A 57,164-nucleotide genomic window follows, 5' to 3' on the forward strand; every position below is an offset into this window, starting at 1 on the left:
GATCAACGCGCTCGTGATCTTCGTCTGCGGCGCCACGTTCATCGTCAACACCTTCATGCGGAAGGACGACGCGAGTGGGCGGGTGTGGTCCGTGTCCTACATGGCCGGGATGTTCACCAGCTTCTCCTACGTCGTCAGCGCGCTCAGCCAGGAGGCCTGGTGGGCGATCGCCGCCGGGAACGGTGGATACGTGCTGAGCATCGCCGCCCTGTGGTCCGGCGCACGGCTCTTCAACGGCAAGTCGAGTCTGCTCTGGGTCTCGCTCATCGGGACAGCGGTCACGATCGTCGCCGCGCTCGCCGCCGGGCCCTCGGGAGGCCCCTGGGCGGGCGCGCCCGCGACGTTCCTCTGCATCGCCCTCTTCGCGGGCCTCGGCGCTGCTGAGACGCTGGTCGGCGCGATGCGGGACAACCCGACCACCCGTGGCTTCACCATCGTGCTCGGCATCGCGTCCCTGTTCTTCGCCGCTCGGCTGATCGCGCTCCTCGTGGAGGGGCCGGACGGTTCATTGTTCACGACGCTCTTCGGGACCGTGGCCGCCTCGTTGCTGCTCATCGCGCTCCTCATCGTCGCGACCGTGGTGCTCTCGGTCCTGCGGGCCGAGCGCGCCGCGCCCGCGAGCCGACGCCACGGGAGCATCGTCGCGTACACCGGTGACGACGTGCTCCTCCAGGAGTCCTTCGTCCGGATCGTCGACGACTGGCTGGAACGGGCCAACTTCCACGACGAGCAACTCGCGATCCTCCACATCCGGCTCGACGACCTCGATGAGATGAAGACGGCGTTCGGAGCGGCGTTCAGCAGTGAGGTCGCCGAGGGTTCATCTCCTCGGTCCGTCGGTACGGTCCGACGCTCTCCGACATCGGCGAGGACGGCGCCGGGTGTCTCCTGATCGCGACACCCGCGGTGGACGCCGACGTCGCGCTCCAGGCGGCCAAGGGCATCCAGGACGGCCTGCTCGACCACCCCGTCGAGACCACGCCGCGCCTGCGCCCGACGGCGAGCATCGGGATCGCCTTGACCGACTATCTCGGGTACGACGTCGCCGTCCTCACGCGTGCCGCCAGCGACGCCAGCCAGCGGGCCGCGGCGGCCGGCGGGAACCGCACGGTCCTCGCCTCGGCGTCGCCGACGGACCGCTGACGGCTCGGACCGAGCTCGGTCAGGCGGGCGGGGCGATCGCGATCGTGAGCGTGTCCACCGCCGTCTGCTTCGCGTACTCGGCAGACGTCGGCGTCGCCTGCACCAGCAGCTCGTAGGTGATCGTCAAGGTGACGCCCGTGGCGGCACTGTCCACCTCGGGGAGGACGAACGTCTGGCTGTAGCTGTACGGAGCCTTGATGAGGTACCCCGGAGCCACCGTCGACTGGTCGGTGAACGGCGCGGGCGATTCCAGTTGCCCCTTGGGCCCGTGGACGGTCGTGGTGAGCGTCACCCGCGACAGGTAGAGCGCCTGGAGGTCGTCGGGGTTGAGGACACCGCTCAGCGAGAAGCTCACGGGCTTGTTGACGTCGGCCGTCCACGCATCCATCGACAGCGTGGACCAGTAGTCGACCGTGAGGGTGGCGGAGCCCGCCGTGAGCGTGTGCTTGGCACTCCCGCTCGCGAGTTCGTTGGTGATCGCACTCACCGTCGGCCTCGGCGTCTTCGACACGCGCGGCGAGCTGGTCGGTTGCGCACCCGGCTCCTCCCAGGGAGGCGTTCCGCAGGCACTCAGCCCGAGGACGAGCGCGACGGCGGTCGCGGCCTGGAGGGCGTGCCTGACGTGCCGGTTCCGGACCGGGCTTGGGTGGTTCGACATGAGGCTCCTGGCGGGTGTCGGAGGGATGATCGAGTGGCCCTCGAGGCTCCGCATGACCCACGAACTGGGGCCAGCGCGAATCTTGAGGAAATCCTGAGCCGACGCTATCGCATTCACGCGCGAAAGCCGCGCCCAACGCGGCAGAGTTGCAACTGCAGCGCGACCCGCTGCACTCGACCCACTCGGAACAGGACCCCTGATGTCAGAACTCGAAGCGCGACCGGACAGCTCTCGGCCCAACGCCCAGCAGCCTGACCCTCGGTACATTCAGACGCAGCCGCTTCTCGCGCCCGAACTTGAAGCGTACGCCAACGAATTCATCGACTCGGTCAACTCGCTCCCCGAGTACCGCGCGACCATCGGGTGCATCATCCCCGCCTACAACGAGGAGGAGTCGCTACCGGCAGTGCTCGCGTCCCTCCTCGAGCAGACGCGGATGCCCGACGTGATCCACGTGGTCATCAACAACACCACGGACCGGTCGGTCGACGTCGCCGCGCCCTACGCCGGCCCGCACTCCCGGGTCGACGAGGACGGCTACGAGCAGTTCACCGAGGTGTTCATCCACGACATCGGGAAGAACCCCGACAAGAAGGTGGGCGCGCTCAACTACGGCTTCACGCTCGTCGAAGGCTACGACTACCTGCTCGGTGTCGACGGCGACACGGTCGCCGATCCGACCGCGATCGAGTCGCTCGAGGCGGAGATCGTCTCGGACAGTCGCATCGGCGGCATCTCCGCGATCTTCTCGATCGACGACGAGCCGTTCAAGAAGCAGCTCGTACCGGCGTTCCTGATCGCCGGCCAGCGCACGCAGTTCGCCGCGTTCAACATGCAGAACATGCTCCGAGGACGCAACATGGCCGTGCTCGGCGGGCAGTACTCGATCTTCTCCGTCCAGGCCCTGCGCGACGCCATGGAGCAGAACCACCAGTCCACCCCGTGGGTCAAGGACTCCGAGGTGGAGGACTCGCTCCTGTCGCTGCAGATCAAGAGCGCCGGCTACCTCACGAAGATCAGCGCCCGCGCCCGCGCCGACGTCGGTGGGATGACCACCGTCCGGTCGCTCGACGCCCAGCAGGTCAAGTGGAACTACGGCGCGATCGAGCTCATGTGGCCGGGCCAGCGCGGCGACACCAAGGGGCAGCCGTTCCACCCGAACCTGCGACTGCGGTGGCTCGAGAACGCGGAGATGCTGCTCAACATCGTCACGCGCATCCTCTTCCTCGTGCTGCTCGCCGGCTCGCTGTCGATCCACGCCTTCGTGTTCAGCCCCGTGTGGCTCATCCCGCCGCTGGTCGCGATCTTCCTCAACCTGCGCATCGCGCTGTCGATGAAGAAGCGGAACGCACGCGACATCCTCTTCGCCGTCCTCATCTTCCCGGCCGAGTTCTACATGTGGATCCGCATGGGGCACTTCATCCGCGCCTGGTCGAAGTTCGCATCGAACAAGAAGGTCGACAACTGGGCCGAGCAGGCGAAGGCCGAACGAGGCTCGGGCAACGCGCACCTCGCGCCACTCCTGTTCGTCCTCGCCGCCATCATCGCGATCGTCGCCGCCTGGACCCAGCTCTCCCCCGTCGTCCAGTCAACGATCCTCTGGGCGGGATGGCCGGTCCTCGGCGTCATCACCGTGCTGCAGACACTCAGCATGTTCGGCAAGCTCATCCGTCGTCAGCGCGGCTACCGGGTGTGACCTCCCCCGACCCGGGCACGGTCGACGCCGACGAACTGCGCAGGTTGCTCCGAGAACTCTCGGGCGACCTGCGCAGTCGTCGTCGGTTCGTCCAGACCTACGTCGAGATGTGGCCGACTCGTCTGGCGCGTCTGGGAGCGGCACTCGACGCCGACGACCCCGACGAGTCCAAGGTCGTCCTCCTGAGCATCCGCTCGTCGAGCGTCATGCTGGGCGTCGTCGGGGTGGCCGGACTCGCGAGTGCCGGGCTCCGGGCGCTCGAGCTGGGGCGACTCGATCGGGTACGCGAGATCCACACCGCCCTCCAGGAGGTCGGCCGTCGCAGCTGCGAACGACTGCTCGAACTCGACGCGGCGGACGCGGCGGATTCCTGAGCCCCGGCCGCCGGGCGTGGTTCGTCGCCGGCGCGGCTCCGTCGCGGTCGGGACCGCGGCGGTCTCAGTCGTCGGAGGTCATGCGGTAGCCGACGCCGCGCACCGTCTCGATGAACCGCGGCGCGACCGTGCTGTCGGCGAGCTTCCGTCGCAGGTTCGCGAGATGCACCTCGATCGCACGCTTGTCGGCTTCGCTGACGTAGTAGGCCGTGATGTAACTCTCGCCACGGAGCATGAGCGCGAGATCAGCCTTGCTGCGCACCCGACGGCGTGACTCCATCAGTGCCTGCAACAGATCGAACTCGCTCCGCGTGAGGTCGACCTCGGTGCCGTCGACCTCGACGATGCGGGTCGCCGAGCTGAGCTTCAGACCACGGTGGACGAGCCACCCCTCGCCGTCGTCCGGCGTCGCGGCGGACGGCTGCATGATGATCGGGACGACCGACTGCCCGACGGGCGCGGCATGACGGGCGACGGTCTCGTGGACGATCGTGGGGTCGGGCGACGACACCTGCTGCTGCAGCGGCGGCGCGGCGACCTGGGCCTGAGCGACCTGAGCGACGGGGGCCGACGCGACCGCGGTCGGAGCAGGTTGTGCCGGTGCCGCCGCAGCGACGGCAGGAGCATCACCGTTCGCGCGAGGCCGACGGAGCATCGCCTCGATGCGGGCACGGAGTTCACGCGGACGGAACGGCTTGGTCATGTAGTCGTCGGCGCCGGAGTCGAGGCCCTGCAGGGTGTCGATCTCGTCGCCGCGGGCGGTGAGCATGACGATGTAGGTGGAGCTGATGGCGCGGATGCGCTTGGCCGCTTCGAACCCGTCGATACCCGGCATGCTGACGTCGAGGGTCGTGACGAGCGGGTTGTGTGTCCGCACCGCCTCGACGCCGTCGAGACCGTTCGCCGCAGACACCGTCTCGAAGCCGGCCTGCTCGAGGACGGTCTCGAGCAGTTGGCGGATGTCCGCGTCGTCTTCGATGACGACCGCGGTCCGACGTTCGCTCAGCTCTTCGGTCACGATGCACCTACCCGTTCCACCCGTCAGCGACGTGCCGGATGTGGCCGTTCCCGACTCACCACGCGCTGAATCCCTTGGCCAGTTGCACGGCCTGCTCCGGCCACCATACCCCAGCAAGGGGGCCACCGTTGCACGCTCCGTCGCTCTCGCCGGGGGCTTTCACCCAGAGGTTCGCGTCGAGGTGTTCGGCCTGCGCGGTGAGGGGCTGCTGACCCACGGTCCGGCCGGACGGGTTGCACCATTCGCCGTTCGAGCCGCTGCCGTTCCGAGAGGTGTCGATCACGTAGTGGGCGCCGTCGAGGAGGCCACTCAGTTCCTCCGCATAGGCGATCTCGTCCTCGGTCGTGTTGTAGTTGGAGACGTTGGTGGCGAAGCCCGTGGCATCGGCGACACCGGCCTCCCGGAGGAGCTCGGCCATCTCGGCGGGCGGTCGCCAGTCGGAGTGCCCGCCGTCGAGGTACACGGGGACGGATGCGTCCGCGAACTGCTCGGTCGCGGCTGTCAGTTGCCGCATCCGCGCGGTGCGGTCACCACAGTCCGGCGCGAGCGCCACGGCGTCCGGTTCGAGGATGACGGCGACGCGATGATCCGCGACGGCGGCGACGATCTCGGCGACCCAGTCCTGGTACTCGTCACTCGACAACCCACCTGCCGACTGGTTGCCGCAATCCCGCTCCGGGATGCCGTAGACCGTGAAGACCGGCATGGAGCCGGCGCGTTCGGCTGACCGGACGATCTCCGAGACGGTGTCCCGGACCGTTCCGATCGGGTAGCGCTCCGGCACGAGCCAGATCGCGGTCGGCTCCGCCGCGATCCGCTCCGCCGCTGCGAGCTGTTGGGCGAGGTCGGTCGGGTCGCCGCTCGAACCGCCGCTCGTCCCGGCCGTGGCGGAACTCGTCGGTTCCTGGGTCGCCGTATCGGCCGCGGCGGCGCGGGCGGCCAGCGAGGACGGATCGACGTACAACTGGGCTCCGTCGAACGGGCCGGCGGCCGCATTCGGGACGCGGCTCACGAGCGACACCGCGAGCGCACCGCCGGCGAGGAGGACGGCGACGACGCCGAGCGCGACGGCCGTCCGGGTACGTCGTCGGTCGCGGGGCGTTCTCGGCACGGATCCTCCTGCATGGTCATCCGCAATTGTGCCCGACAATGTCCGGCCGTAGTGCCGTTTCGCGTGAATCCGTGCCCCGAGTGGGGGACGGACTCGCTCAGCGGCTGTGCGGACGGTCCGATGACGCGCCGACCTCCGTCAGCGCACCTCCCACTGGGACTGCACACCAGGGCCCGCTCCGCAACGTTGTCCGGATCGCCGCGGCTCCCTACCCTTGATGATCGGAGCGACGCAGGGTCGCCCCAGGGCCCGAGGAGCGCACACGTGAGCACGAAGACCATCCCCACCTCCGACGCGGTCGCCGGTGGTGCGCCCGCGAAAGTCATCCCGTGGGTGCTCGGGCCCTCCCTCGTCGTCATCCTCGGCGTCGCGCTGTTCTCGATCCTGCTCCCGAAGCAGGCCGAGTCCGTCTTCGGCTCGATCCAGTCCGGCATCATCGGGAGTCTCGGGTGGTACTACGTCCTCCTCGTCGCGGCCTTCGTCATCGTCGCCATCGTCTTCGCCGTGTCGAAGTTCGGCGACATCAAGCTCGGCAAGGACGACGACGAACCGGAGTTCTCGCTCCTGTCCTGGTTCTCCATGCTCTTCGCCGCTGGCATGGGCATCGGGCTCGTCTTCTACGGCGTCGGTGAACCGCTGACGCACTTCCTCGAACCGCGCCCCGGCGTCACGGGGTCGCAGCAGTCCCTCGCCCAGCAGGCGATGAGTCAGACGTACCTGCACTGGGGCCTCCACGCCTGGTCGATCTATGCGGTCGTCGGCGTGGCCCTGGCCTACGCCGTGCACCGCAAGGGACGGCCGATGTCGATCCGCTGGGCGATCGAACCGCTCCTCGGGAAGCGCGTGCAGGGCGGCTGGGGCAACGCGATCGACACCATCGCCGTCATCGGCACCGTCTTCGGCGTCGCGACCTCACTCGGGCTCGGTGTGCTGCAGATCTCCGCAGGCCTCGGCTACACGGGCATCGCCGAGCCGAACATCCTCACCCAGGTCGTCCTCATCCTCGTGATCACCGGCGTCACGATCTTCTCCCTCGTCTCCGGCGTGCACAAGGGCATGAAGTGGCTCTCGAACACCAACCTCATCCTCGCCGGGCTCCTCCTGTTCTTCGTCCTGTTCGCCGGCCCGACGCTGTTCCTCCTGCGCGAGTGGGTGCAGTCGATGGGCGCGTACCTCCAGAACGTGGTCGGACTCACCTTCAACGTCTCCGCGTACCAGGGTGCTGCCGGCGAGGCCTGGCAGTCCTCCTGGACGACCTTCTACTGGGGCTGGTGGATGTCGTGGGCACCCTTCGTCGGCGTCTTCATCGCCCGCATCTCGAAGGGCCGCACCGTGCGGCAGTTCGTGCTCGGCGTCCTCCTCGTCCCGACCCTCGTGACCTTCCTCTGGTTCGCCGTGCTCGGCGGCACCGCCATCATGCAGTCGCTTGAGGGCCGGGACTTCAGCGGTGCGGATGGTCCCGTCGACCTCAACACCGCCCTGTTCAACATGCTCGCCGGCCTCCCCGGTGGATCGATCGCGACCGTCGGCGCCCTGCTGCTCATCCTCCTGTTCTTCGTGACCTCGGCCGACTCGGGATCGCTCGTGATGGGCATGCTCACGACCGGCGGGACGGAGCCGCGGAACCGGGTCCGGATCGCCTGGGCACTCGTGACGAGCCTCCTCGCCATCTCGCTGCTCATCGCGGGCGGGCTCGCGTCGATGCAGACGGCGGCCATCATCACCGCGCTGCCCTTCAGCATCGTGATCATCCTCATGTGCGTCTCCTCGTTCAAGGCCTTCGGCATCGAGGTGCGACGGGAGCAGCGGGCGAAACGTCGCCTGTTCGCCGCAGAGCTCACCGAGAGCGTCTCAGCCGACGTGAGCGAACAGCTGTCGGATCAGGTCTCCGAGCAGGTCACGGAGCACTTCGGCACGATGACCGCGCAGCTCGACCTCCGGCAGCTCGCGTCTCCGGACGCCCCGGGATCATCGGCCGTGTCCACGGACCCTCGGAAGCAGGATCCGAAGCAGCCCCGTTCGAAGGACTGACCGCGTGACTCAACCGGCGGGGAAGCGGTCCGAGATCCAGGCCGCTTCCTCGGCGGTCGGCGACCATGACGAACCGGCAGCGGCGTTCGCGCGGATCTGCTCCGGAGTGGTCGCGCCGGCGATGACACTCGTGAGCCCGTCTTGGGCGAGCAACCAGCCGAAGGTCGCCTCGAGCATGGAGATGCCGCGCTCGTCGCAGAAAGCCTGGTAGGCCTCGATTGCGTCCCAAGGAGCCGTGTCGAGCAGGTGTTTGCGCTGGCGCATGATGCGGCTGTCAGCCGGCCCGCCGTCGCGGGAGAACTTCCCCGTGAACAGACCGTTGTAGAGCGGGAAGTACGGGAGGAAGCCGACACCGGCGGCGCGCATGGCCGGGAACAGCTCGCGCTCCGCGCCCCGGACGAGCAGGCTGTACTCGTTCTGGGCCGAGATGAAGGCGGGGTGGCCGGCGGTGCGAGCCGCCCAGTCCGCCTCGGTCAGCTGCCAACCGGCGAAGTTCGAGTGGCCGGCGTAGCGGATCTTCCCCTCGTGGACGAGCTCGTCCAGGGCCGCGATCGTCTCCTCGATGGGTGTGAACGGGTCGGGGGTGTGCAGCTGGTACAGGTCGATCCAGTCGGTGCCCAGGCGGCGGAGCGAACCTTCGACCGCGAGCCGGATGTAGCGACGGGAGCCCTTGGCACCCCAGTTCGGAATCGGGCTCTCGTAGTCCACATGGCCGAACTTGGTCGCGAGCACGATCTCATCCCGCCGTCCGGCGATCGCCTGCCCGAGGAGTTCTTCGCTCAGCCCGTACTCCCTGCCGTAGATGTCGGCGGTGTCGAAGAGGGTGACCCCGGCGTCGATCGCCGCGTCGACGACGGCTCTCGTGCCGTCCAGGCTCTCGGTGACCGTGCCCTCGCGTCCGAAGTTGTTGCAACCGATGCCGACCGCTGAGACGAGGAGGCCGCTGCGACCGAGTGGGCGATAGCTGAGATCAGACATGCATCCAGGCTAGCCCGACCGTCCTCCACAGGCACCCGTCGGACCCCGAGGTCGAGGCGACGACCACGTGACGCACCACGCCGATCACCGGCTTCCTACGGTCGGTGCATGACCACACACCTCACCGTCACCGACCCCGCACTCCCCTGCTCCGCCACCGCCGACCCGGCCGCCGAGGGCTTCCTCCGGATGCCGACGCCGGTCGGGCGGATCGAGCTCCGTTCCGTCGACGACGCGGTATCAGCCGTACGCTTCGAGCGCCACGGGCGGCTCCCCCTCGATGGAGTGGACGAACGCCCCAACGCGGTCCTCCTCGACGCCGCGGAGCAGATCGACGAGTACTTCCGCGGACGACGCACCGTGTTCGAGCTCCCGCTCGTCACGACCGGCACGCCGTTCCAGCAGGCGGTCTGGTCGGCGCTCGCCGAGGTGCCGTTCGGCGACTCCATCGGGTACGGCGCCCTTTCGGCCGCGGCCGGTGCCCCGCAGGGTGGCCGGGCGGCCGGCCAGGCGGTCCGGGCGAACGCGATCGCACTCCTCATCCCCTGTCATCGCGTCCTCGGAACCGGGCGGATCGTGACGGGCTATTCTGGCGGAGACGGACCGGCCACCAAGCGCTGGCTCCTCGACCACGAAGGGATCCAGTACCGCCGATGAGTCCAGCCTCCCCGACCATCGTCGGCACCGACGGTCTGGCCCGCTGCGCCTGGGCCGGGACGGACGCGGAGTACCAGCGTTATCACGACGAGGAGTGGGGCGTACCGCTCCACGGACAGCGTCAGGTCTTCGAGAAGATCAGTCTCGAGGGGTTCCAAGCCGGACTCTCCTGGATCACGATCCTCCGGAAGCGACCGGCCTTCCGAGAACGGTTCCACGGGTTCGACCTCGACGCCGTCGCAGCCATGACGGAGGCGGATGTCGAAAGCCTTCTCGACGACGCCCGGATCATCCGGCACCGCGGGAAGATCAACGCGGTCATCGGCAATGCCCGCACCGCGCTCGAGCTGGGCGACGACCTGGACGAGATCTTCTGGAGCTTCGCTCCCCCGCCACGGCCCGAACGGTTCGCCCAGTGGACCGAGGTCCCCGCGGTGACCCCTGAGTCCACCGCGCTCAGCGCCCACCTGCGGAAGCGCGGCTACCGGTTCGTGGGCCCGACGACGATGTACGCCCTCATGCAGTCCGGAGGGCTCGTCGACGACCACCTCGTCGGCTGCTGGCGCTCCGAGAGCGCTCCCTGATCCGGAGCGGTCAGACGACGAGGGCGAGCTCGGTCACCCGACCGTCGTCGGCACGGGCGTGGACGTCGAGCACCCATCCGGTCGACCGCGCCCAGTCGAGCAACGAGTCGACGTCAGGGTGGTCGGCACCGGCCTCCAACAGCGCGCGGGTGAACCGGCCCTTGCCCTGCTTGTTGAAGTGGTTGAGCGCCCGGCGGCGGCCATCGTCGCCGACCGTGAGTACCCGGAGGTAGACGGCACCGGGGCGGTCCGGCAACGGTCCGAGCGCAGCGTAACCTTCCGAGCGCAGGTCCAGCAGGAGGCCCGGGACGGCGTTCAGCTCACGCGCGACCGGCACCGCCCAGTGACGTTTCAGGACGAATCCGGGGAGCCTGGAGTCGTGGGAGAGCCGATACGCCGGAATGGGATCGAGTGCGCCGACCGGGCCGAGCAACGCCGAGTGCACGACCAGATGCTCAGCTGCGAACTGTCGGGCATCCGGCGGGAGCGTGGCCGCATCGAGCGCGTCGTACAGCACTCCGGTGTACCGGTCGATCGCCGGCATCGTCGCGGACGTCGCTGCCATGCGGTTGCGCTGGACCTCACCGATCTGCTTGGGGCCGAGCTTCAGGGCCTTCACCGTCGCTGCCTCATCGGCAGCGAGCGACACCAGGGCGCCGAGGCAATCGTTCCGGGACGAGGAGAGCCCTGGAAACCGCAGCAGGGCGGTGTCCAGGGCTCGTCCGTCGCCGCCGTCCCGCTTCGTCTCCGAAGGGGGAAGGAGGATCAGCACTGAATCAGGAGCTGGTCACGAGCGTGGCGTTGCCGGCCACGACGGTGACGGTGTTGTTCTCGACCGACAGGAAGCCGTCTTCAGCGTTCGCGACGATCTTCGAGCCGTCTTCGAGCGTGACACGGACCTCACCGGCGGCGAGGATGGCCAGCATCGGCTCGTGGCCGGGCAGGATACCGATCTCGCCGTCGACGGTCTTCGCGATCAGCTGGCGTGCCGGGCCGGACCACACTTCGTGGTCGGCCGCGACGACGCTCACGGTCAGAGGAGCGGAAGCCATGCTCAGCCGTTGTCCTTCTGGATCTGAGCCCACTTCTCTTCGACGTCGGTGATGGAACCGACGTTGAAGAAGGCCTGCTCGGCGACGTGGTCGAACTCGCCCTTGGCGATGGCGTCGAACGACTCGATGGTGTCCTTCAGCGGGACGGTCGAGCCCTCGACACCGGTGAACTTCTTCGCCATGTAGGTGTTCTGCGAGAGGAACTGCTGGATCCGGCGCGCACGCGACACCGTGATCTTGTCCTCCTCGGAGAGCTCGTCGACACCGAGGATGGCGATGATCTCCTGCAGTTCCTTGTTCTTCTGGAGGATCTGCTTGACCGTGGTGGCGACGCGGTAGTGGTCGGCACCCAGGTAGCGGGGGTCGAGGATACGGCTCGTCGACGTCAGCGGGTCGACGGCCGGGTACAGACCCTTCGACGCGATCTCGCGAGAGAGTTCGGTCGTCGCGTCGAGGTGGGCGAAGGTCGTCGCCGGAGCCGGGTCGGTGTAGTCGTCGGCGGGGACGTAGATCGCCTGCAGCGAGGTGATCGAGTGACCACGCGTCGAGGTGATGCGCTCCTGGAGGAGGCCCATCTCGTCGGCGAGGTTCGGCTGGTAGCCCACGGCGGACGGCATGCGACCGAGCAGGGTCGACACCTCGGATCCGGCCTGGGTGAAGCGGAAGATGTTGTCGATGAAGAGCAGCACGTCCTGCTTCTGGACGTCGCGGAAGTACTCCGCCATCGTCAGCGCAGAGAGGGCGACGCGCAGACGCGTTCCCGGCGGCTCGTCCATCTGGCCGAACACGAGAGCCGTCTTCTCGAAGACACCCGCCTCTTCCATCTCGTGGATGAGGTCGTTGCCCTCACGGGTACGCTCGCCGACACCGGCGAACACCGACACACCACCGTGGTCCTGCGCGACGCGCTGGATCATCTCCTGGATGAGGACGGTCTTACCGACACCGGCACCACCGAAGAGACCGATCTTGCCACCGAGGACGTACGGCGTCAGGAGGTCGATGACCTTGATGCCGGTCTCGAACAGCTGCGTCTTCGACTCGAGCTGGTCGAAGGGCGGCGGCTGACGGTGGATCGGCCAGCGCTCGGTGATCTCGATCTGCTCGCCGGGCTCGGCGTTGAGCACCTCGCCGATGACGTTGAAGACCTTGCCCTTGGTGACGTCGCCGACGGGCACCGAGATGGGCGAACCCGTGTCGGTGACCTCCTGGCCGCGGACGAGGCCGTCCGTGGGGTTCAGGGCGATGGCGCGGACGAGGTCGTCACCGAGGTGCTGTGCGACCTCGAGCGTGAGGACCATCGTCTGCTCGCCGATCACGACGCTGGTCTTCAGGGCGTTGTAGATGCCCGGAATCGCGTCGTGCGGGAACTCGATGTCGACGACCGGGCCGGTGACGCGGGAGATGCGGCCGACGGCGCCGGCCTTCACCTCTGCAGCGCCCTGCTCGGCAGTTGCGGTGGGAGTCATGTTCTTCTCTTCTCTGTCTCTACAGATACGTGTGCGTGTTGCGATGACTAGGACGAGAGCGCGTCTGCGCCGCCAACGATTTCGGAAATCTGCTGGGTGATCTCGGCCTGCCTCGCGTTGTTGCGGAGGCGGGTGTAGTCGGTGATGAGCTTGTCGGCGTTGTCGCTGGCCGACTTCATCGCCTTCTGCGTCGCGGCGTGCTTCGCGGCGGAGGACTGCAACAGCGCGTTGAAGATCCGGCTCTCGATGTAGTTCGGGAGCAGTGCATCGAGCACGCTCTCCGCATCCGGCTCGAACTCGTACAGCGGCAGCACAGCGGTGTCGGTCGGCTCCTCGACGCCCTCGACGACCTCGAGGGGCAGGAGACGGACGACCTCGGGGGTCTGCGTCATCATGCTCACGAGGCGGTTGTAGACGATGTGGATCTCGTCGACGCCACCCTCGGAGGCGTCCGTGAGGAACGCCTTGAGGATGGACTCGCTGATCTCCTGCGCCGTCGCGAAGTCGGGGTTCTCCGTGTTGCCGACCCACTGGCCCGCAGCCTGCATCCGTCGGAACGTGAAGTAGGCGACGGCCTTGCGGCCCACGAGGTAGTGCGTGACGTCCTTGCCCTGGCTGCGCAGGAGCTCGGTCAGCTCAGCGGCCTCACGGAGGACCTGCGAGTTGAAGGCGCCGGCGAGGCCTCGGTCGGATGCGAACACGACGACCGCAGCCCGCTCAACCTTCTCCGGCTCGGTCGTGAGCACGTGGTCGACGTTGGAGTACGTCGCGACGGCGGACACGGCACGAGTGATCGCACGAGAATAGGGTCCGGATGCCGCCACCCGCGCCTGCGCCTTCTGGATGCGCGACGCGGCGATGAGCTCCATCGCCTTCGTGATCTTCTTGGTCGTCTGCGCAGACTTGATCTTCTGCGTGTAGACCCGGAGTTGAGCGCCCATGGACTAGCGGCGACCCTTCACGATCTTCTCCTGGTTGACGTCTTCAACCGGGAGCTCCTCGACCTGCTCCGAACCGAGGGCAGCGCCCTCGCCCGTCTGGAACTCGAGCTTGAACTGGTCGACAGCGGCATCGAGCTTCGAGACGGTGTCGTCGTCGAGCACGTTGGTGTCGCGCAGCGTGGTGAGGACCTCGGTGTTCCGACCCAGGTAGTCGAGCAGTTCACGCTCGAAGCGGAGGACGTCCTCGACCGGGACGTCGTCCAGCTTGCCCTTGGTTCCGGCCCAGATCGAGACGACCTGCTCCTCGACGGGGTACGGCGAGTACTGCGGCTGCTTGAGCAGCTCCGTGAGGCGGGCGCCCCGGGCGAGCTGACGGCGGCTGGCCGCATCGAGGTCGGATGCGAACATCGCGAACGCCTCGAGCGAGCGGTACTGCGCGAGCTCGAGCTTCAGCGTTCCGGAGACCTTCTTGATGCTCTTCACCTGAGCGTCACCACCGACGCGCGAGACGGAGATACCGACGTCGACCGCGGGGCGCTGGTTGGAGTTGAAGAGGTCGGACTGCAGGAAGATCTGGCCGTCGGTGATCGAGATCACGTTGGTCGGGATGTACGCCGAGACGTCGTTCGCCTTGGTCTCGATGATGGGCAGACCCGTCATCGAACCGGCGCCGAGCTCGTCGGACAGCTTCGCGCAACGCTCCAGCAGACGGGAGTGCAGGTAGAAGACGTCACCCGGGTAGGCCTCGCGTCCCGGCGGACGACGGAGGAGGAGGGAGACGGCGCGGTAGGCCTCGGCCTGCTTCGACAGGTCGTCGAAGATGATCAGGACGTGCTTGCCCTCGTACATCCAGTGCTGGCCGATGGCCGAACCGGTGTAGGGAGCGAGGTACTTGAAGCCGGCGGGGTCGGAGGCAGGCGAGGCGACGATCGTCGTGTACTCGAGCGCGCCGGCCTCTTCCAGCGCACCCTTGACGGAGGCGATGGTCGAGCCCTTCTGACCGATGGCGACGTAGATGCAGCGGACCTGCTTGTTGACGTCGCCCGATTCCCAGTTGGCCTTCTGGTTGATGATGGTGTCGATCGCGATCGCGGTCTTGCCGGTCTGGCGGTCACCGATGATCAGCTGGCGCTGGCCACGGCCGACGGGGATCATGGCGTCGATCGCCTTGATACCGGTCTGGAGCGGCTCGTGCACCGACTTGCGCTGCATCACGCCCGGAGCCTGGAGCTCGAGTGCGCGGCGGCCGGTGCTGGCGATCTCGCCGAGCCCGTCGATCGGGTTGCCGAGCGTGTCGACGACACGTCCGAGGTAGCCGTCGCCGACGGGGACCGAGAGGACCTCGCCCGTGCGGGTGACGTCCATGCCTTCGACGATCTCGTCGAACTCACCGAGGACGACGACGCCGATCTCGTGCTCGTCGAGGTTGAGCGCGAGGCCGAGGGTGCCGTTCGCGAAGCGGAGGAGCTCGTTCGCCATGGCGCCCGGGAGGCCCTCGACGTGGGCGATGCCGTCAGCGGCATCGATCACGCGTCCGACCTCGGTGGCCGCGGCGGTGCCGGGCTCGTAGGCCTTGACGAAGTCCTTGAGAGCATCCCGGATCTCGTCTGGGCTGATCGTGAGTTCTGCCATCATGTTCCTTTTGGTTGTGGAACCCGGGGGTTCCGAGAGGTGCGATCCGTCAGGATCAACGTCTTGAGTTGTGGAGACCGTCGGGCCGGTCCCCGCGCTGCACGGGCCGTTAGCCGGCCAGTTGCAGACGGAGGTCGTTCAGTCGGGCAGCGAGGCTGCCGTCGATGACGTCGTCCCCGAGCTGCACGCGCAGTCCACCGACGACGGCGGGGTCGATCACCTGGTTGATCTTCACCTGACGGCCGTAGGCCGTGGCGAGGTGGCGCTCGAGGCGCTGGAGCTGCGACGCCTCGATCGGTGCGGCTGCCGTGACCGTGGCGACCGCGAGGCCCTGCTGGTCGGCGACGATGCCTGATGCGTACCGGAGCAGTTCTCCGATCCGGCGGTCGCGGGGCTGCTGCACGAGCTGACCGACGATGCTGACGGTCTGCGGGCTCGCTTTGCCCGCGAGGAGCGACGCCGCGAGGGCGCCCTTCGCAGCGGACGAGCCGAGCTTGCTGCTGAGGGCGAGTTCGAGCTCGTGGTTGCTCGACACGAGCTTCCCGAACTCGAACAACTCGGCCTCGATGTCGCCCTGAGCGCCGGCGGAGATCGAGGCGGCCCGGAGGCCGAGCTCCTCGATGCCTGCGAGCAGGTCGGCCTCGCTGGACCAGCGGCCGGCGACGACGGTCTGCAGCAGGCCGAGCGCCTGAGCGCTCAGCTGGGTGCCGAAGATCCGCTCGACGACGGTGCGCTTGGCACCGGCGTCGGCTGCGGGGTCGCTGAGCGCTGCGCTCAGGTGGCTCGAGCCGCCGATGGCCCGGCCCGCTGCGAACAGTCCGTCCGCGGTGGCCAGATCGGCCCCGGCGCCGAGGGCGGCGAGGGCCTCCTTCGACGAGGCGAGTGCTTCTCTGGTCGCGCTTCCCATTACTTGGCTGCCTTCTCCGACGCTTCGAGGTCCGCGAGGAACCGGTCGACGACCGCCGTGGCCTTCGCGTCGTCGTTCAGCGTCTCGCCGATGACGCCACTGGCGAGGTCGAGTGCGAGCGTGCCGACCTCGGCACGCAGCGACACGACGGCCGCCTGACGCTCGGCTTCGATCTGTGCCTGAGCGCTCGCGGTGACGCGAGCGGCTTCGACCGTGGCCTGCTCCTTGAGCTCGGCGAGGATCGTCTGACCCTCGACACGAGCCTGCTCGCGGATGCGGCCGGCTTCCTGACGAGCTTCGGCGAGCTGAGCGTTGTACTGCTCGAGCGCCGCTTCGGCCTGCTTCTGCGCTTCATCGGCCTTGGCGATGTTGCCCTCGATGGCCGCTGCGCGGTCGTCGAGGAGCTTCTGCACCTTGGGCAGGACCAGCTTCCAGAAGAAGCCGAGGATGATGATGAAGACGACGGCAGACCAGACGATGTCGTAGACCGCTGGGATGAGAGGGTTCGTTGGAGCGCCCTCTTCAGCAGCGATGATCACTGCATCAAACATCTTGCCTCCTTCGGAGATGTGAAAGGGGGCTTAGACGAAGATGAAGTAGGTCGCGATGCCGATGAAGGCGAGCGCCTCGGTGAAGGCGATACCGATCCACATGAGGACCTGGAGACGACCACCCAGCTCGGGCTGACGCGCGGTGCCTTCGATCGTCTTGCCGACGACGATACCCACACCGATGGCGGGGCCGATGGCTGCGAGACCGTAACCGACCGTCGCGATGTTTCCTTCAAGGGCGGCGAGAACGGTAGTTGCGTCCACGTTTGTTTCCTTCCGTTGGGTGAGACCTGGCGGGTGCCGGGCTCGATTAGTGCTCTTCTGCGACCGCGAGCTGGATGTAGACCGCGGTGAGGAGGGTGAAGACGTAGGCCTGGAGGACTGCGACCAGGAGCTCGAAGAGGGTGAAGACGAGGCCGAAGGCCAGCGTCCCGACGCCCATGAGGGCGAACCATCCGCCGAGGTTCACGATGAAGAACTGGGTCGCCGCGAAGAACAGGACGAGGAGCAGGTGCCCGACGATCATGTTCATGAGGAGTCGGAGCGTCAGCGTGAGCGGGCGGATGACGAAGGTCGAGATGAGCTCGATCGGCGTGACGATGATGTACACCGGCCACGGCACCCCGGAGGGGAAGAGGGAGTTCTTGAAGAACTTGCCCGGACTCTTCTTGATACCGGCGTAGATGAAGGTGACGTAGGACACCAGCGCGAGCACGAGCGGGACACCGATGACCGAGGTACCGGCCAGGTTCAGCCCGGGGATGATGCCCGTCAGGTTCATCGCGAGGACCATGAAGAAGATGGTCGTCAGGATCGGCAGGAACCGGAGGCCGTCCTTCTTGCCGAGCAGGTCTTCCGCGATGTTGACTCGGACGAAGCCGAGCCCCATCTCGGCGAGGCTCTGTGCGCGGCCGGGGACGAGGCGCATCTTGCGCGTCGACAGCCAGAAGAACAGGAGGAGCGCGATCACCGCGATGAACCGGATCAGGATGACCCGGTTGATCGCGAAGGGCGTGCCCTCGAAGAGGATGATGTCGGGGAAGAACTCGTCGATCGACGGACCGTGGAACTCGCCATCTTCGGCGGCCATCGGTGCGATCAGGTGCACGGCGTTAGCGAACAGCACGTATCTCCAGTTTCGGGGGCGTGGAGCAGAGCTCTCGCGGCGACGAACAGGGGGGATGTCTCCTCGCCGCACGCCGAAGCGGTGCTAGTGGGAGGATTCGTTGACGAGTCTAGCAAGGAAACCGGGCCCCGACGAACCCAGGGGTGGTATTCCACGGCTATATTCCGAGCCGCGACCCCGGCCGCGCCCTGGATACCGGTTCCGGCATGCTCCCACGCGACAGGATGCGTCCGCGGCGTCAGCTCGGGTCGGAGTCCTGCGGCGACGCTTTCGGCAGGATGTCGTCCGAGACGTAGGGCACCCGCACCTTCGCCGCCACGACGGCGTCGATCACGAGCGAACCGACGACGCCGACGATGACGCTGCCGAACAGGATCGGTGCGTTGACCCAGGGCTGGTCCTTCAGGATGAAGCCCAGGACGAGGAAGATGACGAACTTCACGAGCCAGCTGCCCATCACCACCCCGAACAGGATCCCGACGAAGAACTCCTGGCCGGACCAGCGGTTGGCGAAGAGGATGCTCACCGAGGTGATGCCGAGGAACACGAGCGCCATCGCGGTGCCGATGAGCGCGCTCGTCAGCCCACGGGACCCGTCGACGCTCCAGCCGACCACTCCCCCGACGACGGCGATCACGAGCGCGAGGAGCGCGCTGTACCGGAGTGCCGTGCGGAAGACCCGGTTGGCGCTCGCGTGCGAGCCGGCCTGGGCGGGAGGAGTCATGGGTGCTGGTCCTTCTTGGCGAGAGAGTCGAGGGTGTCGAGGGTGTCGCCGCTCACGGGCGCCTCGGGGTCGCGCTGCCCGGAGGCCTCGTCGAGCCGATCGTACAGCGCCGACCCGGGAGCGCCCTCCGTGCCGGCGGCCACGCGCTGCGCGAGCCGGTCGGCCCGCCTCCGGCGCCCGATCGGCAGGAGGGTGAACGCCGTGCAGGTGACGACGCCCACGGAGACGAAGAGCACGGCCAGCCACGTCGGGGCCGCGAAGAACGCCAGACATCCGACGGAGATGACGACCGTCCAGCCGTAGAAGATGAGGACGGCGTGCACCTGGCTGTGACCGAGGTCGAGCAGCCGGTGATGGAGGTGCATCCGGTCGGCGCTGAACGGCGACTTGCCGGCGCGGAGACGACGGAGGACAGCCAGGACGAAGTCGGCGAGCGGCACGACCAGGATGGCGAACGGCAGCAGGATCGGGATGAACGCGGGCAACAGTTGCGTGCGGCCGAGGGCGGCGGGGTCGACCTGGCCGGTCACGGCGGCTGCGGAGGTCGCCATGAGCAGCCCGACGAGCAGAGCACCGGCGTCGCCCATGAAGAGCCGGGCGGGGTGCCAGTTGAGCGGCAGGAAACCGAGGCAGGCACCGACGAGGATCGCGGCGATCAGCGAGGCCAGGTTGAAGTAGTCGCTCGCCCCGGTGGACGTCACGAGCAGCTGGGTGTAGACGAAGAACACGGTGTTCGCGATGACGGCGACACCGGCGACGAGCCCGTCGAGCCCGTCGACGAAGTTGATCGCGTTCATCACGAGCACGATCGCGAAGACCGTCATCGAGAAGGACACCCACGACGAGCCGACCGTCAGGCCGCCGATGGGCAAGGAGTAGATCTGCACACCGAGCCAGGCGACGAGCCCTGCCGCCATGAACTGCGCGGCGAGCTTGATCATCCAGTCGAGGTCCCACAGGTCGTCGGCGACGCCGATCCCGACGATGAACAGGGCGGCTCCGAGGATCGCCAGCACCGGCTCAGGATCGGCGAACACGAGGTCGAAGAACGGCAGCTGCCAGGCCACGCCGAACGCGACGAGGATGCCGATGAACATCGCGACCCCACCGAGGCGCGGCGTCGGCGTCTGGTGGACGTCGCGTTCGCGGATCGGTGGGTGGAGACCGTACTTCACGCCGACCCGCCGCGCGAGGTGCGCGAAGCCGAAGGTGATGCCCGCGCTCACGACGAGCACGATGAGGTACCCGGAGAACTGGTTCATGGCTCGCGAGGCTCGGGGAGCAGATCGCCCACCACGTCGCGGATCGCCTCACGGGAGACGGCTCCGTCGCGCAGGACGACGATCCGTTCGTCGGCCGTGCCGAGTCGGGTCGCGTCGATGATCGTCGACGACTGCTCGCCGCTCTCGCCGCCGTCGAGGTAGACCGAGACCGAGTCGCCGAGCATCTCGAGCGCGGCAGCGGCGGACGTGGCGGCCGGTCGGCCGGTGAGGTTCGCCGAGGAGACCGCGAGCGGGCCGGTGTCCTGCAGGAGTTCGAGGGTCACCGGGTTCGACGGCATCCGGAGCGCGACCGTGCCCGCGGTCTCGCCGAGGTCCCAGGCGAGCGACGGCTGTGCCTCGAGCACGATGGTCAGGCCGCCGGGCCAGAACGCCTCGACCAACCGGTGCACGGCATCGGGGACGGACGCCGCCAAGGCCTCGAGCGTGTTCACACCCGAGACGAGGACGGGCGGTGGTGACTGCCGGGTCCGACCCTTCGCGTCGAGCAGGCGCTGCACCGCGGCCGGCGAGAACGCGTCGGCGGCCACCCCGTAGACCGTGTCGGTCGGGAGCACGACCAGCTCACCCCGGGCCAGGGCCGTCCGAGCCAGGCGCATCCCGGCGAGCAGCTGCGCGTGATCCTGGCAATCGAAGGTCTGCGGCATGTGGTGGGTCCTGGCTGAACGGGGCCGCCGATCGGTGATCAGTCGGCCGGATGATCGGGGTGACGACGCTCAATCATAGCCTCGGGCGTCTTCCGAGCAGTCTGGGCAGGCACAGGTAGACGGCGAGGACGAGCAGGATGCCGAGGACGGCGAGGACTTGGAGGGGCCAGGCGCCCGTCGCGACGACCACCCCGAGCAGCCCGGTGGCGAGGGTCGCGACGCTGACGACGGCGGTGGACCCGAGGTGACCGAGTCCGCCGGCGGCGAGACGCTGGTACACGTGGCTGCGATGCGCCTCGTGCAGCGGCTCCCCCCGCCTCCAGCGCGCGATGATCGTCGTGCCGGTGTCGGCGACGTACACGAGGACCGGGCCGATCAGCGCGACGAAGGAGATGCCGCTGAAGGCCGCGTAGATGGCGACCGCGACGAGGGAGCCGCCGAGGAGGTAGCTGCCGACGTCGCCCAGGAACATCCGGCGCCGGGCGAGGTTCCACGGCAGGAACCCGAGGAACGCGGCCGCCACGACGAGGCCGGCTGCCGTGACGCCCGGGAGTCCGGCCACGGCGCCGAGACCGGCGTAGAACCCGCCGACGACCGAGCCGTGCATCGAGGAGATGCCGTTGACGCCGTCCATGAAGTTCGCGATGTTCGTGTAGGCGACGAGCGCCACGATCCCGAGCGGGATCCACCAGAAACTCGCGGCCATCGAGACGACGAGCACCCAGGTCGCCACGAGTCCGAGCACGACCTGCAGGCCGAAGCGCACCCGCACGGGGAGTCCGCGGACGTCCTCCACGGCTCCGATGGCCGCGTTCACGATCGACACGGCGGCGACGATCCAGAGCGGCAGGCTGTGGAGCAGGACCGCGGCCGTACCGAGACCGACGGCGACCGCGAGCGCGACGCCGATCCCTCCCCGCGGATCGTCGGGGTGACGTGCATGGATCGGTGGTTCGGGGTGTCGACGACCGCCCGATGGATGAGGATCGGGCGGATGGCGAGCTGGGACAGCAGGCTCACGACGAGCGCGAGCACCCCCGCCAGGATGGCAACCGTCATTGCACCAGGTGGCGGGTACCGGCGCCCTCGTCGGCGATCGTCTCCCGCCAGACGGCGATGTCGAGGAGTGCCGGGTCGAGCGGCTGGATCCGTGTGTGCGAGACCTTCGGGTGCTTCGAGCGGTCGGCGATCTCGTCGGTGTCGATGAGGACCTCGTGCAGCTTCTCGCCGTGCCGGAGACCGGTGTACACGATCTCGACGTCCTTGCCGGACGCGGCGATCATGCGCTTGGCCACGTCGAGGATGCGGACCGGACGGCCCATGTCGAGGATGAGGACCTCGCCCGGGTCGCCGATCGCGCCGGCCTGGATGACGAGCTTCGATGCTTCGGGGATCGTCATGAAGAAGCGGGTGACGTCGGGGTGTGTGACCGTGACCGGACCGCCGGCTTCGATCTGGGCGGTGAACGCCGGGATGGCGGAACCGCGGCTGCCGATGACGTTGCCGAACCGGACCGAGAGGTACCGTGCGTCGGTCTCCTGGGCACTCATCCAAGCGGTGAGCTTCTCGGCGATGCGCTTGCTATACCCGAGGACGGTCGTCGGGTTCGCGGCCTTGTCGGTCGAGATGTTGACGAAGGTGCCGACGCCGACGGCCCGCGCCGCGTTGAGTACGTTCAGGGTGCCGAGGACGTTGTTCTTCCAGGCCTCGTCGGGGTACTGCTCGAGCATCGGAGCGTGCTTCAGCGCTGCCGCGTGGAAGACGACGTCGGGACGGCGGTCCTCGAAGATCTCCATGAGCGAGGGGAGGTCGCGGATGTCGGCGAGCACGACCTCCTTGGTGTCGAGCAGGCCGTGTCCCGAGATCGAGAGCTGCGTGGTGTGGAGCCCCGTCTCGTCGCGGTCGAGCAGGACGAGCTCCGCCGGACCGAACTGGTTGACCTGCCGGGCGATCTCGGAGCCGATGGATCCGCCGGCACCGGTGACGAGCACGCGCTTGCCGGTGAGGTACCCCGCGATGCTCTCGACCTGCAGGTCGACGGTGTTGCGGCCGATGAAGTCCTCGACGTTGAGGTCGCGCAGGCTCGGCGCGCTCTCCCCCGTCCCGGGAGCCAGCATCGTGTCGATGGGCGGCACGACGAGCACCCGGAGCTTCGCCTCGTCGGCTCGCTCGCTGACCTGGCGGATGAAGTCGTTGTCGACGTCCGCGATGCTGATGATGAGTGCCTGCGCACCGGTGCGCTTGACGGCCGCCACCAGGTCGGCGCCCGTCCCGACCACGGCGACCGAGGCGATGCGGAAGTTGCGCTTCGACGGGTCGTCGTCGATGACGCCCACTGGGAGGTAGGGCGACTGCGGGTCGCGCATGAGCCGAGGGATGATCGACATCCCCAGCGCACCGGCTCCGTAGACGAGGACGCGCTGCGCCTCGATCGGCCGACTGCGGCTGTCGACGAAGAGGCGCTTGACGTACCGCGTGATGCCCATGAAGACGATGGCGAACGGGAACGCGATGACCGTCGTGGACCGTGGAACCCCCCACGCGACGCCGAACACCGCGTTGACCGCGATGAGGATCGCGGTGACGATCAGCGCGACGACGATGAGCTGTTTCGCCTCGTAGAAGCTGCCGAAGCTGTGCAGGCCGTGGTAGTAGCTCCATAGGTAGGCCACGACGAGCTGGGCGACCACGGCGATGACGCACAGGAGGACCGTCCCGACGAGAGCCACGCGCTCGTACTCGAGCTCGAACCGGACGAGCTGGGCGACCACGATGGCGAGCACCCAGCACAGTGCGTCGAGGGCGGTCTTCGCGGCGAAACGAGGACCGGGCGCCTGCGTCCATCTACGGGGGGCGTCGGGGAGCGAGGAGGTCATAACGTGTCGATCCTACCGATCGCCGGCTTCGCGTTGGCTGCGCGCGGACTGCGCGTCGGGGCCGGGCGCACCCCGCTCCGCGGCGAGGGCTGCGATCGAGGACCGGAGACCGTCGTCCGTCGCCGTCGGCATACGCTCGTGCCCGAGCGCGCCGAGCAGTCGTGCACCGGAGACGCGGTAGTCCTCGGTGAGCTTCGCCAGACGCGCGGAGTTGAGCGGCACGGCGGGGACGTGATCGCCGACGGCGGCCGCCAGCCGGACGAGTGCCGGCGGCAGGGCCAGGCGACGGACACGGCGACCGGTGACCTCGGCGATGAGGGTGACGAGGTGCCCCGTCGACACGGGCTCGTCGTCGGCGACGAGGTACACACCCGTCGTGACGGCGGGCGTGTCGATGATGCTGGTGATCGCCCACGTGAGGTTCTGGATCGACACGAAGCTGCGCTCGTTGCGGAAGGCGTCGAGCGGGTAGGGGATGCCGCGGGAGAGCAGACCGAACAGGAGGCGCAGGTTGCCCTTGTCCCCCGGCCCGTGGACCATCGTCGGACGGAGGACGATCGTCCGGCGACCGGCGGGTGGTTCGACGGCGAGCAGGAGTCGCTCGGCCGCGAGCTTCGACTTCCCGTACGGGGTCACCGGGTGGGGCTCGGCGGACTCGTCGAGCACGCCGTCGACCGTCGCCTCGTTCACCGCGGCGACGCTGCTCAACTGGATGAAGGTGGTGGCGTCCGACGCCAGGAAGGCGACGTACGCGCGTTCGGCGAGGTCGGTGTTGATCCGGCGGTACACCTCGGGAGAGGCGGTGCCGTCGAGGTCGTGCGCCTTCCCGGCGAGGTTCACCACGACGTCGAGGTCCGCGGGGAGGGCCTCCCCCGTCCACCCGCGCAACGAGAACGGCACGACCTCGTGGCCGGCCGCCTCGAGGACGGGCACGAGGTTCGTCCCGATGAAGCCGGTCGCACCGGTCACGAGCACCCGGCTCATCGTCCGAACCATCCCCACGTGCGGAAGTACACGAAGGCCCCCTGGATCGAGTACCACATCAGCTTCCGGCTGTGATGCGAGCCCTTCGCGAAGTGGTGGTGGATCGTCGCCCCCGGGTAGTACGCGGTCCGGGACACCTGGAGGAAGCGTCGGGTGAGGTCGGCGTCCTCGATGTACATGAAGATCCGCTCGTCGAAGAAGCCGACGCGGTGCAGGGTCGAGGTCCGGAGGAACATGAAACACCCCGAGAGGTAGGGCACGTCGAACATCGTCTTGTTGTAGTCGTGCGCGGGGTTCTCGTCGATGTCGCGGTACTCGTAGCGGGCCATGCGCTTCGCGACGAGCGGCTTCAGCGGACCGGGCAGGAACCGGCGGGCGAACAGGTCGAAGACGGAGGGGTTCCGCTTCACCAGGTACTGGAGGGATCCGTCGGGGTACAGCACCTTCGGCATGACGTGGCCGACCTCGGGGTGCTCGAGCATGAACTCGTGGAGCTGCTCGATCGCCTCCGGCTCGAAGTACACGTCCGGGTTGACCACCATGTGGAACTTCGAGCGCCCGAGGACCTTCGCGATCGCGAGGTTGTGTGCGGCGCCGAAGCCGGGGTTCGAGGGGTTGTGCAGGTACTCGACCCGCGGGTCGTCCGCGAGGTCGCGGAGCTCGTCCGTCGGCGAGTTGTCGACGAGGTAGAGCGTCTCGACGAGCGGGCTCCCGAGGGTCGAGTCGATGGCCGCACGCAGCTTGTCGCGATCGTTCCGGTACATGACGATGCAGGCGGTCACAGGACGGTCCACGGTTCACCCTCTCCGGCGGCGGGGACGGCACCGCCGAGGCACGACGGACGTGGGCCCGACGCGCCTGGTCAGTCTACGTGCTGCCCGCGTCCGGTCCTGGGAGCCCGGGGCCGCATACTGGAGTGGTGCCAGAGCGTGTGTTCTTCTTCGACTGCGACAAGACCCTGTACGACTACGACTTCCGGAAACGCCTCCCGGCGCTCTCCCGGTTGACAGGCGTGAGCCAGTACCGGCTCGCGAAGCTGTGGTGGGTCGGCGGGCACGAGGCCGCGGCCAACATCGGCGAGTACCCGACGAGTGACGACTATCTGGCGGTGTTCGCCGAGGTCACCGGATACCCGCTGTCCCTCGAGGAGTGGCGCGAGGCCCGTGCGGCGGCGATGACCCCGGTCCCCGGCGTCCTGGCCACGCTCGCCCGTGCCGCGACCCTCGGCACGGTCTCCCTGCTGTCGAACAATCCGATCCCCTTCCGCGACTCCTTCGCGCAGCTGGCTCCCGAGGCCGCAGCGCTCCTCGGCGAGAACGACCTCGTGTCCGCCGTCCTCGGAGCGGAGAAGCCCGAGCCCCGTGTCTACACCAGGGCGCTCAGCCGATACGGCGTCGCACCCGGCCGCACCATGCTCATCGACGACTCCGCGGCGAACTGCACGGGCGCCGAGGCCGTGGGGATGCACGCGTTCCAACTGACGAAGGACGCTTCAGGTGCCTTCGACGTCGCGGGACTCGACGCCGCGGTCGACGCCTTCGTGGCGGCCACACCCTGACTCGGCCCACCGGCCGATGCGTCCCACCGGCCACCGAACCGAACCACGATTCCCTGAACCGAACCACCGGTCCCTGAGCCGAACCATCGGTCCCTGAGCTTGTCGAAGGGCGGCGGATCCGCGGCTCGGACTCGCCCTTCGACAGGCTCAGGGCCGGAAGAGGGGCCTACGGAGCGGAGAAGCGCGGGCTCACGACGGGTCAGCGGATCGCGATGGTGGTGCGGTCGCGGGTGGTGAGGTCGCGGTGGGTCGCGGCCGCGTGCCAGCCGTCGGCCGTGAGTAGCTCGCGGATGGCCTGCCCCTGGAGTTCACCGTGCTCGATGATGAGCGTGCCGCCCCGGTGGAGCAGTCGCTGCGCGGTGGCGGACACCTGACGCACCACGTCGAGACCGTCCGGTCCGCCGTACAGCGCTGCCGAGGGGTCGTGGAGACGCACCTCGGGATCGCGCGGGATCGCGTCGTCCGGGACGTACGGGGGGTTCGAGATCACGACGTCCACCGAGCCGTCGAGGTCGTGGAAGGCGTCGGCGAGGTGCTCGAAGACGACGATGGCGTTGTCGGCTCCGGATTCGGCGAAGTTCCGTCTCGCCCAGATGAACGCCTCGACCGAGTTCTCGGTCGCGTAGATCGCCGCGTTCGGGACCTCGGTCGCCATCGCCAGCGCGATCGCTCCACTGCCGGTGCCGAGGTCGACGCCGATGGGCCGAGGGATCGGAACGGCTCGGAGCGCGTCGATCGCGAACTGCACGACCGACTCGGTCTCGGGGCGCGGCACGAAGACGCCTGGTCCGACCGCGAGTTCCATCGAACGGAACGCGGCACGGCCCGTGATGTGCTGCAGCGGTTCGCGCGCGGCCCGCCGCTCGACCAGCTCGGCGAACACGGTGCGCTCTTCGGCGTCGAGCACGCGACCGGTGATCGCCGCGGCCTGCACGGCACCACGACCGAGGCCGAGCACGTGTCCGAGGAGGAGCTCCGCGTCGACGTCGGGTGACGGCACGGCCGCGCGGGTGAGGATCTCGACGGCGTGTTGGCGCGCGAGTTCGACGGTCGCAGGGTGGCCGGCGGACGGGGTGTCTGCGGCGGCGGCGGAAGGGGTGCTGGGCATGAGCGAGGTCATCATCTGGGGCGGCCTGGTCGGGTGGGCCGCACCGAGCCTACCCCACCGCCTCGGTGCGGCCGCGGGCCGGCGACCCTCGTCGTCACACGGGACACCGCCGATCGACCAGGTCGTAGGCTGAACCGAGCCCCGTTCGAGGAAGAGGAACACCGTGACCGGCACCGTCTACACCGACATCACCCAGGCCTACGGCCGCACCCCGCTCGTCCGTCTGAACCGCATCGCCGAGGGCGTCGGCGCGACCGTCCTGGCGAAGCTGGAGTTCTACAATCCCGGATCGAGTGTGAAGGACCGCCTGGGCATCGCACTCGTCGATGCGGCGGAGGCCTCGGGCCAGCTGCAGCCGGGAGGGACCATCGTCGAGTCGACGAGCGGGAACACCGGCATCGCGCTCGCCCTCGTGGGAGCCGCACGGGGCTACCGGGTCATCCTCACGATGCCCGCCTCGATGAGCAAGGAACGCCGGACCCTCCTCCGCGCCTACGGTGCGGAGCTCGTCCTCACCGATCCGACGAAGGGGATGGCGAACGCCGTGCAGGAGGCGCAGCGCATCGTCGCCGAGAACCCCGGTGCCGTCTGGGTCAGGCAGTTCGAGAACGAGGCGAACCCCGCCATCCACCGGCGGACGACCGCACCCGAGATCTGGGAGGACACCGCGGGCACGGTCGACGCGTTCGTGGCTGGCATCGGGACGGGCGGGACGATCACCGGCGTCGGCGGCTGGCTCCGCGAGCACAACCCCGACGTGCAGATCATCGCCGTGGAGCCCGCGGACTCCCCGCTGCTCAGCGAGGGTCGCGCCGGCGGACACAAGATCCAGGGCATCGGACCGAACTTCGTGCCCGACATCCTCGACACCTCCTTGTTCAGCGAGATCATCCCGGTCGAGACCGACACGGCCTATGCGACCGCACGACGCCTCGCGACCGACGACGGCATCATCGGCGGCATGTCCTCCGGCGCCGCGGTGTGGGCGGCCCTCGAGGTCGGACGCCGTCCGGAGATGGCCGGCAAGACCATCGTCGTCATCATCCCCGACGCGGGCGAGCGCTACCTGTCGACGACGATGTACGACGACCTGCGCGACTAGGCTCGACGCATGGGAATGCTGTCGCGGGTCCGCGAGGACATCGGTGCCGCACGCGCACACGATCCGGCGGCCCGCGGCACCATCGAGATCGCACTCAGCTACTCCGGGCTGCACGCCGTCTGGGCGTACCGCGTGAACCACCGACTGTGGCGCCGCGGCTTCCGCACCCTCGCCCGGTTCGGCTCGCAGTTCACCCGGTTCCTCACGGGGGTCGAGATCCACCCCGGCGCCCGGATCGGCAGACGGTTCTTCATCGACCACGGTATGGGCGTCGTCATCGGCGAGACGGCCGAGGTGGGTGACGACGTCATGATCTTCCACGGCGTGACCCTCGGCGGGAAGAGCCGCGGCGTCGGCAAGCGCCACCCGACCATCGGCGACGGCGTCGCCGTCGGTGCCGGGGCGAAGATCCTCGGGCCCATCCGGATCGGTGCGGGGACCATCGTCGGCGCGAACGCTGTCGTCACCAAGGCGTGCCCACCCCGCAGCCTGCTGCTCGGCGTCCCGGCGGTCGAGCGCCCGCGCGGGAGCGGCACGCACGGTCTCGCGTTGTTCGATCCCGAGTACCACATCTGATCCGCGCGAGGTGAGGCGGTCCGTCGCCCACGCCTCCCCCGGACGACGATCCCCCGCATCCCACCCGCATCCCGCTCCTCGAGAGGTCCCCATGAGTCTCATCCGCCTGCACGACGTCACCGTCCGGTTCGAGGAGCGCCCGGTGCTCCGCGACGTCTTCTTCCGGCTCGAGCCAGGCGACCGGGTCGGGCTCATCGGCCGGAACGGCTCCGGCAAGTCCACCCTCCTGAAGCTCGCCCTCGACCAGCTCCAGCCGGACTCGGGCACCGTGACCATCGAGGACGGGACGCGGATCGGGTACTTCTCGCAGTTCTCGGAGCTCGACGGGAACGCCACCATCACCGAGGTCCTCGAAGGACTCTTCGGCCACATCCACGCCATCGAGGCGGAACTCGCGTCCATCGACGCCGCGATCGCCGCCGACCCGAACGACCTCGACGGGATGACGAAGCTCATCGAACGGCAGGCCGAGCTCTTCGAGGAGATGGAGCGCCAGGACGGCTGGGACTACCAGCGTCACATCGACACCGCCCTCACCACGCTCGGCTTCGACGCCGCGCGCCGCGTGCTCCCCATCGACTCACTCTCCGGTGGTTGGCGCAACCGCGCGGCGCTCGCGAAGATCCTCCTCGAGCGCCCGGACGTCCTGCTCCTCGACGAGCCGACGAACTTCCTCGACGTCGCGGGGGTCGAGTGGCTCGAATCCTGGTTCGGCTCGTTCCGCGGCGCGGCGATCGTCGTCTCGCACGACCGGACCTTCCTCGACGCCGTGGTCACGCGCATCGTCGAGGTCGAGAACTTCCACCTCCACGAGTACCCCGGCAGCTTCGACGAGTACGTCGTCCAGAAGCAGTTCCGGCTCAAGAGCCTCGAGGCGCAGTTCGTACACGAATCCGAGCTGCTCGCCTTCGAGGCGGAGGGCATCTCGGACCGTCGCGAGGCGGCCAAGGCCGCCGGGAAGAAGGACCTCTCCTCGCAGCTGGCGAAGATCAAGAAGGCCAGGCCGCCGCGTCCGGTCGACGACATCATCACCGACATCTACGGTGGCCTGCACATCAAGGACACGCTCTGCCGGATCCAGGGGCTCACGAAGGCCTACGGCGACCACACGCTGTTCGACGGGCTCGACCTCGAGATCGGCCGCCGGGAACGCATCGTCGTCCACGGACCGAATGGCGCGGGCAAGTCCACGTTCCTCCGGATCCTCGAGGGCGACGAACGCCCCGACGCCGGTCACGTCACGTGGACCGGCGGGGTCCGATACGCGTCCTACAACCAGATGGTCGACGAACTGGACCTCACCGACACGGTGGCGCACGCCGTCGGCGCCATGCCCGACAGCCTCGCCTTCGCGGCGACGAAGAAGTCGGTGAACCGCTTCCTCGGCATGTTCCAGTTCTCCGACGCCGACCTCAAGCAGAAGATCGGCATGCTCTCGGGTGGGCAGCGCGCCCGCGTCGCCATGGCCCAGTGCCTGCTTTCCGGAGCTTCGGTGCTCCTCCTCGACGAGCCGACGAACCACCTGGACCTCGCGAGCACGCAGGTGATGGAGCGCGCACTCGTGCACTTCCCCGGCGCCATCGTCGTGGTCAGCCACGACCGGTTCTTCGCCGACAAGGTCGCGACGAAGCGGCTGCGCATCGGCTGAACGACGAGAGCGCAGTCGTGGTCGTCATCCGAGAGGGATGACGACCACGACTGCGCTCTCGAGTCCTAGTCCTGGTCGCCGATGTCGGCCAGGCGCGCTTCCTCGTCGGCGGTGATCGCCGATTCGATGATCGGCCCGAGCGCGCCGTTCATGACACCGTCGAGGTTGTACGCCTTGTACCCGGTCCGGTGGTCGGCGATGCGGTTCTCCGGGAAGTTGTAGGTGCGGATGCGCTCGGAGCGGTCCATCGTACGGATCTGCGTCTTGCGGGCCGCGCTGTCGAGAGCGGCCTGCTCCTCCTGCTGACGCGCGAGGATGCGGGCGCGGAGCACGCGCATACCGGCCTCACGGTTCTGCAGCTGGCTCTTCTCGTTCTGCATCGACACCACGATGCCCGTCGGCAGGTGGGTGATGCGCACCGCGGAGTCCGTGGTGTTGACCGACTGACCACCCGGGCCGCTCGACCGGTAGACGTCGATCTTCAGGTCGTTCTGGCTGATCTCGACCTCTTCCGGCTCATCGACCTCGGGGAAGACGAGGACACCCGTGGTGGAGGTGTGGATGCGGCCCTGGGACTCGGTGGCCGGGACGCGCTGCACGCGGTGCACGCCGCCCTCGTACTTGAGGTGCGCCCAGACCCCCTGCGACGGGTCGGTCGCGTTCGACTTGATCGCCACCTGGACGTCCTTGTAGCCGCCGAGGTCGCTCTCCGTGCGTTCCAGGAGTTCAGTCTTCCATCCCTTGGACTCCGCGTAGTGCAGGTACATCCGGAGCAGGTCGGCGGCGAAGAGGGCACTCTCGGCGCCACCCTCGCCACCCTTGATCTCCATGATGACGTCGCGGCCGTCGTCGGGGTCGCGTGGGATGAGCAGCCGGCGGAGCTTCTCCTGGTTGGTCACCAGCAGCTCTTCGAGCACCGGCACCTCCTCGGCGAACGCCTCGTCCTCCTTGGCGAGTTCGCGAGCGGCGTCGAGGTCCTCCTGCGTCGCCTGCCAGGTGTGGTACGCCGCGATGATCTTCGACAGCTCGGCGTAACGGCGGTTGATCTTCTTCGACCGCGCGGGGTCGGCGTGGACCGCCGGGTCGGCGAGCTGATCCTGGAGATCCTTGTGCTCGGCGACGAGCGTCTCAACTGATTCGAACATCGTTCTCTTCCTTCATCACCATCATGCGGCACCGGGGGCGAAACAGGACCGACCCCACCCGTTCCCGACGCCGATGCGGCGCGGGTGCGGATGGGGTCGGTCGGGACCGCTAGCGGTGGTTGTTCTCGTGTCCGTGGCTGTGCGAGGTCGGTGCGGGCATCGACTTCTGCATCTGGACGAGGAACTCCACGTTGGACGTGGTCTCCTTGAGCTTGCCGAGGACGACCTCGAGGGCCTGCTGCTGGTCGAGGCCGGCGAGGGCACGACGCAGCTTCCAGGTGACCTTGACCTCGTCGGGGGCGAGCAGCATCTCCTCGCGGCGGGTCGAGGACGCGTTGACGTCCACGGCCGGGAAGATCCGCTTGTCGGCGAGCTGGCGCGAGAGCCGGAGCTCCGAGTTGCCGGTGCCCTTGAACTCCTCGAAGATGACCTCGTCCATCTTGGAACCGGTCTCGACGAGCGCGGTCGCGAGGATCGTGAGGGATCCGCCGTTCTCGATGTTGCGAGCGGCACCGAAGAAGCGCTTCGGCGGGTACAGTGCCGCGGCGTCGACACCACCGGAGAGGATCCGACCCGAGGCGGGTGCGGCCAAGTTGTAGGCACGACCGAGACGCGTGATCGAGTCGAGCAGCACGACGACGTCGTGGCCGAGCTCGACGAGACGCTTGGCGCGCTCGATCGCGAGTTCGGCGACCGTCGTGTGGTCCTCGGCCGGACGGTCGAAGGTGGAGGCGATGACCTCACCCTTCACCGTGCGCTGCATGTCGGTGACCTCTTCGGGACGCTCGTCGACGAGCACGACCATGAGGTGGACCTCAGGGTTGTTGATCGAGATCGCGTTGGCGATCTGCTGCAGGACGATGGTCTTCCCGGCCTTCGGCGGGGCGACGATCAGGCCGCGCTGGCCCTTGCCGATCGGTGCGACGAGATCGATGATGCGCTGCGTGAGCTTCGTCTGCTCCGTCTCGAGACGGAGACGCTCCTGCGGGTACAGCGGGGTCAGCTTGCCGAACTCGACGCGGGCGCCGGCCTCGTCGACGGACAGGCCGTTGACGGAGTCGACCTTGACGATCGCGTTGTACTTCTGGCGGCTGCTGCTGTCGTTGTCGCGCGGCTGACGGATGGCTCCGACGACGGCGTCGCCCTTGCGCAGGTGGTACTTCTTCACCTGGCCGAGGGAGACGTAGACGTCGTTGGTGCCCGGGAGGTAGCCGGAGGTGCGCACGAAGGCGTAGTTGTCGAGGACGTCGAGGATGCCGGCGACCGGGATGAGGACGTCGTCCTCGGCGATCTCGGGCTCGACGTCGTCGTTCTGCACGGATCCGCGACGCTTGCGGTCGCGGTAGCGGCTGCGGCCGCCACGACCCTCGGCGTCGTCACCCTGGGGACCCTGGTTGCCCTGACCGCCCTGGTTGCCGCGGTTCTGCCCCTGCTGCTCCTGCTTGGCGTCGGCCTTCTGGCCGGCGTCGGCGTTCTGGCCACCATTGTTCTGGTTGCCGTTGTTCTGGCCACCGTTGTTCTGGTTGCGGCCTCGGCCACGACCGCGACGGCCGCCGGACGACTGGCCGTCCTGCTGCTCGCCGTCCTGGGTGTCGTCGGCGTCCGTGTTGGCGGCGTCGTCGTTCGAGTCCTGCTCGGAGGCGTTCTGTGCGGCGCGGTGCTGCTCGCCGCCGGCCTGCTCGCCGGTGCCCTGCTCAGCCGTGTTCTGCTCGGCGTCATCGGCGTTGCGGTCGCGATCGCGTCCGCGACCACGGCGGTTGCCGCGCGAACGCCTCGGCGTCTGCTCGGGGGTCGTCTCGTCGGCGCTCGGCGACTCGGCGGTCGCGGCGGCGTCATCGGACTGCTCGGCAGGAGCCGCGTCGGCCGGAGCGGACGGCGCCTCGGCCTCGACCGGGGCGGGTGCGGCAGCCGGCGCAGCCGGTGCCTCGACGACGGGAGCGCCGACGATCGGGGTCGCGTTCGGGGCGACGGTGGCCGTCGTGGCCCGGCGGGACTTGCGTCGCGCCGGCGGGGCCGCCTTCTCGGCACCGAAGGCCTGGTCGAGCGCGAGGTCGAGCTCGGGCAGCTTGGACTGCACCGGTGCCTCCGGCGCGACCTCGAGCGCGGAGACCGACTCGATGACGTCGGCGGTCTCGGTGGTCGCCGCGGCGGTGTCGGTGTCGGTGCTGTTCTGGATGGTCTGGATGGCTTCGACCAGCTCGCCCTTGCGGAGCTTCGAGGCTCCGGCCACTCCGAGAGCGGCGGCGAGGCGCTGCAGGTCGGCGACCTTGAGCGTCTTCGGGTCGGCATCCAGCGAGACGCCTGAGGCGCCTTCGTTGACGTCTGTCACGTGTGTCTTCCTTCCCTTGCGTCGAGACAGAGCTGTCTCGCGCAGGCGGCGATCGCACCGGAATCCTGTGCGGCGGGTGGGTGATGTTCACACGACGCAGAGCCTGTGCGGATAGCCCGGTGCGACGACCCGGCGGAGCGCTGCTCAGCAGGATGGAAACACGATGGGACCCGAACAGACGCGATCAATTGGTGCGAAAGCGATGATTGTGCGGAATTGCCCCGGAAGCCGGTTACGCCGAAGAGGCGGGGTGGGCCGGGTGCCCTCCCACTGTAGCACCCTTGAAGTCGACCGCGAGCATGAGCGACTGCCACGGGGTGGTGGCGTGCTCTGCGACGAGCGCGGTGGCTTCGAGGCGTCGTCCGGGATCGTCCGCGAGGACGAGGATCGACGGGCCGGCGCCGGACACGACGGCGGCGAAGCCGTGCTCGCGCAGCAGCGTGATGAGGGTGTTCGTCTCGGGCATCGCTGCGGCGCGGTAGCTCTGGTGGAGCCGGTCCTCGGTGGCCGCGAGCAGGAGCTCGGGGCTCTGCGTGAGCGCGGCGACGAGGAGCGCCGAACGCGAGACGTTGAACGCCGCGTCGGCGTGTGGCACGTTGGCGGGCTGCAGGCTGCGGGCGAGTTCCGTGGACATCGTGTGCTCGGGGACGAGCACGAGCGGCGAGACCCCGCGGTGCACGATGAGCTTCTTGTGCTGCGGGCCGTCGTCCGTCGTCCACGCGATCGTCAGGCCGCCGAACAGCGCCGGAGCGACGTTGTCGGGGTGACCCTCCATCTCCGTCGCGAGCCGGAGGAGGTCGTCCGGTCCGAGCTCGACCCGACCCTCGAGGAGCCCCTTCGCCGCCATGATGCCGGAGACGATCGCGGCGCCCGAGGAACCGAGGCCACGGCCGTGCGGGATGACGTTCCGCGCGACGACGTCGAGACCGGGGAGGTCGTGGCCGTAGGCACGCAGGGCGTGTGCGATCGCGGTGATCACGAGGTTCGAGGCGTCGGTCGGCACCTCGCCGGCACCGACGCCGATGACCTCCACGAACACGCCCGGCTCCTCGCGGACCGTGACGGTCAGCTCGTCGTACAGGGCGAGCGCCAGGCCGAGCGTGTCGAAGCCGGGGCCGAGGTTGGCGGTGGTCGCCGGCACCTTCACGGTGACGGTGCGTCCGATCGCAAGCGGTTCGGTGTGACTCATAGGGATGCCTGCAATCTGGTGAGAGGTCGGCGAGCGACGCGGTCGGTGGTCGTGCGGTTCGGCACCTACTCGGCTCCTTCGACCCGGAGCACGGACACGACCCGCTCGACGTGGGCGTTCGAGGCGAGCTGCTCGACGGTGGCCGCGAGGGCCGATTCGAGCGCCCGGTGGGTGCCGATGACCAGGGTAGCGGTCGACAGCGTCCCGTCCGAGGAGGCCACGGACTGCTGGAAGGTCTCGACCGAGACACCCCCGTCGCTGAGGATCCCCGCGACCGCTGCGAGCACGCCGGGTTCGTCGGCGACCTCGAGGGTGACCTGGTACCGCGTCGTGACGCGCCCGATCTCGAGGACCGGCAGGTCGGCGTGCGTGGACTCACCGACACCGGGGCCGCCGGCGACGTGTCGGCGCGCCGCCGAGACGAGGTCGCCGAGCACCGCGGAGGCGGTCTCCTTGCCGCCCGCACCGGCGCCGTAGAACATGAGGCTCCCGGCGTTCTCGGCCTCGACGAACACCGCGTTGTTCCCGCCGTGCACCGCGGCGAGCGGGTGCTCCCGACCGATGAGCGCCGGGTAGACGCGGGCCGACAGGCCCTCCTCGCCGGTGGTCTCGTCGACGATCCGCTCCGCGATCGCGAGCAGCTTGATGACGTAACCCTCGCTGCGGGCGAGGTCGACCTGCGCCTTCGTGATCCCGGTGATGCCTTCACGGTGGACGGCCTCGACGGGGACGGTGGTGTGGAAGGCGAGACTCGCCAGGATGGTCGCCTTCTGCGCCGCGTCGTAGCCCTCGACGTCGAGGGTCGGGTCGGCCTCGAGGTACCCGAGCTCGCTCGCGACGGCTGCCGCGTCCTCCATCGTGTCGCCGAAGCGGTCCATCCGGTCGAGCATGTAGTTCGTGCTGCCGTTGACGATGCCGAGCACCCGGTTGATGCGGTCGCCCGCAAGGCTTTCCCGCAGGGGTCGTATGATCGGGATCGCCGCGGCGACGGCCGCCTCGTAGTACAGCTGGGCGCCGACCTGCTCAGCGGCGTCGAACAGTTCAGGGCCGTGCGTCGCGAGCAGCGCCTTGTTGGCGGTGACGATGTCGGCGCCGGCGTTGATGGCCTGCAGGATGTGGCTGCGCGCCGGCTCGATGCCGCCGATGAGCTCGATCACGATGTCGGCGCTCAGGATGAGCTGCTCGGCATCGGTCGTGTACAGCTCCTTCGGCAGGTCGACGTCGCGAGGTGCGTCGACGTCGCGCACGGCGATGCCGATGAGCTCGAGGCTCGCTCCGGCTCGGGACGCCAGTTCGTCGGCGTGCTCGAGCAGCAGACGCGCCACCTGCGAGCCCACCGATCCGGCACCCAGGAGGGCGACCTTCAGTCCGCGGTATTCGATCATTCCGTGTCCAATCCCGCATCGCGGCTGAGGAGGTCGTGCTCGGTCTCGCCCCGCACGATGACGCGGGCCGCGCCACCCGACACGGCGACGACGGCCGGGCGACCGAGGTAGTTGTAGTTGCTCGCGAGGGACCAGCAGTAGGCCCCGGTCGCGGGGACGGCCAGGAGGTCGCCGTCGCGGACGTCTGCGGGCAGGTAGTCGGCGTTCACGACGATGTCGCCCGACTCGCAGTGCTTGCCGGCGATCCGGACGAGCGCGGGGGACGCGTCGCTCACGCGATCGGCGATCCGGACCGTGTAGTCCGCGCCGTAGAGCGACGGCCGGGCGTTGTCGCTCATCCCGCCGTCGACGCTGACGTAGCGGCGGACGGCCGTCTCGCCCTCGTCGTTCCAGGCGACCACGACGTCCTTGATGGTGCCGACCTCGTACAGCGTGATGCCGGCGCCGCCGATGATCGCGCGTCCCGGTTCGAAGGCGAGCTTCGGGATCCGCACGCCGTGGAGGTCTGCGGCGGCCTGGACACCGGCGAGGATGTCCGCCGCGAGCTGCTCGATCGGCGTCGGGTCGTCGGCGCTGGTGTAGGCGATGCCGAAGCCACCACCGAGGTTGAGCTCGGGCACGGGGCCGCCCTCGAGCAGACGGGCGTGCACGGCGAGCAGGCGGGCGGCGGATTCGGCGAACCCGTCGGACCCGAAGATCTGCGAGCCGATGTGGCAGTGGAGTCCGAGGAAGTCGAGCGAGGCGTGGGCCCGGATGCGCGCGACGGCGTCGGCGGCGTCCTCGAGCGGCAGGCCGAACTTCTGGTCCTCGTGGGCGGTCGCGAGGTACTCGTGCGTGTGGGCGTGGACGCCGCTGTTCACGCGCAGCCGCACCGACTGGACCCGGCCGGCGCGCTCGGCCGCCGCGGCGACGCGGTCGATCTCGGTGAGGCTGTCGAGCACGATGGCGCCGATCCCGACACCCACGGCTTGCTCGATCTCAGCGACCGACTTGTTGTTGCCGTGGAAGCCCAGCTGGGCCGGATCGGTTCCGGCGGCGAGTGCGACGGCGAGTTCTCCGCCGCTGCAGATGTCGATGCGGAGCCCCTCCGCCGTCATCCACCGCGCGACCTCGGCCGAGAGGAAGGCCTTCCCCGCGTAGTAGACGGCGACACTCGTGCCGCGGGCGGCCGCCTCACGCTCGAACGCCTCTCGCAGCGTGCGGGCGCGGGCCCGCGCGTCGTCCTCGTCGACGACGTAGAGCGGCGTGCCGAAGCGCTCCTGGAGCGTGCGGACGTCGACGCCGCCGAGCTGCAGGAGGCCGTCGGTGTCGCGGGCGGCCGAGGCCGGCCACACGGCCGGATCGAGCGCGTTCGGATCGACGGGCTCGGCGAGCCAGTCGGGGGCGAGGGGGTTTCTGGCCACGGGGGTGTCCTGAGTCCTGTTGAGCGGAAAAGGAGGTTCTCGTTGGGCGAGCGGACCCGGTTTGGCCCCTGAAGCACCGATTGGTAGAGCACCGAAGAAGGTGGATGCGCACGGCCCGGTGGTTGGTGATCCCGGTCGTCCGCACCCATCGTCGCTCGGTTGGAACGACTGTGGTGGAACACGGGCCGGAGGGCCCGACGGCACACCTCACCGCCCGGTCGGAGCAGTGGGTGTGTGGAAAGTCTAGCGAGACGTGCGTGCCCGTGCAGCATCGTGACGTCGGGTGGCCCGCTCCCCTCCACCGCCGGGTGGCGGGGCGAGGTTCAGTCGCAGCTGCCGAGCGTCTGCAGCGACGCCTCGTCGAGGCGGAGCGTCGTCGACGTCAGGGTGGCGGTCGCCGCCTCCGGCGTCACCGCGAGGCCGTCGAGGTCGACCCCCTCGGGCAGGTACTGGGCGACGCAGATGCTCGGCGGGTCGCCCTGCAGGAAGCCGGTCACGAGCGCCCGCAGGTCGATGACGCCGAGGAGGCCGGTGTCGACGTTCACGGACGTCGGCATGAGGTTCACGCGGTCGGCCGTGGTGGTCGGCGCCACGGAGAAGTCGTACGGGATCGTGAACCCGAGGACGGTCGCCTCACCCGCGTACCCGATCTCGTCGTCGCCGAGGGTGAGGGTGCCCGGAAGCCCGGCCGTCTTGGCGAGGTCCGCCGCTCCGGCAGCGTCGATCCTGATGGTCGCCACCACCCGACCGATGGTCTGCTCCGGGTCGAGAGGGACCCGGTCCGCGCTGACCCTGAGATCCAGCGGGATGCCGTCGACGCTCGCGTCCGGTGCACGCAGGTCGACGTGCTCGAACGTTCCGGAGAGGTACTGGGCGATGACCGAGGCACCGCCGATCGACACGGCGACGTCCGCGTCGACGTTGTCCGGCAGGCTCTGCTCGATCTGCGTCGCGACGCGCTCCTCGGCGACGCCGCGCACGATCATGTCGGCGATCAGGAACGCGCCGAATAGGACGACGAGCACCCCGACGACGATGACGATCGGAAGCCAGGGACGCCTGCGCTTGCCCGACGGTTGCTGCTCACTCATGTTCCGAGGGTAGCGAACCACGGTCTCCGTGGACGCGCCGGCGGGAGGACGGCGCGAGCGCAGGACCGTTCCCGAGGAACCGTCCTGCGCTCGCGCGGATCTCCTGTTGCGGCGAAGCTACATGCGCTCCGGCGCGGAGACGCCGAGGAGCGCCAGCCCGTTGCGAATGACGGTGCCGGTCGCGTCGTTCAGCCAGAGGCGCGTGCGGTGCAGGTCGGTGACCGGCTCCTCCCCCATCGGGACGACCCGGCAGCTGTCGTACCACTTGTGGTACAGGCTCGCGGTCTCCTCCAGGTGCCGTGCGACGCGGTGCGGCTCGCGCAGCTGTGCGGCCTGCGCGACGATCCGCGGGAACTCCTGGAGGACGCCGAGGAGCGCCGACTCCGTCTCGTGGACGAGCAGCTCCGGCGCGAAGGCGCTGCGGTCGACCCCGGCCGAGGCGGCGTTGCGCGCCACCGAGTTCGTGCGGGCGTGCGCGTACTGGACGTAGAACACGGGGTTGTCGTTCGTCCGGCTGCGGAGTTGCTCCGGGTCGAGGGCCAACGGCGAATCGGCCGGGTAGCGCCCGAGCGAGTACCGCAGTGCGTCCGTCCCGATCCAGGCCTGCAGGTCGTCCAGCTCGATGATGTTGCCGGCGCGCTTGGAGAGTCGGGCGCCGTTCACGCTCACGAGCTGCCCGATGAGCACCTCGATGTCGCGGTCCGGGTCGTCTCCGGCCGCGCCCGCGAGGGCCTTCAACCGGTGGACGTACCCGTGATGGTCGGCACCGAGCAGGTAGATCTTGTGCTGGAAGCCGCGGTCGCCCTTGTTCAGGTAGTACGCGGCGTCGGCGGCGAAGTAGGTGTAGACGCCGTTGGAGCGACGGATGACGCGGTTCTTGTCGTCGCCGAAGTCCGTCGTGCGCACCCAGACGGCGCCCTCCTCGTCGAACACGTGCCCCTGCTCGCGCAGCCGGTCGACGGCCTGGTCGATGAGGCTCGTGCCGTCCTCGCCCGTCGCGTGCAGCGTGCGCTCGCTGAACCAGACGTCGAAGTGGACGTTGAAGCGCTCGAGGGACGCGCGGATCTCACCGAGCTGCAGGGCGTAGGCGCGCTCCCGCGCGACCTCGCGGGCGTCCGAACGCTCGAGGAGGTCGGGGATCTCGGCCAGCACGGTCTTCGCGAGGTCGCCGATGTACGCCCCGGGGTAGCCGCCCTCAGGCGTCGGCTCCCCCTTGGCCGCGGCGAGGATCGAGTCCGCGAAGGTGTCCATCTGGTTGCCGGCGTCGTTGATGTAGTACTCGCTGACGAGCGTCGCGCCGGACGCGCTCAGGACGCGGGCCAGGGAGTCGCCGAGCGCGGCCCAGCGCGTGTGGCCGATGTGGAGCGGGCCGGTCGGGTTGGCCGAGACGAACTCGATGTTGATGGTCTGACCGGCGAGGCTGTCGTTGCGACCGAACGCGTCACCGGCGTCGACGATCACCTTCGCGAGCGCACCCGCGGCAGCGGCGTCGAGGCGCACGTTGATGAACCCGGGACCGGCGACCTCGACCGAAGCGACACCGTCGACCTGCACGAGCGCGTCGGCGAACTCCTGCGCCAGCTCGCGCGGGTTGGAACCCACCCGCTTCGCGAGCTTCATCGCGATGTTGCAGGCCCAGTCGCCGTGATCGCGGTTCTTCGGACGCTCCAGCACCACGTCGTCGACCGACACCGCGACCTCGTCGGTGATGCCCGCCGCCTCGCGTCGTCGTTCGACGATCGGAACGACGATGGCGTGGAGGGCGGAGGCGAGGTCTTCAGGAGTCACGAGGAGCGATTCTACCCGGGCGCGTCGCACCGGCGACACGGTGGTCCTCCGGGGCGACCGTCAGGCGAGCACGACCGCCTGCGCCGGGTCGTCGGCGGGCAGGACGTCGATCAGGGCGTCGATCCGCATGTCCTCGACGGTCACGTTGCCGTGGTGGTTGCTCAACCAGGCCACGTCCGCCGCGTCGCGTCCGGTGGCGATGCGGACGAGCGACTGACGCGGGGCCAGGCCCGTCGCGTCCACCACGTGCCAGGCGCCGTCGACGAAGCCCTCGGCCACCGCGTGGAAGTCCATGGGGACGAGACCAGGGGCGTAGACCGCGGCGTACCGGGCCGGGATGTCGAGCGCCCGCAGCATCGCGATGGTCAGGTGCGCGAAGTCGCGGCACACGCCACGGCCGGCGGCCAGGGTCGACACCGCACTGTCGGACACGGTCGTGGAGCCGGAGACGTAGGAGAGGTGGCGTCCGACCCAGGCCGCCACCCATGGCAGCACCTGCAGCACGCCGGACACCGTGCCGTCCTCGTGCAGGCGACGGTGCTCGAGCAGGTAGCCGAGCTCGGAACGCGCGAGCGAGAACAGCGCGTCCGACTCGCAGTACCGGCTGGGACGGAGGTAGGTCACGGTCTCCAAGGCGTCGACGGGACGCGGCACGGCCTGTCCGACGACCACCGCCTCGTAGTCGACCTGCAACCGGCCGGGCTCGGCGATGACCCGGTGGAGTCGTGTGTCGTCCGGACCCACGATCTCGGTGACGGCGCACGGGCCGTCCGAGGAGTGCACCTGCAGTCGCTCGCTCGCCAGCGGGGTGCCGCCGGCTGCAGCGATGGAGAAGATGAGGTCGGCTCGATCGTGCACCCGCAGATCGAGCGACGCGGTCAGGGTGCGCTGCATGACCTCATTCTTCCACGCGACAGCTGTCGCCTGCCCCGCAGGCCTGCGGTACCGACGGGAGCCCCGACTCTGGTAGCTTGGAGACGTTCCGCCTTCGTAGCTCAGCGGAAGAGCGCTTCCCTCCGGAGGAAGAAGTCGCTGGTTCGAATCCAGTCGAGGGCACCATCACCATCTCGCGAGGTCCTGCTTCGCATCGCTCCGACTCCGGGACGCGGGGGCCATGCACCGAGCCGATCCCCTGCCGCAGCCGGCGGTCCGCTTCCTGCGCTGGGCCAGCGCCGCCGAGCTCGACCTCGCCGGCACGGCCGCCCGGCTGGACGCGCCAGCCCGCCAACGCCTCGACACTTCGTCCGCGACCGCGGCCCGTCGGTTCCTGTTCGGTCGCGCACTGCTCGTGCGCACCGTCGCGGAGACGATCGGCACCGACCCCGAGCGGATCGAGGTCACGGCGGTCTGCCCGGACTGCGGTCTCGCGCACGGACGACCACGGGTGCGCTTCGGAGACCGGACCGTCCACGTGAGCGTCTCCCACACCGCCGACGCCTCCGCTGTAGCGGTGTCGATCGAGTACCCCGTCGGTGTCGACGTCGAACGGCTCGACGCGGCCCGGTTCGCCGGAGTCGAGGACGTCGCCCTCAGCCCCACGGAACGGGAGCAGTGGCAGCGGCTCCCGGACCGACGACGCCTCCGGGCGCTCGCCGAGCGTTGGACGGCTAAGGAGGCCGTGACGAAGGCCCTCGGTACGGGCCTCACGACCGATCCCGCGACGATCGACCTCGGGCCGGGTGCCGCACCGCACGTCACCGAGACCGCGGGCCACCGCTTCGTCGTCGACCACCCGGAGCCGGTGCCGGGATTCGTCGTCGCGACTGCCCTCCTGCTCCCCTGACCCGGTTCAGCCGACGGGGAACGGCGGGAGCGCCTCCTGGAAGAGCCACGCGTCGAGGAGCGGCTCGACCGGTGCCGGCGCATGTCGATCGGCCGTCCGGATGAAGTCGTCCGTCGACACGCTCGAGTGCCGGAAGGACGCCACCCAGTCACGCAGGAGGTCGAAGAACGCCTCGTCGCCGAGCAGTCGACGCACGGCGTGCAGGGCGATCGCGCCCCGCTTGTAGACCCGGTCGTCGAACATGTCCGCGGGTCCCGGGTCGCCGACGACGAGGTCCTGCGGTGCCCGTCGGAGCGCCGCGTAGTGCGCCCGAGCACAGGCGTCGGCCGTCTCAGCGCCCGACTCCTCCGACCACAGCCACTCGGCGTAGCAGGCGAAGCCCTCGTGCAACCAGATGTCCCGCCAGGTGGCGATCGTCAGGCTGTTCCCGAACCACTGGTGGGCGAGCTCGTGCGCGATCAACCGCTCCGAACCGCTGACGCCGTCGACGTGGTTGCGGCCGAACACACTCATCCCCTGCGCCTCGAGGGGTATCTCGAGCACGTCGTCCGTGACGACGACGCCGTAACTGCCGAAGGGGTAGGGCCCGAAAGCGCGCTCGAAGCACGCCAGCATGTCGACCTGGTCGGCGAAGTCGTGTCGGAACCGCGCGGTGAGATCGCGCGGCAGGTGTGCGACGACCGGCACCGTGCTCGTCGCGACCCGAGCGCTGACGGCGAGCCGCTGGTACCGGCCGATCTGCACCGTCGCGAGGTAGGCGGCCATCGGTTCGGGCTGCTCGTAGACCCACGTGGTCCGGCTCGCGCGGGCGACCCGCGACACCAGCTCCCCGGGGGCGACGACCGTGTACGCCGATGACGCCGTGACACTGATCCGATAGGACGACTTGTCCGAGGGGTGGTCGTTGCAGGGGAACCAACTCGATGCGCCGCACGGCTGGGACGCCACGATGACGCCGTCCTCGAGTTCCTCCCAGCCGATCTCGCCCCAGGGGCTGCGTACGGGACGGGGCGCACCCGAGTACCGGACGAGCACGGAGAACTCGGCGCCGTCCGCGATGGTGTTCCGGGGCGTCAGCGTGAGCTTGCCCGAGCCGTGCGTCCGCTTCGCCTCGGCCCCGTCGACCTGGACACGGGTGACGCGCAGCGCGGCGAGGTCGAGCGAGAACCGGGTGAGCTCCTCCGTCGCGACGGCGGTGAGTCGAGCCGTCCCGGACAGGGCGTTGCGGTCGACGTCGTAGTCGAGCTCCAGCTCGTACCGGACGACGCGGTAGCCACGGTTCCCGCTGGAGGGCGTGTAGGGGTCGCCTGCGCTCCGCAGACGGGCCAGAGCCTCCCCCATCAGGACGCGACCTGGGGCTCCCGGTACTCCGCCGTCGTCACCTCGCGCCACGGGCCGATCGGGTTGCCGCTCCACCGGGTGCCCGCCGGGACGCGTTCTCCGCGCATGACGAGCGAGGCCGGTCCGACCGTCGCGTCGTCGTCGATCCGCGCTCCGGGGAGGATGACGCTGTGCGGCCCGAGCGTGGCGCCCGATGCGAGTTCGACCTGATCCATACTCATGATTCGATCATGGAACAGGTGCGTTTGCACAACGCAGCCCCGGTTGACCGTCGCGCCGTCGCCGAGTCGGACGAGGTCGGCCTCCGGCAGCCAGTAGCTCTCGCACCAGACCCCACGACCGATACGGGCACCGAGCGAGCGCAACCACCAGGTGAGGGCGGGGGTGCCGGTGGCGGGTGCCGCGAACCAGGGTGCCGCGACCATCTCGACGAAGGTGTCGGACACCTCGTTGCGCCAGATGAACGAGGACCAGAGCGGGTGCTCCCCCGTGCGGATCGGGCCGACGATCACCCATTTGGCGACAGTCGTGATCCCGGCCGCGACTGCGCCGGCGGCCAAGAGCACGGCACCGCTGACGGCGATCGCCACACCGAGACCCCAGGTGTCGGCGAACCAGGCGAGCGCGAGGAGCACCAGGAGCGCGATGCCGGTCGTCACCATGACGGGGACGATGCGGCAGAGTTCCCACAGCGCGCGGGCGATCCGGAGCCGGAGCGGTGGGTCGTAGGTCCGGTCGAGATCGGCGTCGGACACCTGCCGCCGGAGTCGCATCGGTGGGCTCCCGAGCCAGGACGAGCCGGACTTGGCCTTCCGCGGTGCGGCCGACAGCACGGCCACGAGGCCGTTCTTCGGAACGTGCATGCCGGGGCCCGCCATGCCGGAGTTGCCGAGGAAGGCACGCTTGCCGACGGACGCGCCGGCGATCCGCATCCACCCGCCGCCGAGCTCGTAGGAGGCCACCATCGTGTCGTCCGCGAGGAAGGCGCCGTCGCCGACGGTCGTCATCCGCGGGAGGAGGAGGACCGTCGACGCCTCCACGTTGCGCCCGACCTTCGCCCCGAGCAGGCGGAGCCAGACGGGCGTGAACAGACTCGCGTACAGGGGGAAGAGGAGGGTGCGCGCGGCGTCCAGGAGCCGCTCCGTTGCCCACACCTGCCAACCGACCCGGCTGCGCACCGGGAAGTAGCCCTCGCTGAGACCGAGGCCGAGCAACCGGACGAGGCCGATCGTGCTGATCGCCAGGACGACGAACCACACGAGGGTGGCGACAGGCACCCAGAGGAGCGCGCGCCAGGAGAACTCGAGCAGGCTGGTCGCTCCCGACGCGCCGGCCGCCACGACCGCAGCCGCCAGCACGAAGGCGAGGAACGGCAGCACCGACAGCAGCGCCGATCCCGCGCCGTATGCGAACAGCCAGCGTCGGCGACGCGGGGGTCGTTCGGTCGGCCACACCGGTTTCGCCTTGCCGACGCGGACGGCGGGCGACCCCGACCACAGGTGTCCGGAGGGGACGCGGCCGAAGACGGACGATCCTGGAGCGATCTCCGCACGCTTGCCGATCCGGGTGCCGGCGAGCAGGGTACTGCGAGCGCCGACCGTGCTCTCCGCGCCGATGTGGACGTGGCCGAGCCGGAGCGTGTCGCCGTCGACCCAGTAGCCGCGGAGGTCGACCTCGGGCTCGATCGACGCACGCGCCCCGACGGTGAGGAACCCGGTGACCGGCGGCACGCTGTGGAGGTCCGCGTCGGCACCGATCTTCGCGCCGAGGGCCCTGGCGTAGCTCGAGATCCAGGGGGCTCCGGCGAGACTCACCGCGCCGACCGTGTCGGCGACGCGTTCGGCGAGCCAGAGTCGAACGTGGACCGAGCCGCCGCGCGGGTAGTCGCCCGGACGGACGCCGACGAGGAGGAGCTTCGCCACGACGACGGAGATCGCCATGCGCCCGATGGGGGTGATGACCACGAGGAAGCCGAGGGCGATCCACCACCAGGAGACCATGGGGAGGTAGGGGACGTCCGCGACGAGGCCGAGGACCCGACTGCCGGCGAGCAGGTACACGAGCCACCGGAGTCCGACGAGGATGAGGAGCGGGACACCCAGGAGGGTCTGTGCCCACTGGGTCGCGAGCGGCGTCGGGAGCACGGGGTCCGCGACGGCCGCCCGACTGCGACGCTCGGGGCGTCGGCCGTCGAGTTCGGCGGCCATCGCGCCCAGTCGGGGGTGGCCGTAGATGTCGGCGACGGTGAACTCGGCGTCGCGGGTGCGGATGAGCGAGACGAGCTGCGCGGCGGCCAGGCTCCCGCCGCCCAGGCTGAAGAAGTTGTCGCTCTCGGCCGTGATCCGGACACCGAGGACGGCCGTCCACTGCTCGGCGAGCCACGCGGCGGTGCCCGACAGGGTCGAGGCGTCCTCCCCGTCGGCGGCGTCGAGCGGCCACGGTAGTGCGGCCCGGTCGACCTTGCCGGAGGTGCGGGTGGGCAGCTCGCCGACGACCGCGAGGAGCGGGACGAGCGGGGCCGGGAGCTGCTCACGGAGGGTGTCGAGCGCCCGCTCGACGGAGAACCCGTCGCGGTCGGGCACCGCGAGGTACCCCACGAGGACGGCGTTCCCGGCGGCGGTGCGCTGGACGGCTGCTGCCGCACCCGAGACGTTCGGCAGCGCCTGCAGGGCGGCCTCGATCTCCCCGAGTTCCACGCGCCGACCGCCGATCTTCACCTGATCGTCCGCGCGCCCCTGGAACACGAGTCCTGCGGCCTCGTAGCGGACGAGGTCGCCGCTCCGGTACGCCCGCGACCACCCGATGCTCGGCATGGGCGCATACCGTTCGGCGTCCTTGGCGGGGTCGAGGTACCGGGCGAGTCCGACGCCGCCGATGATGAGCTCGCCGACGCCGCCCTCCTCGACCGGGACGCCCTCGGCGTCGACCACGGCGAGGTCCCACCCGTCGAGTGGCAGCCCGATGCGCACGGGCTGCTCGCCGGTCAGCAGCGCGGCGCAGGCGACGACGGTGGCCTCGGTGGGTCCGTAGGTGTTCCAGACCTCGCGACCGTCCACCGCCAGTCGGGCGGCGAGCTCCGGCGGGCAGGCCTCGCCGCCGAAGATGAGCATGCGGATGTTCTCGAGGGATTCGGCGGGCCACATCGCCGCCAGCGTGGGCACCGTCGACACCACGGTGATGCCCTTCGCGGTGAGCCAGGGTCCGAGGTCCATGCCGCTGCGGACGAGCGAGCGCGGCGCCGGGACCAGGCACGCGCCGTGTCCCCAGGCGAGCCACATCTCCTCGCAGGACGCGTCGAAGGCGACGGACAGGCCGGCCAGCACACGATCACCGGGGCCGAGGGGTTCCGCCTGGAGGAAGATCCGCGCCTCGGCGTCGACGAACGCGGCGGCAGAGCGGTGCGAGACGGCGACGCCCTTCGGCGTGCCCGTCGAGCCGGAGGTGAAGATGATCCAGGAGTCGTCGTCGAGTCGCGGTGGTTCGAGGACCGGGATCGCCCGGGTGCCCGGGTGGGGTGCCGCGCCCGTCGCGAGCTGCACCCGGTCGGGATCGGCGCCGTCATCGGCCGGGTCCTCCGTTCCGCGGCGCGCGCGTTCGAAGACACCGCCGTCGACCAGGACGCCGACGACGGCCGCCTCACCGAACACGAGTCGTGCCCGCTCCTCCGGGTCGTCGGCGTCGACGGGGACGTAGGCCGCTCCGGTGAACAGGATCCCGAGGATCCCGAGGTAGAGGTCGCGGGTGCCCGAGGCGATCCGGACACCGACCCGGTCACCGCGGCGGACCCCGGCGGCGAACAGTCCGGCCGCGACCCGCTCGGCACTGAGGACGAGCTCGCGGTAGCTGAGCGCCCCCTCCGCGTCCTCGATCGCCGAGGCCTCGGGGTGCGACGCGGCGACGTCACGGAGGACGTCGAGGAGGGTGCGTTCGGCCGGTGCACGCACGCCACCGAGCAGCGCGGGCTGCCGCTCGAGGAGGGCGGTGCTGGTGTCGGCGTCCATACGCGATCCCCTGTCGTCCGGCTGTTCAGCGCCGCCAACGGTAGGCAGCGCGCATGGACGGTTGGTGAACACCAGTCAACCGCCAGATGTCGTGGAACCGTCGGCGACGCTCCGTCGACCCCCGGCATCCTCGGAGGACGCGCGCCTACCATGGCCTGCATGACCATCGACTACTCCGTGCCCCAGGAACGCCAGCTCGTGACCGCCATCCCCGGCCCCCGATCGCTCGCCCTCACGGAACGGCGCCGCCGGGCGGTGTCGCGCGGTGCCGGCAACCTCGCGCCGGTGTGGATGGACCACGGCTCCGGCGGCATCCTCGTGGACGTCGACGGCAACCACATCATCGACCTCGGAACGGGCATCGGCGTGACGACCATCGGGCACGCCAACCCCGACGTCGCCGCGGCAGCAGCCGAGCAGGCGACGAAGCTCACGCACACGCTCTTCACCGTGACGCCGTACGAGAACTACCTGCGCGTCGCGGAGAAGCTGTCCGAGATCACGCCGGGCGACTTCGAGAAGCGCTCGATCCTCCTGAACTCCGGTGCCGAGGCCGTCGAGAACGCGGTGAAGATCGCGAAGAAGTACACCGGACGTCGCGCGATCGTCGCCCTCGACCACGCCTTCCACGGACGCACGAACCTGACGATGGCGATGACCTACCGGCCTGCGCCCGAGCGCCTCGGGTTCGGCCCGTTCCCGGGTGAGATCTACAGCGTCCCGCTCTCCTACCCCTTCCGCGACGGACTCGACGGACCGGCGGCCGCCGAGGTGACGATCGACTACATCGAGCGGCACATCGGCGCGAGCGAGGTCGCCGCGTTCTTCGCCGAACCGGTCCTCGGCGACGGCGGCATCGTCATCCCCGCGCCCGGCTACTTCGCGCGCATCAGCGAGTGGTGCACCGAGAACGGGATCGTGTTCGTCGCCGACGAGATCCAGGCCGGCATCGGCCGCACCGGCGCCTGGTACTCGATCGAGCACCACGGCGTCGTGCCCGATCTCATCACGAGCGCCAAGGGCATCGCCGGCGGCTTCCCCCTGTCGGCCGTGACCGGGCGCGCCGAGATCATGGACGCCGTCCAGCCCGGTGGCATCGGCGGCACCTTCGGCGGCAACCCGGTGTCCACGGCGGCCGCGCTCGCGACGCTCGAGGTCATCGAGCGCGAGGACCTGCTGGGCGAGGCACGTCGCGTGGAGGCGACCCTGCGATCGCTCATGGGTGACTGGGCCGAGCGGTTCGACATCGTCGGCGAAGTCCGGATCATCGGTGCGATGGCCGGTGTCGAGCTGGTCGTCCCCGGCACGAAGCAGCCGCACCCCACGGCACTGCAGACCGTCATCGACGCGGCGATCGCCCAGGGTGTGCTCGTGCTCGACGCCGGTACCTGGGACTCGGTGCTGCGACTCCTCCCGAGCGCGGTCATGTCCGACGAGCTCCTCCGCGACGCGGTGTTCGTCCTCGAGGACGCCCTCGGTCAGGTCTCCTCCTAGCGGCAGCGGTCGCCTCCGCTGGTGAGATCTCAGCGCGGTGCGCTGACGCGAGCGCGGGTCTGCGGCCGCCGTACCCTTCCGCCAGCGCGGTGCGCTGACGCGAACCCACCCGAATCGGCGCGGGCGCGGTCCGGGCGCGTGAGCGCGGGTCTCCGGAGGGTCGCGCTCGCGGCGGTGCCCCGCGGTGACGTCAGCGCACCGCGCTGGCGCAACCGGCGGCGGCTCAGTCGACGGTGACGAAGTCGATGAGCTGCTCGACGCGACCGAGGAGCTCCGGCTCGAGGTCGTTGAAGGTCCGGACCTGACCGAGGATGCGCTTCCAGGCACGGGCGATGTCGGCCTGCGAGTCGTGTGGCCAGCCGAACGCCTGACAGATGCCCTTCTTCCACTCGATGGAGCGAGGGATGGTCGGCCACTCGCGCAGACCGACCCTGGCGGGCTTCACGGCCTGCCAGACGTCGACGTACGGGTGCCCGACGATGAGGACGTTCCGGCCGTTCGGTCCGGCCATGACGGCGTCGGCGATCCGCTGCTCCTTGGAACCGGGGACCAGATGGTCCACGAGAACGCCGACACGACGGTCGGGGCCAGGCCGGAACTCGGCGAGCGCGGCGTCGAGGTGGTCGACACCCGCGAGGTATTCGACGACGACGCCCTCCACGCGGAGGTCGTCGCCCCAGACCCGCTCGACGAGTTCCGCGTCGTGGCGGCCCTCGACGAAGATCCGGCTCGCGCGAGCGACGCGAGCGGTCGTCTCCACCGCGAAGGAGCCGGAGGCGGTGCGCGCCCGCCCGGTCGGTGCACGCTTCGGCACGACGAGGACGACGGGCTCACCCTCGAGGAGGAACCCTGCCCCCATCGGGAACACGCGCCGCTTGCCGCGGTAGTCTTCGAGCTCGACCGTCTTCGCCTCGACGCGCGTGATCGCGCCGCAGAAGCCGCCGAGTTCCTCGACCACGAGGTCGGTCACCGCCTCGACCTCACGGGCCACCACGCGGTTCTTCTTCCGCCAGTCCCCCGCGAGGACGTCCTGACCGTACCTGTCTTCGAACACCCGTCAACGCTAACCAACCCTCCGACCTTTCTCAGGACGGCCTCGGCGTGGCGTGGCCGACACGCCGCAATCCGGGCTCGACACGCCGACGCCGTCCTGAGTTGGGGACAGGTCGAGCGACGGGTCGCCTGCGGTGGGAGGGCCTCCTGGCACGGGACGACTCCCGGCGCGGAGACACGCCCCGACTACGCTGCTGCGCGCTCGGCCTCGCGGGCGAGACCGCCGAGCAGGAGCCCGAGCTGGTCGTCCACGGTGCCCGGGTCCTCCGGGTGCCACTGCACGCCGGTGATCGGCAGGGTGCGGTGCTCGATCGCCTCGACCGTGCCGTCGGAGGCCCAGGCGACGGCGCGAAGGCCTTCGCCCAGCTCGCCGACCGACTGGTGGTGGGCGCTCTGCACCTGGAGGTGACGGGCACCGAGTCGGAACGCGAGAGCACTCGAGGGGTCGAGCTCGACCTCGTGCGGGGTCATGCTCTCATCGACCGGGACGCCCTCGTTGCGGTGGGCGCTGTGCTCCCCGAGGTCCTGCACGAGCGTCCCGCCGAGGGCGACGTTGATGATCTGGTGACCGCGGCAGATCCCGAGGAGCGGTGTGCCCCGCTCGGCGGCGCGACGGGCGACCGCAAGCTGGGCGCGGTCGGCCTCGGGGAAGTGCTGGCCTTCGGCGCGGTAGCCGGTGGTGCCGCCGTACTGGGCGGGATCGATGTCGGCTCCACCCATGATGACGACGGCGGAGGCACCGTCGGTCGAGGCGAGGAGCGCATCGGTGCCGAGGTCCTGCGCGGCCAGCCGCGTCACGCGCCAGCCGGCCCGTTCGGCGGCGGCGATGGTCCGTCCGACGAGGATCTGCACGTACTCGTGGTACGCCTGGTCGTCCTCACGGAACCTCGTGACCTCGACGAGCGCCAGCATGGGTGAGACGTGTCCTTGCATGATGCTCCTTCCGAGGGTTCCGTGACGTGACTCGACCAGTCTCGCCGCGCGGACGGCCTTGCGCGAGCGATCGTGTCACGGTCGGTAACAGAGTCCCGGTCGGTGACGGCGAGGCCCGTCACCGCCGTATAGCACAGCTCTGGTTCGGTGCGCTCGCTGGGAGCCCGCTGTAGAGATGTCGAGGGCCCGGACCTAGACTCGGAACCGAGCCGCGGGGTGGGGCTCCAGGGTCCGAACGAGTGACGAGGTGGCCGATGCGGGTTCGCTGGGCGGTATCGATCTGGGCGTTCTGCGTGGCCGTGCTCCTCGGAGCGGGAGCGACCGCCGCCTGGGCGGAGAGCCCGGTGCAGCTCGGGGCCGGGCGCGTGTCCGACAGCGCGGGTGTCCTCAGCGCCGGCGAGGTCACCGAGATCACGACGGCCGTCGACGACCTGGCCGCGGATCACGGCGTCGACCTCTGGGTGGTCTATGTGCCGACCTTCACCGACCCGAGTGACGCCGAGTCCTGGGCGAACCAGACCGCGAAGGACAACAACCTCGGACCGAACCAGTACCTGCTGGCCGTGGCGACCGAGGACCGCGCCTACTACCTCTCCGGCGACTCCAGCGGGCCGGTGAGCGGCGATCAGCTGACCGCGATCGAGCAGCAGCGCATCCTGCCGCAGCTGCGTGACGACGACTGGGCCGGAGCCGGTGTCGCTGCCGCCGAAGGCCTGGGTGCCGCCGTCGGCGGCGGGTCGATCGGAGGCACCGGTGGCGGCTCGGCCGGGTGGCTGACCATCCTGCTGATCGTGGTGGTCGCCGTCGTCGCCGTCGTCCTCCTGGTCGTCTTCCTCCGTCGTCGACGCGCCGCGAACGGTGGCGGCTCGGTGGCCGCGGGCCGGCAGGGGGCACCGGTCGACCCGCTGACCACCGCGCCGATCCCCGAACTCGAACGACTCGCCGGCAGTGCGCTCGTCCAGACCGACGACGCCGTCCGGACGAGCGAGGAGGAGCTCGGCTTCGCGACCGCCTCCTTCGGCGAACCGGCCACGGCCGCCTTCACCGCCGCGCTCGCCGGAGCGAAGGACGATCTCTCGCAGGCCTTCGCACTCAAGCAGCGGCTCGATGACGCCGAGCCGGACACGGAGCAGCAACAGCGCGACTGGAACCTCCAGATCATCCGGCTCTGCGAGCACGCGAACCACGTGCTCGACGAACAAGCCGCCTCCTTCGACGAGCTCCGCGCGCTCGAGAAGAACGCACCCGCCGCGGTCGAGGAGCTGCGAGCCAGGTCGGCCGCAGCCGGACCGACGGTGACGGCCGCGCAAGACACGGTGCACGCCCTGCAGACGCGCTACACCCCCGACGCCCTCATCACCGTGATCGACAACCCCGCGCAGGCGACCGAGCGCCTCGCCTTCGCCACCGCGGCGATCTCGGACGCAGCTGCGCGGCTCGCCGCGGGAGACTCGGGCGAGGCCGCCGTCGGCATCCGAGCCGCGGAGGAAGCGCTCGACCAGGCCACCCAGCTCACCGGGGCCGTGAAGCGACTGCAAGCCGACCTGACGACCGCCGAGCAGCACCTCGCCGCGCGACTGGCCGAGTTGGACGGGGACGTCGCCGCGGCAGGCGGCCAAGCTGATCCGACCGGCACCCTCGCCGCGGCGGTCGCGAGCACCACCGCGACGGTCGCCCAGGTGCGCGGCGCGCTCGGCACACCGAACAACCCGATCGCCCTCCTCGCCCGCCTGGATGCGGCGAACACGCAGATCGACGGTGCACTCCAGGGGGTGCGCACCGCGGCGGAGCAGCGCCAACGCGCCGCCGCCGCCCTCGGGCAGACCCTGCAGACGGCGGGCGCACAGGTCTCGGCTGCAGAGGACTTCATCGTCTCGCGACGCGGAGCCGTCGGTCCGGAGGCCCGGACGCGCCTCGCCGAGGCCGGCCGCACCCTCGTGCAGGCCCAGGGCCTCGCCGACACCGATCCGACGCAGGCGCTGTCCCTCGCCCAGCGCGCCAATTCGCTCGCGAGTCAGTCGGTGCAGCTCGCCCAGGCCGACCTCGGTCAGTTCCAGAGCCAGTCGGCCGGCGGATTCGGCGGCATGCTCGGCGGCGGACAGGGGCAGCAGGGTGGCAACGGGATGCTCGGTGCCGTCCTCGGCGGCATCCTCATCAACTCCGTCCTCGGCGGCGGCGGGTCCCGTTCCGGCGGCGGCATGTTCGGGGGCGGAGGATCGGGCGGCGGCATGTTCGGCGGCGGCTCCGGTCGCTCACGCAGCGCCGGCAGCTTCGGTGGCGGCGGCACCCGTTCCCGACGCGGCGGCGGCCGCTTCTGACCCGCGGCACCGACCCACCTCATCACCAGACACCGACCGACACGACCCAGCAGGACCCGAGAGAGGAACCACACCATGGCAGAGAAGCAGTCCATCTTCGGACGCATCGCCCAGCTGACCAAGGCCAACATCAACGCGCTGCTCGACTCCGCCGAGGACCCGCAGAAGATGCTCGACCAGATGGTCCGGGACTACACGAACTCGATCGCCGACGCCGAGAGCGCGATCGCCGAGACGATCGGCAACCTCCGGCTCCTCGAGCAGGACCACCAGCAGGACGTGGAGGCGGCCTCCGAGTGGGGCACCAAGGCGCTGGCCGCGAGTCGCAAGGCCGACGAATACCGTCAGGCGGGCAACGCCGCGGACGCCGACAAGTTCGACAACCTCGCGAAGATCGCGCTCCAGCGCCAGATCGGCGCCGAGAACGAGGCCAAGCAGGCCGAGCCGCAGCTGGCGTCGCAGACGAAGGTCGTCGAGCAGCTGAAGAACGGCCTCAACGGCATGAAGACGAAGCTCGAGCAGCTGAAGACGAAGCGCAGCGAGCTCGTCGCCCGGGCCAAGACCGCCGAGGCCCAGCGCAAAGTCGCGGATGCGGTCGGCAGCATCGACATCATGGACCCGACGAGCGACCTGAGCCGCTACGAGGACAAGATCCGCCGCGAGGAGGCGAAGGTGCTCGGCCAGCAGGAGCTCGCCGCATCGAGTCTCGACGCGCAGTTCAACGACCTCGAGGACCTCGGTGAGCTGACCGAGGTCGAGGCCCGCCTCGCCGCGCTGAAGGGCGGCGGCTCCGCGTCACCCGCCATCGAGTCCTCCGGGCCCGAGTACACGCCGAACGCCGGCCAGTAGCGACGATCCGACGGGCCCTCGGGACATCCCGGGGCCCGTCGCCCTCGCCCCCTCGCACCATCTCCAGGAAGGCACCGCATGACGAAGTTCGTCGTCGTCCCCCAGTGGCAGGGCTCCGGCTCGTCCAGGGCCATGCAGTTGATCGATGGAGCCGAGGCGATCCGTGGCGACCTGCCGACTGCCGCCACGACGCTCGTCCACGTGCCGACCGAGGCCGGCGAGGCCCTCGACACCGACATCCGGCGCGCCAGTTCCCTCGTGACGACCGCGGAACTCCAGCGTCAGGCGCTCGTCGGGATCGACGAGCCCGTCATCACCATCGGTGGGGACTGCGGCGTCGAACTCGCGTCGGTGGGTGAGGCCCTCCGACGCGACCCTGGCATCGCCGTCGTCTGGTTCGACGCCCACGGCGACCTCAACACCCCGCTCAGCTCGCCGTCCGGGTCGTTCAGCGGCATGGTCGCCCGGGCACTCACCGGCGAAGGCGCCGCGATGCTGCTGCCTGAGGCCCCACTCGATCCCGCCCGACTCGTCCTCGTGGGGGTGCGTGACCTCGACGACGGTGAACTCGCCCATGTCGAGGAGCGTGGCATCCCCATGGTCTCCTCGGTGATGACGAGCGCCGCCGAGGTGGTCGCGGCCGTCGAGGCGACGGGCGCCGACCGCGTCTACCTGCACGTGGACGTCGACGTCCTCGATCCCGCCGTCATCGCCGGCGTCAGCTCGGCCGTCCCCTTCGGTCTCGAACTCGGCACCCTGCTCGACTGCATCACCGCCCTCCGCGCCCGGTTCGGCTTCGCCGGGGCCGGCGTCACGGGCTTCTCCCCCGGCTCCCCCGACGCCGCAGCCGACGACCTCGGCACCATCCTCCGCATCATCGGCGCGATCAGTCGCGACCCGAAACCCGACAGCACCAACCCGACAGGAGTCACCCCATGAGCCGTACCGTCGATCTCGTCGTCATCGGAGCCGGACCCGTCGGCGAGAACGTCGCCGACTATGCCCACAAGAGCGGTCTGAGCGTCGTCATCGTCGAGAGCGAACTGGTCGGCGGTGAGTGCTCCTACTGGGCGTGCATGCCGTCCAAGGCGCTCATCCGTTCCGGAGCCGCCCTGCGCGCCGCCAAACGGACGGGTGGAGCCATCCCCGAGGACACCGCGCTCGACCCGCTCAAGGTCCTCGCGCGACGGGACTCGTTCACGAGCGACTGGTCGGACGACGGCCAGGTCGAGTGGCTCGAGGGCGCCGGCATCGACCTGGTGCGAGGGCACGGTCGCCTGACCGGCGAGCGCGAGGTCACCGTGACGGCCGCCGACGGCTCGACGACCGTGCTCACGGCGACGCACGCCGTCGCGGTCTGCACCGGATCCGCCGCGCTCCTGCCCGACGTCCCAGGACTGTCGGCGGTGGAACCGTGGACGAGCCGCGAGGCCACGAGCGTCCAGACCCTGCCCGAGTCCGTCGCCTTCCTCGGTGGCGGTGTCGTCGCCGTCGAGCTCGCGACGGCCTACCGCTCACTCGGGGTCGACGTCACGCTCGTCGCCCGCAGTGGCCTGCTCGGCAACACCGAGCCGTTCGCCGGCGAGCTCGTCGAGTCCTCCCTGCGTGAGCTCGGCGTGACGATCGTGCACGCCTCCCCCACCGCCGTCTCCCGGGCCGCCGACGGTGCCGTCACGCTCGAGTTCGACGATCGGGACGCGGTGACGACGGCGGAACTCGTCGTGGCCACCGGCCGGACGCCACGGACGGACGACCTCGGGCTCGAGACCGTCGGCCTGGAACCGGGATCGTGGATCGAGGTCGACGATCAGCTCCTCGCTCACGGCAGCGACTGGCTGTACGCCGTCGGCGACGTCAACCACCGGGCTCTCCTGACGCACCAGGGCAAGTACCAGGCACGTGCCGCGGGTGCGGTCATCGCAGCACGGGCGAACGGCGAGGACGTCGACACCAGCCCGTGGAGCGACCACGCGGCGACCGCCGACCACCGTGCCGTGCCGCAGGTCGTCTTCTCCGAGCCCGAGGTCGCAGCCGTCGGACTCACGGCCGCGCAGGCCGAGGCGGCGGGGATCGACCACCGGGTGGTCGACTACGACCTCGGTGGCATCGCGGGCTCGAGCCTCCACGCCGACGGCTACACCGGGCAGGCGAGGATGGTCGTGGACGAGGAGCGCGGCGTGATCATCGGGGCGACCTTCGTGGGTCAGGACGTCGCCGAACTCGTCCACGCGGCGACGGTCGCCGTCGTGGGTGAGGTGCCGCTGCACCGCCTCTGGCACGCGGTGCCGTCCTACCCGACGATGAGCGAGATCTGGCTGCGACTCCTCGAGACCTACCGGAGCGGTGCGTGACCCGTCCCGGCGACGTCGATGAGCCGCGGAGCCGTCGTTCCGGCGGCCCGTGGCTCGACTCACCCCTGAGCCGGATCGGGTACTGGTACGCCACGCTCACCGGGCTCGTCTGGGGCGCACTCTGGAGCACCGGTCCGGTCGAACGGCGCGGCGGGATGATCGTCTTCCGCGGGATGCCGTCGTGGACGTTCGGCCGAGGTGGCTCATGCGTCGGCGGGGTGTACCTCACCGACCGCAACGTGTCGACCCGGGTGCTCGAACACGAGGCGGTGCACAAGCG

The 57,164-nt window shown here is 69.6% G+C and carries 52 protein-coding genes and 1 tRNA gene (2 of these 53 only partly in view); 19 read left to right on the forward strand and 34 right to left on the reverse strand.

Translation table 11 applies throughout. The features are described 5' to 3' along the window. Together FGL15_RS01320 and FGL15_RS01325 are read left to right on the forward strand one after the other, a co-directional pair. Positions 1-892, forward strand: partial view of a hypothetical protein gene (locus FGL15_RS01320; protein ID WP_138944667.1) — the 3' portion only. Its footprint begins 29 nt before the window's first position; the window shows 892 of its 921 coding nt (coding positions 30-921); the start codon falls outside the window, past its left edge; it ends in the stop codon at positions 890-892. A gap of 14 nt (positions 893-906) precedes the next feature. Continuing rightward, a complete protein-coding gene (locus FGL15_RS01325; RefSeq protein ID WP_138944668.1) occupies positions 907-1,143 on the forward strand; it encodes a hypothetical protein in 237 nt (78 codons plus the stop codon). Between the two features lie 19 nt (positions 1,144-1,162). On the opposite strand, the gene FGL15_RS01330 is transcribed toward FGL15_RS01325, so the two are convergent. Then, a complete protein-coding gene (locus tag FGL15_RS01330; protein ID WP_240773714.1) occupies positions 1,163-1,801 on the reverse strand; it encodes a hypothetical protein in 639 nt (212 codons plus the stop codon). A gap of 199 nt (positions 1,802-2,000) precedes the next feature. Here FGL15_RS01330 and FGL15_RS01335 point away from each other — a divergent pair, with 199 nt between their 5' ends. Both FGL15_RS01335 and FGL15_RS01340 read left to right on the forward strand, forming a co-directional pair. Then, positions 2,001-3,497: a glycosyltransferase family 2 protein gene (locus tag FGL15_RS01335; RefSeq protein WP_138944669.1), complete on the forward strand. Its 1,497-nt coding sequence runs from the start codon at positions 2,001-2,003 to the stop codon at positions 3,495-3,497. Beyond that, positions 3,494-3,871 (forward strand): Hpt domain-containing protein, encoded by a 378-nt coding sequence (locus tag FGL15_RS01340; RefSeq protein WP_138944670.1) that lies wholly within the window; start codon positions 3,494-3,496, stop codon positions 3,869-3,871. The genes FGL15_RS01335 and FGL15_RS01340 overlap by 4 nt, the downstream gene beginning before the upstream one ends. Before the next feature lie 64 nt (positions 3,872-3,935). Here the strand turns inward: FGL15_RS01340 and FGL15_RS01345 are convergent, their stop codons facing one another. Further along, on the reverse strand, positions 3,936-4,889 hold the full coding sequence (locus FGL15_RS01345; RefSeq protein ID WP_370281981.1) for a response regulator transcription factor: 954 nt from the start codon (positions 4,887-4,889) through the stop codon (positions 3,936-3,938). Between the two features lie 55 nt (positions 4,890-4,944). Then, positions 4,945-6,000: a glycoside hydrolase family 6 protein gene (locus FGL15_RS01350; protein WP_168223268.1), complete on the reverse strand. Its 1,056-nt coding sequence runs from the start codon at positions 5,998-6,000 to the stop codon at positions 4,945-4,947. Positions 6,001-6,264: 264 nt separating this feature from the next. Between FGL15_RS01350 and FGL15_RS01355 the strand changes: the two genes are divergently transcribed. Then, entirely contained in the window at positions 6,265-8,031 is a 1,767-nt protein-coding gene (locus FGL15_RS01355; protein WP_240773716.1) for a BCCT family transporter, read from the forward strand. A gap of 9 nt (positions 8,032-8,040) precedes the next feature. Here the strand turns inward: FGL15_RS01355 and FGL15_RS01360 are convergent, their stop codons facing one another. Further along, positions 8,041-9,009 (reverse strand): aldo/keto reductase, encoded by a 969-nt coding sequence (locus tag FGL15_RS01360; RefSeq protein WP_138944673.1) that lies wholly within the window; start codon positions 9,007-9,009, stop codon positions 8,041-8,043. 108 nt (positions 9,010-9,117) lie between these two features. Here FGL15_RS01360 and FGL15_RS01365 point away from each other — a divergent pair, with 108 nt between their 5' ends. Both FGL15_RS01365 and FGL15_RS01370 read left to right on the forward strand, forming a co-directional pair. After that, entirely contained in the window at positions 9,118-9,666 is a 549-nt protein-coding gene (locus FGL15_RS01365) for a methylated-DNA--[protein]-cysteine S-methyltransferase (protein WP_240773718.1), read from the forward strand. Beyond that, a complete protein-coding gene (locus tag FGL15_RS01370; RefSeq protein WP_138944674.1) occupies positions 9,663-10,250 on the forward strand; it encodes a DNA-3-methyladenine glycosylase I in 588 nt (195 codons plus the stop codon). Before FGL15_RS01365 ends, FGL15_RS01370 begins: the two co-directional genes overlap by 4 nt. A 10-nt stretch (positions 10,251-10,260) precedes the next feature. Here FGL15_RS01370 and FGL15_RS01375 read toward each other — a convergent pair whose 3' ends face one another. The 17 genes from FGL15_RS01375 to FGL15_RS01450 all read right to left on the reverse strand — a co-directional run bounded on the left by FGL15_RS01375 (position 10,261) and on the right by FGL15_RS01450 (position 25,233). Next, positions 10,261-11,022: a YaaA family protein gene (locus FGL15_RS01375; RefSeq protein WP_138944675.1), complete on the reverse strand. Its 762-nt coding sequence runs from the start codon at positions 11,020-11,022 to the stop codon at positions 10,261-10,263. A gap of 4 nt (positions 11,023-11,026) precedes the next feature. Further along, the gene (locus FGL15_RS01380) at positions 11,027-11,302 is read right to left on the reverse strand and encodes a F0F1 ATP synthase subunit epsilon (RefSeq protein WP_064295316.1); all 276 of its coding nucleotides are present in this window, start codon (positions 11,300-11,302) and stop codon (positions 11,027-11,029) included. 2 nt (positions 11,303-11,304) lie between these two features. Further along, a complete protein-coding gene (atpD, locus tag FGL15_RS01385; protein ID WP_079707188.1) occupies positions 11,305-12,771 on the reverse strand; it encodes a F0F1 ATP synthase subunit beta in 1,467 nt (488 codons plus the stop codon). A 47-nt stretch (positions 12,772-12,818) separates the two neighbouring features. Beyond that, complete coding sequence (locus FGL15_RS01390) at positions 12,819-13,712, reverse strand: F0F1 ATP synthase subunit gamma (RefSeq protein WP_086473954.1); 894 nt, start codon at positions 13,710-13,712, stop codon at positions 12,819-12,821. 3 nt (positions 13,713-13,715) lie between these two features. Further along, complete coding sequence (gene atpA, locus FGL15_RS01395) at positions 13,716-15,344, reverse strand: F0F1 ATP synthase subunit alpha (RefSeq protein WP_071262368.1); 1,629 nt, start codon at positions 15,342-15,344, stop codon at positions 13,716-13,718. A 109-nt stretch (positions 15,345-15,453) separates the two neighbouring features. Beyond that, entirely contained in the window at positions 15,454-16,251 is a 798-nt protein-coding gene (locus tag FGL15_RS01400) for a F0F1 ATP synthase subunit delta (protein WP_138944676.1), read from the reverse strand. After that, on the reverse strand, positions 16,251-16,802 hold the full coding sequence (locus FGL15_RS01405) for a F0F1 ATP synthase subunit B (RefSeq protein ID WP_064295311.1): 552 nt from the start codon (positions 16,800-16,802) through the stop codon (positions 16,251-16,253). The genes FGL15_RS01400 and FGL15_RS01405 overlap by 1 nt, the downstream gene beginning before the upstream one ends. Positions 16,803-16,832: 30 nt before the next feature. Continuing rightward, a complete protein-coding gene (gene atpE, locus FGL15_RS01410) occupies positions 16,833-17,066 on the reverse strand; it encodes an ATP synthase F0 subunit C (protein WP_064295310.1) in 234 nt (77 codons plus the stop codon). Between the two features lie 46 nt (positions 17,067-17,112). Continuing rightward, complete coding sequence (gene atpB / locus FGL15_RS01415; protein WP_175117868.1) at positions 17,113-17,892, reverse strand: F0F1 ATP synthase subunit A; 780 nt, start codon at positions 17,890-17,892, stop codon at positions 17,113-17,115. A gap of 274 nt (positions 17,893-18,166) precedes the next feature. Then, on the reverse strand, positions 18,167-18,652 hold the full coding sequence (locus tag FGL15_RS01420; protein WP_086473956.1) for a hypothetical protein: 486 nt from the start codon (positions 18,650-18,652) through the stop codon (positions 18,167-18,169). Then, on the reverse strand, positions 18,649-19,914 hold the full coding sequence (locus FGL15_RS01425; protein ID WP_086473957.1) for an MraY family glycosyltransferase: 1,266 nt from the start codon (positions 19,912-19,914) through the stop codon (positions 18,649-18,651). The genes FGL15_RS01420 and FGL15_RS01425 overlap by 4 nt, the downstream gene beginning before the upstream one ends. After that, a complete protein-coding gene (locus FGL15_RS01430) occupies positions 19,911-20,579 on the reverse strand; it encodes an L-threonylcarbamoyladenylate synthase (protein ID WP_085513240.1) in 669 nt (222 codons plus the stop codon). The genes FGL15_RS01425 and FGL15_RS01430 overlap by 4 nt, the downstream gene beginning before the upstream one ends. Before the next feature lie 73 nt (positions 20,580-20,652). Continuing rightward, positions 20,653-21,405, reverse strand: a complete 753-nt coding sequence (locus tag FGL15_RS01435) for a UDP-phosphate glycosyltransferase (RefSeq protein WP_168223269.1) — start codon at positions 21,403-21,405, stop codon at positions 20,653-20,655. Continuing rightward, positions 21,393-21,638: a hypothetical protein gene (locus FGL15_RS20155; protein WP_168223270.1), complete on the reverse strand. Its 246-nt coding sequence runs from the start codon at positions 21,636-21,638 to the stop codon at positions 21,393-21,395. Before FGL15_RS20155 ends, FGL15_RS01435 begins: the two co-directional genes overlap by 13 nt. After that, positions 21,635-23,455 carry a nucleoside-diphosphate sugar epimerase/dehydratase gene (locus FGL15_RS01440; protein ID WP_138944678.1) on the reverse strand — a complete coding sequence of 607 codons (1,821 nt, stop codon included), beginning with the start codon at positions 23,453-23,455 and terminating at the stop codon, positions 21,635-21,637. Before FGL15_RS01440 ends, FGL15_RS20155 begins: the two co-directional genes overlap by 4 nt. 12 nt (positions 23,456-23,467) lie before the next feature. Further along, entirely contained in the window at positions 23,468-24,439 is a 972-nt protein-coding gene (locus tag FGL15_RS01445; RefSeq protein WP_168223271.1) for an NAD-dependent epimerase/dehydratase family protein, read from the reverse strand. Further along, complete coding sequence (locus FGL15_RS01450) at positions 24,436-25,233, reverse strand: glycosyltransferase family 2 protein (protein WP_138944680.1); 798 nt, start codon at positions 25,231-25,233, stop codon at positions 24,436-24,438. The genes FGL15_RS01445 and FGL15_RS01450 overlap by 4 nt, the downstream gene beginning before the upstream one ends. A 125-nt stretch (positions 25,234-25,358) precedes the next feature. On the opposite strand from FGL15_RS01450, the gene FGL15_RS01455 reads away from it, so the two are divergent. Then, the gene (locus FGL15_RS01455) at positions 25,359-25,997 is read left to right on the forward strand and encodes an HAD-IA family hydrolase (protein WP_240773720.1); all 639 of its coding nucleotides are present in this window, start codon (positions 25,359-25,361) and stop codon (positions 25,995-25,997) included. Between the two features lie 199 nt (positions 25,998-26,196). On the opposite strand, the gene prmC is transcribed toward FGL15_RS01455, so the two are convergent. Continuing rightward, a complete protein-coding gene (gene prmC, locus FGL15_RS01460; RefSeq protein ID WP_240773721.1) occupies positions 26,197-27,105 on the reverse strand; it encodes a peptide chain release factor N(5)-glutamine methyltransferase in 909 nt (302 codons plus the stop codon). A gap of 163 nt (positions 27,106-27,268) precedes the next feature. Between prmC and cysK the strand changes: the two genes are divergently transcribed. From cysK to FGL15_RS01475, 3 genes are all read left to right on the forward strand, one after another. Then, complete coding sequence (cysK, locus tag FGL15_RS01465) at positions 27,269-28,207, forward strand: cysteine synthase A (RefSeq protein WP_064295302.1); 939 nt, start codon at positions 27,269-27,271, stop codon at positions 28,205-28,207. Positions 28,208-28,216: 9 nt separating this feature from the next. Further along, complete coding sequence (gene epsC / locus FGL15_RS01470; RefSeq protein ID WP_138944681.1) at positions 28,217-28,783, forward strand: serine O-acetyltransferase EpsC; 567 nt, start codon at positions 28,217-28,219, stop codon at positions 28,781-28,783. Between the two features lie 91 nt (positions 28,784-28,874). Beyond that, complete coding sequence (locus tag FGL15_RS01475; RefSeq protein ID WP_138944682.1) at positions 28,875-30,431, forward strand: ABC-F family ATP-binding cassette domain-containing protein; 1,557 nt, start codon at positions 28,875-28,877, stop codon at positions 30,429-30,431. A gap of 65 nt (positions 30,432-30,496) precedes the next feature. On the opposite strand, the gene prfA is transcribed toward FGL15_RS01475, so the two are convergent. The 8 genes from prfA to FGL15_RS01515 form a co-directional block, all read right to left on the reverse strand. Continuing rightward, entirely contained in the window at positions 30,497-31,576 is a 1,080-nt protein-coding gene (gene prfA, locus FGL15_RS01480) for a peptide chain release factor 1 (RefSeq protein ID WP_071262434.1), read from the reverse strand. A gap of 109 nt (positions 31,577-31,685) precedes the next feature. Then, a complete protein-coding gene (gene rho, locus FGL15_RS01485; RefSeq protein WP_138944683.1) occupies positions 31,686-33,905 on the reverse strand; it encodes a transcription termination factor Rho in 2,220 nt (739 codons plus the stop codon). A gap of 232 nt (positions 33,906-34,137) precedes the next feature. After that, complete coding sequence (gene thrB, locus FGL15_RS01490; protein ID WP_071262436.1) at positions 34,138-35,094, reverse strand: homoserine kinase; 957 nt, start codon at positions 35,092-35,094, stop codon at positions 34,138-34,140. A gap of 65 nt (positions 35,095-35,159) precedes the next feature. Continuing rightward, the gene (locus tag FGL15_RS01495) at positions 35,160-36,479 is read right to left on the reverse strand and encodes a homoserine dehydrogenase (protein WP_079002763.1); all 1,320 of its coding nucleotides are present in this window, start codon (positions 36,477-36,479) and stop codon (positions 35,160-35,162) included. Beyond that, complete coding sequence (gene lysA, locus FGL15_RS01500) at positions 36,476-37,882, reverse strand: diaminopimelate decarboxylase (RefSeq protein ID WP_138944684.1); 1,407 nt, start codon at positions 37,880-37,882, stop codon at positions 36,476-36,478. Before lysA ends, FGL15_RS01495 begins: the two co-directional genes overlap by 4 nt. 323 nt (positions 37,883-38,205) lie before the next feature. Beyond that, the gene (locus FGL15_RS01505) at positions 38,206-38,973 is read right to left on the reverse strand and encodes a DUF2993 domain-containing protein (RefSeq protein WP_138944685.1); all 768 of its coding nucleotides are present in this window, start codon (positions 38,971-38,973) and stop codon (positions 38,206-38,208) included. A 117-nt stretch (positions 38,974-39,090) separates the two neighbouring features. Continuing rightward, the gene (locus FGL15_RS01510; protein ID WP_138944686.1) at positions 39,091-40,761 is read right to left on the reverse strand and encodes an arginine--tRNA ligase; all 1,671 of its coding nucleotides are present in this window, start codon (positions 40,759-40,761) and stop codon (positions 39,091-39,093) included. 60 nt (positions 40,762-40,821) lie between these two features. Then, positions 40,822-41,655 carry a transglutaminase family protein gene (locus FGL15_RS01515; protein ID WP_138944687.1) on the reverse strand — a complete coding sequence of 278 codons (834 nt, stop codon included), beginning with the start codon at positions 41,653-41,655 and terminating at the stop codon, positions 40,822-40,824. Positions 41,656-41,745: 90 nt separating this feature from the next. On the opposite strand from FGL15_RS01515, the gene FGL15_RS01520 reads away from it, so the two are divergent. Together FGL15_RS01520 and FGL15_RS01525 are read left to right on the forward strand one after the other, a co-directional pair. After that, positions 41,746-41,820, forward strand: a tRNA-Arg gene (locus FGL15_RS01520). A gap of 55 nt (positions 41,821-41,875) precedes the next feature. Beyond that, the gene (locus tag FGL15_RS01525; protein WP_138944688.1) at positions 41,876-42,544 is read left to right on the forward strand and encodes a 4'-phosphopantetheinyl transferase superfamily protein; all 669 of its coding nucleotides are present in this window, start codon (positions 41,876-41,878) and stop codon (positions 42,542-42,544) included. A 6-nt stretch (positions 42,545-42,550) separates the two neighbouring features. Here FGL15_RS01525 and FGL15_RS01530 read toward each other — a convergent pair whose 3' ends face one another. Together FGL15_RS01530 and FGL15_RS01535 are read right to left on the reverse strand one after the other, a co-directional pair. Beyond that, positions 42,551-43,885 carry a M1 family metallopeptidase gene (locus FGL15_RS01530; protein ID WP_138944689.1) on the reverse strand — a complete coding sequence of 445 codons (1,335 nt, stop codon included), beginning with the start codon at positions 43,883-43,885 and terminating at the stop codon, positions 42,551-42,553. Further along, positions 43,885-47,886, reverse strand: a complete 4,002-nt coding sequence (locus FGL15_RS01535) for a Pls/PosA family non-ribosomal peptide synthetase (protein WP_138944690.1) — start codon at positions 47,884-47,886, stop codon at positions 43,885-43,887. Before FGL15_RS01535 ends, FGL15_RS01530 begins: the two co-directional genes overlap by 1 nt. A gap of 159 nt (positions 47,887-48,045) precedes the next feature. Between FGL15_RS01535 and FGL15_RS01540 the strand changes: the two genes are divergently transcribed. Continuing rightward, positions 48,046-49,380 carry an aminotransferase class III-fold pyridoxal phosphate-dependent enzyme gene (locus FGL15_RS01540; protein ID WP_370281985.1) on the forward strand — a complete coding sequence of 445 codons (1,335 nt, stop codon included), beginning with the start codon at positions 48,046-48,048 and terminating at the stop codon, positions 49,378-49,380. A gap of 223 nt (positions 49,381-49,603) precedes the next feature. Here FGL15_RS01540 and FGL15_RS01545 read toward each other — a convergent pair whose 3' ends face one another. Further along, entirely contained in the window at positions 49,604-50,434 is an 831-nt protein-coding gene (locus FGL15_RS01545; RefSeq protein WP_071262446.1) for a DUF3097 domain-containing protein, read from the reverse strand. 185 nt (positions 50,435-50,619) lie between these two features. After that, positions 50,620-51,366: a gamma-glutamyl-gamma-aminobutyrate hydrolase family protein gene (locus tag FGL15_RS01550; RefSeq protein WP_138944692.1), complete on the reverse strand. Its 747-nt coding sequence runs from the start codon at positions 51,364-51,366 to the stop codon at positions 50,620-50,622. Between the two features lie 254 nt (positions 51,367-51,620). Between FGL15_RS01550 and FGL15_RS01555 the strand changes: the two genes are divergently transcribed. The 5 genes from FGL15_RS01555 to FGL15_RS01575 all read left to right on the forward strand — a co-directional run. Next, positions 51,621-53,684, forward strand: a complete 2,064-nt coding sequence (locus tag FGL15_RS01555; RefSeq protein WP_138944693.1) for a YgcG family protein — start codon at positions 51,621-51,623, stop codon at positions 53,682-53,684. A 75-nt stretch (positions 53,685-53,759) separates the two neighbouring features. Further along, a complete protein-coding gene (locus tag FGL15_RS01560) occupies positions 53,760-54,533 on the forward strand; it encodes a PspA/IM30 family protein (protein ID WP_064295284.1) in 774 nt (257 codons plus the stop codon). A gap of 78 nt (positions 54,534-54,611) precedes the next feature. Then, positions 54,612-55,472: an arginase family protein gene (locus tag FGL15_RS01565; RefSeq protein WP_138944694.1), complete on the forward strand. Its 861-nt coding sequence runs from the start codon at positions 54,612-54,614 to the stop codon at positions 55,470-55,472. Continuing rightward, positions 55,469-56,884 (forward strand): NAD(P)/FAD-dependent oxidoreductase, encoded by a 1,416-nt coding sequence (locus FGL15_RS01570; protein WP_138944695.1) that lies wholly within the window; start codon positions 55,469-55,471, stop codon positions 56,882-56,884. The genes FGL15_RS01565 and FGL15_RS01570 overlap by 4 nt, the downstream gene beginning before the upstream one ends. Then, positions 56,881-57,164, forward strand: partial view of a hypothetical protein gene (locus FGL15_RS01575; RefSeq protein WP_064295281.1) — the 5' portion only. Its footprint extends 127 nt past the window's final position; only the first 284 of its 411 coding nucleotides appear in the window; the start codon lies at positions 56,881-56,883; the stop codon falls past the right edge of the window. The genes FGL15_RS01570 and FGL15_RS01575 overlap by 4 nt, the downstream gene beginning before the upstream one ends.

It is taken from the genome of Plantibacter sp. M259 (assembly GCF_006065115.1).
In the GTDB taxonomy this organism is placed as follows: Bacteria; Actinomycetota; Actinomycetes; order Actinomycetales; family Microbacteriaceae; genus Plantibacter; species Plantibacter auratus.

Excerpts from the sequence above, each read along its gene's own strand:
- FGL15_RS01390 (WP_086473954.1), bottom strand. The coding sequence starts at position 13,712 with ATGGGCGCTCAACTCCGGGTCTACACGCAGAAGATCAAGTCTGCGCAG.
- FGL15_RS20155 (WP_168223270.1), bottom strand. The coding sequence starts at position 21,638 with ATGACGGTTGCCATCCTGGCGGGGGTGCTCGCGCTCGTCGTGAGCCTG.
- FGL15_RS01565 (WP_138944694.1), top strand. The coding sequence starts at position 54,612 with ATGACGAAGTTCGTCGTCGTCCCCCAGTGGCAGGGCTCCGGCTCGTCC.
- FGL15_RS01365 (WP_240773718.1), top strand. The coding sequence starts at position 9,118 with ATGACCACACACCTCACCGTCACCGACCCCGCACTCCCCTGCTCCGCC.
- atpA (WP_071262368.1), bottom strand. The coding sequence starts at position 15,344 with ATGGCAGAACTCACGATCAGCCCAGACGAGATCCGGGATGCTCTCAAG.
- atpB (WP_175117868.1), bottom strand. The coding sequence starts at position 17,892 with ATGGCCGCCGAAGATGGCGAGTTCCACGGTCCGTCGATCGACGAGTTC.
- FGL15_RS01550 (WP_138944692.1), bottom strand. The coding sequence starts at position 51,366 with ATGCAAGGACACGTCTCACCCATGCTGGCGCTCGTCGAGGTCACGAGG.
- thrB (WP_071262436.1), bottom strand. The coding sequence starts at position 35,094 with ATGAGTCACACCGAACCGCTTGCGATCGGACGCACCGTCACCGTGAAG.
- FGL15_RS01405 (WP_064295311.1), bottom strand. The coding sequence starts at position 16,802 with ATGTTTGATGCAGTGATCATCGCTGCTGAAGAGGGCGCTCCAACGAAC.
- FGL15_RS01525 (WP_138944688.1), top strand. The coding sequence starts at position 41,876 with ATGCACCGAGCCGATCCCCTGCCGCAGCCGGCGGTCCGCTTCCTGCGC.
- FGL15_RS01535 (WP_138944690.1), bottom strand. The coding sequence starts at position 47,886 with ATGGACGCCGACACCAGCACCGCCCTCCTCGAGCGGCAGCCCGCGCTG.
- FGL15_RS01430 (WP_085513240.1), bottom strand. The coding sequence starts at position 20,579 with ATGCCGCAGACCTTCGATTGCCAGGATCACGCGCAGCTGCTCGCCGGG.
- FGL15_RS01570 (WP_138944695.1), top strand. The coding sequence starts at position 55,469 with ATGAGCCGTACCGTCGATCTCGTCGTCATCGGAGCCGGACCCGTCGGC.
- FGL15_RS01425 (WP_086473957.1), bottom strand. The coding sequence starts at position 19,914 with ATGAACCAGTTCTCCGGGTACCTCATCGTGCTCGTCGTGAGCGCGGGC.
- FGL15_RS01475 (WP_138944682.1), top strand. The coding sequence starts at position 28,875 with ATGAGTCTCATCCGCCTGCACGACGTCACCGTCCGGTTCGAGGAGCGC.
- FGL15_RS01380 (WP_064295316.1), bottom strand. The coding sequence starts at position 11,302 with ATGGCTTCCGCTCCTCTGACCGTGAGCGTCGTCGCGGCCGACCACGAA.
- atpD (WP_079707188.1), bottom strand. The coding sequence starts at position 12,771 with ATGACTCCCACCGCAACTGCCGAGCAGGGCGCTGCAGAGGTGAAGGCC.
- prmC (WP_240773721.1), bottom strand. The coding sequence starts at position 27,105 with ATGCCCAGCACCCCTTCCGCCGCCGCCGCAGACACCCCGTCCGCCGGC.
- FGL15_RS01555 (WP_138944693.1), top strand. The coding sequence starts at position 51,621 with ATGCGGGTTCGCTGGGCGGTATCGATCTGGGCGTTCTGCGTGGCCGTG.
- FGL15_RS01530 (WP_138944689.1), bottom strand. The coding sequence starts at position 43,885 with ATGGGGGAGGCTCTGGCCCGTCTGCGGAGCGCAGGCGACCCCTACACG.
- FGL15_RS01515 (WP_138944687.1), bottom strand. The coding sequence starts at position 41,655 with ATGCAGCGCACCCTGACCGCGTCGCTCGATCTGCGGGTGCACGATCGA.
- epsC (WP_138944681.1), top strand. The coding sequence starts at position 28,217 with ATGGGAATGCTGTCGCGGGTCCGCGAGGACATCGGTGCCGCACGCGCA.
- FGL15_RS01420 (WP_086473956.1), bottom strand. The coding sequence starts at position 18,652 with ATGACTCCTCCCGCCCAGGCCGGCTCGCACGCGAGCGCCAACCGGGTC.
- FGL15_RS01540 (WP_370281985.1), top strand. The coding sequence starts at position 48,046 with ATGACCATCGACTACTCCGTGCCCCAGGAACGCCAGCTCGTGACCGCC.
- FGL15_RS01370 (WP_138944674.1), top strand. The coding sequence starts at position 9,663 with ATGAGTCCAGCCTCCCCGACCATCGTCGGCACCGACGGTCTGGCCCGC.
- FGL15_RS01330 (WP_240773714.1), bottom strand. The coding sequence starts at position 1,801 with ATGTCGAACCACCCAAGCCCGGTCCGGAACCGGCACGTCAGGCACGCC.
- FGL15_RS01335 (WP_138944669.1), top strand. The coding sequence starts at position 2,001 with ATGTCAGAACTCGAAGCGCGACCGGACAGCTCTCGGCCCAACGCCCAG.
- prfA (WP_071262434.1), bottom strand. The coding sequence starts at position 31,576 with ATGTTCGAATCAGTTGAGACGCTCGTCGCCGAGCACAAGGATCTCCAG.
- FGL15_RS01560 (WP_064295284.1), top strand. The coding sequence starts at position 53,760 with ATGGCAGAGAAGCAGTCCATCTTCGGACGCATCGCCCAGCTGACCAAG.
- FGL15_RS01360 (WP_138944673.1), bottom strand. The coding sequence starts at position 9,009 with ATGTCTGATCTCAGCTATCGCCCACTCGGTCGCAGCGGCCTCCTCGTC.
- FGL15_RS01440 (WP_138944678.1), bottom strand. The coding sequence starts at position 23,455 with ATGACCTCCTCGCTCCCCGACGCCCCCCGTAGATGGACGCAGGCGCCC.
- FGL15_RS01505 (WP_138944685.1), bottom strand. The coding sequence starts at position 38,973 with ATGAGTGAGCAGCAACCGTCGGGCAAGCGCAGGCGTCCCTGGCTTCCG.
- FGL15_RS01495 (WP_079002763.1), bottom strand. The coding sequence starts at position 36,479 with ATGATCGAATACCGCGGACTGAAGGTCGCCCTCCTGGGTGCCGGATCG.
- FGL15_RS01445 (WP_168223271.1), bottom strand. The coding sequence starts at position 24,439 with ATGAGCCGGGTGCTCGTGACCGGTGCGACCGGCTTCATCGGGACGAAC.
- FGL15_RS01400 (WP_138944676.1), bottom strand. The coding sequence starts at position 16,251 with ATGGGAAGCGCGACCAGAGAAGCACTCGCCTCGTCGAAGGAGGCCCTC.